Annotated in this window: 39 protein-coding genes (2 of these 39 only partly in view); 30 read left to right on the top strand and 9 right to left on the bottom strand. The window is 43.9% G+C overall.

Annotated elements, in window-relative coordinates; genetic code table 11:
- On the bottom strand, positions 1-339 hold the beginning of the coding sequence (locus ACGHAV_RS02200; protein ID WP_334014264.1) for a citrate synthase. Its footprint begins 939 nt before the window's first position; only the first 339 of its 1,278 coding nucleotides appear in the window; the start codon lies at positions 337-339; the stop codon falls past the left edge of the window.
- A gap of 701 nt (positions 340-1,040) precedes the next feature.
- On the opposite strand from ACGHAV_RS02200, the gene sdhC reads away from it, so the two are divergent.
- From sdhC to ACGHAV_RS02105, 19 genes are all read left to right on the top strand, one after another.
- A complete protein-coding gene (gene sdhC, locus ACGHAV_RS02195; protein ID WP_390375796.1) occupies positions 1,041-1,415 on the top strand; it encodes a succinate dehydrogenase, cytochrome b556 subunit in 375 nt (124 codons plus the stop codon).
- Positions 1,409-1,756, top strand: a complete 348-nt coding sequence (gene sdhD, locus ACGHAV_RS02190; protein WP_071814725.1) for a succinate dehydrogenase, hydrophobic membrane anchor protein — start codon at positions 1,409-1,411, stop codon at positions 1,754-1,756. The genes sdhC and sdhD overlap by 7 nt, the downstream gene beginning before the upstream one ends.
- Before the next feature lies 1 nt (position 1,757).
- The gene (sdhA, locus tag ACGHAV_RS02185; protein WP_071814726.1) at positions 1,758-3,530 is read left to right on the top strand and encodes a succinate dehydrogenase flavoprotein subunit; all 1,773 of its coding nucleotides are present in this window, start codon (positions 1,758-1,760) and stop codon (positions 3,528-3,530) included.
- A 14-nt stretch (positions 3,531-3,544) separates the two neighbouring features.
- Entirely contained in the window at positions 3,545-4,255 is a 711-nt protein-coding gene (locus ACGHAV_RS02180) for a succinate dehydrogenase iron-sulfur subunit (protein ID WP_156078342.1), read from the top strand.
- 174 nt (positions 4,256-4,429) lie between these two features.
- Positions 4,430-7,249 (top strand): 2-oxoglutarate dehydrogenase E1 component, encoded by a 2,820-nt coding sequence (sucA, locus tag ACGHAV_RS02175; RefSeq protein ID WP_390375791.1) that lies wholly within the window; start codon positions 4,430-4,432, stop codon positions 7,247-7,249.
- A 9-nt stretch (positions 7,250-7,258) separates the two neighbouring features.
- Positions 7,259-8,764 (top strand): 2-oxoglutarate dehydrogenase complex dihydrolipoyllysine-residue succinyltransferase, encoded by a 1,506-nt coding sequence (gene odhB / locus ACGHAV_RS02170; RefSeq protein ID WP_390375788.1) that lies wholly within the window; start codon positions 7,259-7,261, stop codon positions 8,762-8,764.
- A gap of 152 nt (positions 8,765-8,916) precedes the next feature.
- The gene (gene sucC / locus ACGHAV_RS02165; protein ID WP_025255208.1) at positions 8,917-10,083 is read left to right on the top strand and encodes an ADP-forming succinate--CoA ligase subunit beta; all 1,167 of its coding nucleotides are present in this window, start codon (positions 8,917-8,919) and stop codon (positions 10,081-10,083) included.
- The gene (gene sucD / locus ACGHAV_RS02160; protein WP_014998326.1) at positions 10,083-10,955 is read left to right on the top strand and encodes a succinate--CoA ligase subunit alpha; all 873 of its coding nucleotides are present in this window, start codon (positions 10,083-10,085) and stop codon (positions 10,953-10,955) included. Before sucC ends, sucD begins: the two co-directional genes overlap by 1 nt.
- A gap of 326 nt (positions 10,956-11,281) precedes the next feature.
- Positions 11,282-14,149, top strand: a complete 2,868-nt coding sequence (locus ACGHAV_RS02155) for a TonB-dependent receptor (protein WP_390375783.1) — start codon at positions 11,282-11,284, stop codon at positions 14,147-14,149.
- A gap of 170 nt (positions 14,150-14,319) precedes the next feature.
- Positions 14,320-15,807 (top strand): tryptophan halogenase family protein, encoded by a 1,488-nt coding sequence (locus ACGHAV_RS02150; protein WP_390376053.1) that lies wholly within the window; start codon positions 14,320-14,322, stop codon positions 15,805-15,807.
- Positions 15,808-15,816: 9 nt separating this feature from the next.
- On the top strand, positions 15,817-17,316 hold the full coding sequence (locus tag ACGHAV_RS02145) for a tryptophan halogenase family protein (protein ID WP_390375780.1): 1,500 nt from the start codon (positions 15,817-15,819) through the stop codon (positions 17,314-17,316).
- Between the two features lie 305 nt (positions 17,317-17,621).
- Positions 17,622-20,672, top strand: a complete 3,051-nt coding sequence (locus tag ACGHAV_RS02140; protein ID WP_390375777.1) for a TonB-dependent receptor — start codon at positions 17,622-17,624, stop codon at positions 20,670-20,672.
- Between the two features lie 71 nt (positions 20,673-20,743).
- On the top strand, positions 20,744-25,075 hold the full coding sequence (locus tag ACGHAV_RS02135; protein WP_390375774.1) for an alpha-1,6-glucosidase domain-containing protein: 4,332 nt from the start codon (positions 20,744-20,746) through the stop codon (positions 25,073-25,075).
- Positions 25,076-25,720: 645 nt separating this feature from the next.
- Positions 25,721-26,236 carry an RNA methyltransferase gene (locus ACGHAV_RS02130; protein ID WP_390375771.1) on the top strand — a complete coding sequence of 172 codons (516 nt, stop codon included), beginning with the start codon at positions 25,721-25,723 and terminating at the stop codon, positions 26,234-26,236.
- Positions 26,237-26,296: 60 nt separating this feature from the next.
- Positions 26,297-27,259, top strand: a complete 963-nt coding sequence (locus ACGHAV_RS02125; RefSeq protein WP_390375768.1) for a PEP-CTERM/exosortase system-associated acyltransferase — start codon at positions 26,297-26,299, stop codon at positions 27,257-27,259.
- A gap of 322 nt (positions 27,260-27,581) precedes the next feature.
- Positions 27,582-29,354: an alpha-amylase family protein gene (locus ACGHAV_RS02120; protein WP_390376050.1), complete on the top strand. Its 1,773-nt coding sequence runs from the start codon at positions 27,582-27,584 to the stop codon at positions 29,352-29,354.
- A 189-nt stretch (positions 29,355-29,543) separates the two neighbouring features.
- On the top strand, positions 29,544-31,403 hold the full coding sequence (locus tag ACGHAV_RS02115; RefSeq protein ID WP_390376047.1) for a glycoside hydrolase family 13 protein: 1,860 nt from the start codon (positions 29,544-29,546) through the stop codon (positions 31,401-31,403).
- Positions 31,404-31,441: 38 nt separating this feature from the next.
- A complete protein-coding gene (locus ACGHAV_RS02110) occupies positions 31,442-32,923 on the top strand; it encodes an MFS transporter (protein WP_390375765.1) in 1,482 nt (493 codons plus the stop codon).
- Complete coding sequence (locus ACGHAV_RS02105) at positions 32,924-34,624, top strand: alpha-amylase family glycosyl hydrolase (RefSeq protein ID WP_390375762.1); 1,701 nt, start codon at positions 32,924-32,926, stop codon at positions 34,622-34,624.
- 99 nt (positions 34,625-34,723) lie between these two features.
- Here ACGHAV_RS02105 and ACGHAV_RS02100 read toward each other — a convergent pair whose 3' ends face one another.
- Positions 34,724-35,746 carry a LacI family DNA-binding transcriptional regulator gene (locus ACGHAV_RS02100; protein ID WP_390376044.1) on the bottom strand — a complete coding sequence of 341 codons (1,023 nt, stop codon included), beginning with the start codon at positions 35,744-35,746 and terminating at the stop codon, positions 34,724-34,726.
- A 247-nt stretch (positions 35,747-35,993) separates the two neighbouring features.
- Here ACGHAV_RS02100 and glnS point away from each other — a divergent pair, with 247 nt between their 5' ends.
- On the top strand, positions 35,994-37,661 hold the full coding sequence (gene glnS / locus ACGHAV_RS02095) for a glutamine--tRNA ligase (RefSeq protein ID WP_390375759.1): 1,668 nt from the start codon (positions 35,994-35,996) through the stop codon (positions 37,659-37,661).
- 84 nt (positions 37,662-37,745) lie between these two features.
- Here glnS and ACGHAV_RS02090 read toward each other — a convergent pair whose 3' ends face one another.
- Positions 37,746-38,492, bottom strand: a complete 747-nt coding sequence (locus tag ACGHAV_RS02090) for a YciK family oxidoreductase (protein WP_390375756.1) — start codon at positions 38,490-38,492, stop codon at positions 37,746-37,748.
- 304 nt (positions 38,493-38,796) lie between these two features.
- Here ACGHAV_RS02090 and ACGHAV_RS02085 point away from each other — a divergent pair, with 304 nt between their 5' ends.
- The 4 genes from ACGHAV_RS02085 to ACGHAV_RS02070 all read left to right on the top strand — a co-directional run bounded on the left by ACGHAV_RS02085 (position 38,797) and on the right by ACGHAV_RS02070 (position 46,026).
- The gene (locus ACGHAV_RS02085; RefSeq protein WP_390375753.1) at positions 38,797-41,403 is read left to right on the top strand and encodes a VolA/Pla-1 family phospholipase; all 2,607 of its coding nucleotides are present in this window, start codon (positions 38,797-38,799) and stop codon (positions 41,401-41,403) included.
- Positions 41,404-41,644: 241 nt separating this feature from the next.
- Positions 41,645-44,173: an acylase gene (locus tag ACGHAV_RS02080; protein ID WP_390375751.1), complete on the top strand. Its 2,529-nt coding sequence runs from the start codon at positions 41,645-41,647 to the stop codon at positions 44,171-44,173.
- Between the two features lie 125 nt (positions 44,174-44,298).
- Positions 44,299-45,318, top strand: a complete 1,020-nt coding sequence (gene sohB / locus ACGHAV_RS02075) for a protease SohB (RefSeq protein ID WP_390375748.1) — start codon at positions 44,299-44,301, stop codon at positions 45,316-45,318.
- A 63-nt stretch (positions 45,319-45,381) separates the two neighbouring features.
- Complete coding sequence (locus tag ACGHAV_RS02070) at positions 45,382-46,026, top strand: TetR/AcrR family transcriptional regulator (RefSeq protein ID WP_390375745.1); 645 nt, start codon at positions 45,382-45,384, stop codon at positions 46,024-46,026.
- A 66-nt stretch (positions 46,027-46,092) separates the two neighbouring features.
- On the opposite strand, the gene ACGHAV_RS02065 is transcribed toward ACGHAV_RS02070, so the two are convergent.
- Positions 46,093-46,452 (bottom strand): hypothetical protein, encoded by a 360-nt coding sequence (locus tag ACGHAV_RS02065; protein ID WP_334014422.1) that lies wholly within the window; start codon positions 46,450-46,452, stop codon positions 46,093-46,095.
- 257 nt (positions 46,453-46,709) lie between these two features.
- Here ACGHAV_RS02065 and ACGHAV_RS02060 point away from each other — a divergent pair, with 257 nt between their 5' ends.
- Together ACGHAV_RS02060 and ACGHAV_RS02055 are read left to right on the top strand one after the other, a co-directional pair.
- Positions 46,710-47,471, top strand: coding sequence for a Nif3-like dinuclear metal center hexameric protein (locus ACGHAV_RS02060; RefSeq protein WP_390375742.1), 762 nt, complete (start codon positions 46,710-46,712; stop codon positions 47,469-47,471).
- A 12-nt stretch (positions 47,472-47,483) separates the two neighbouring features.
- The gene (locus ACGHAV_RS02055; RefSeq protein ID WP_390375739.1) at positions 47,484-48,224 is read left to right on the top strand and encodes a methyltransferase; all 741 of its coding nucleotides are present in this window, start codon (positions 47,484-47,486) and stop codon (positions 48,222-48,224) included.
- Between the two features lie 98 nt (positions 48,225-48,322).
- Here ACGHAV_RS02055 and ACGHAV_RS02050 read toward each other — a convergent pair whose 3' ends face one another.
- Together ACGHAV_RS02050 and ACGHAV_RS02045 are read right to left on the bottom strand one after the other, a co-directional pair.
- Positions 48,323-49,387 (bottom strand): 2-hydroxyacid dehydrogenase, encoded by a 1,065-nt coding sequence (locus ACGHAV_RS02050; RefSeq protein WP_390375736.1) that lies wholly within the window; start codon positions 49,385-49,387, stop codon positions 48,323-48,325.
- Positions 49,388-49,540: 153 nt separating this feature from the next.
- The gene (locus ACGHAV_RS02045; protein WP_390375733.1) at positions 49,541-50,020 is read right to left on the bottom strand and encodes a glutathione peroxidase; all 480 of its coding nucleotides are present in this window, start codon (positions 50,018-50,020) and stop codon (positions 49,541-49,543) included.
- 136 nt (positions 50,021-50,156) lie between these two features.
- On the opposite strand from ACGHAV_RS02045, the gene ACGHAV_RS02040 reads away from it, so the two are divergent.
- Positions 50,157-51,017: an NAD(P)-dependent oxidoreductase gene (locus ACGHAV_RS02040; RefSeq protein WP_390375730.1), complete on the top strand. Its 861-nt coding sequence runs from the start codon at positions 50,157-50,159 to the stop codon at positions 51,015-51,017.
- Positions 51,018-51,046: 29 nt separating this feature from the next.
- Here the strand turns inward: ACGHAV_RS02040 and ACGHAV_RS02035 are convergent, their stop codons facing one another.
- Positions 51,047-52,651, bottom strand: coding sequence for a response regulator (locus tag ACGHAV_RS02035; RefSeq protein ID WP_390375728.1), 1,605 nt, complete (start codon positions 52,649-52,651; stop codon positions 51,047-51,049).
- Positions 52,652-52,919: 268 nt separating this feature from the next.
- Here ACGHAV_RS02035 and ACGHAV_RS02030 point away from each other — a divergent pair, with 268 nt between their 5' ends.
- From ACGHAV_RS02030 to ACGHAV_RS02020, 3 genes are all read left to right on the top strand, one after another.
- Entirely contained in the window at positions 52,920-54,074 is a 1,155-nt protein-coding gene (locus ACGHAV_RS02030) for an acyl-CoA dehydrogenase family protein (protein WP_390375725.1), read from the top strand.
- 98 nt (positions 54,075-54,172) lie between these two features.
- Positions 54,173-55,303 (top strand): enoyl-CoA hydratase/isomerase family protein, encoded by a 1,131-nt coding sequence (locus tag ACGHAV_RS02025; protein ID WP_390375722.1) that lies wholly within the window; start codon positions 54,173-54,175, stop codon positions 55,301-55,303.
- Between the two features lie 242 nt (positions 55,304-55,545).
- On the top strand, positions 55,546-56,379 hold the full coding sequence (locus ACGHAV_RS02020) for a putative RNA methyltransferase (RefSeq protein ID WP_390375719.1): 834 nt from the start codon (positions 55,546-55,548) through the stop codon (positions 56,377-56,379).
- A gap of 221 nt (positions 56,380-56,600) precedes the next feature.
- Here ACGHAV_RS02020 and ACGHAV_RS02015 read toward each other — a convergent pair whose 3' ends face one another.
- Both ACGHAV_RS02015 and ACGHAV_RS02010 read right to left on the bottom strand, forming a co-directional pair.
- A complete protein-coding gene (locus tag ACGHAV_RS02015; protein WP_390375716.1) occupies positions 56,601-57,197 on the bottom strand; it encodes a hypothetical protein in 597 nt (198 codons plus the stop codon).
- A gap of 217 nt (positions 57,198-57,414) precedes the next feature.
- A protein-coding gene (locus tag ACGHAV_RS02010) for a DUF3413 domain-containing protein (RefSeq protein WP_390375713.1) crosses the window boundary here: on the bottom strand, positions 57,415-57,671 show its end. 1,291 nt of this gene lie beyond the right edge of the window; 257 of the gene's 1,548 nt are visible here — the last part of the coding sequence; the start codon falls outside the window, past its right edge — the gene reads right to left on this strand; its stop codon occupies positions 57,415-57,417.

The following is a 57,671-nucleotide window of genomic DNA, read 5'->3' as shown; positions in this document are numbered from 1 at the left end:
AACCATAGTATGACGAGTAATCGTCGCTTTAAATTCTTCGTACTGTTCTTTTGTCGGTGCATCACCGTGAAGAAGCATGTGACATACTTCTAAATAGTCAGCATCGCGTGCTAGTTCTTCGATAGGGAAGCCACGGTGTAACAGTACACCTTGAGCGCCGTCGATATAGGTGATTGCTGACTCGCAAGATCCTGTCGCCATAAAACCTGGGTCGTACGTGAAATAGCCGCTTTGGCCAAGCGTACGGACATCGATTACATCTTGTCCTTCGGTGCCAGACAAGATAGGAAGCTCGATTTCCTTACCGCCGGCTTTAAGAATGGCTTTCTGATCTGCCATATAATGCTCTCCTCAGAATGGTTCTGTTTGCGACGAAAACGGATGAAAATATCCGCTTCGTTGGGAAAAGTGGGCGTATTTGTACTTTATTATGCACTAACAAGTCAATTTAATTGCATATATGCACAATAAATATTCCGAATTGCTTAAAAAAATAATTAGCAATCAGATAACGAATAATTAACGCGTTGGAATTTCACTTTGCCCGATACCGTTCAATTATCAATGGCTTTTATCGAAAGGTAAACCACCGATCGTTAAATATTAGCAGCTGGGATTAAAAAGTGACCTTTAGATGTGGAATAAATACTCACTCAGATTAAAAGTCATTAATTTCTCTGTCGCTTACGTAGTTATTCCCCGTTGCTGCTGATAAACTTTAACTACTGTTGTTGCACTCGTTTAAACGCGTTGCACCCAATTTTGATCTCTTTTTACACGAAATAATTACAAGGTAGGACAATAAGCGACTAAAGTCTTACTACGGCACAAAAAATTGTAATTATATACTACGCTGGATATACTCAGCGGTGCTTTTGAAGCGGAATAATTATTCCGTTACAAGCATTAAAGAATAATTCACAAATTGTTAACAACTCAATGGATGAGGCAATTAACAGGTTAAAAAGCGAATTCACTTATTCAGGACATAATAAAGATAAGTAATTCATTATCCCCTACGGATTAAACAGGCATACATTGTGAAAAAGCAAAGACCAGTAAATTTAGAACTCAATACTATTAAATTTCCGCCCTCTGCTATTTCGTCAATTCTCCACCGTGTAACCGGTGTTGCAATGTTCTTCGCGCTACTATTTGTAATTTGGGCATGGGCAGTTTCTGTTCATTCACCTGAAGGTTTCGCGAACGTTCAAGCAATGATGGACGGTTTCTTTGGAAAATTTGTCGCAATTGGCACAGCTTCAGCGCTGACGTATCACATTCTAGGCGGCCTAAGACATGTTGTTATGGATTTAGGTCACTGGGAAGAATTAGAGTCGGGCAACACTAGTGCAAAAGCAGTAATCGCACTTTGGGTTGTACTGACCGTAGTATTGGGAGTTGCACTATGGTAACCAACCAAGCAAGCATTAAGCGTGACGGCGTACAAGACTACGTTTCACTTCGCGCAACAGCAGCAATTATTTTCGCGTACTCGGTTTTCATGGCGTGGTTTTTTATTACCACCGATAACATTACGTTTATCGAATGGCGAGGTTTGTTCTCTGGCCTAGCTATGAAAGTTTTCACATTGGCAGCTCTAGTAGCAGTGATGATCCACGTGCGTATCGGCCTATGGCAGGTACTTACAGACTATGTTAAAGCAACAGGTCTGCGCGCAGGACTACAATACATACTAAATATCATCGCTTTTGGCTACGTTGCTGTTGGCTTATTCGTTTTGTGGGGAGTGTAATATGAGTTTACCCGTTCACGAGTTTGATGCAGTAGTAATTGGAGCCGGCGGTGCAGGTATGCGCGCGGCACTTCAGATTTCACAGTCTGGTAAATCATGTGCACTGTTATCAAAAGTATTTCCAACCCGTTCTCACACCGTGTCTGCACAGGGTGGTATTACCGTAGCACTAGGTAATTCACATGAAGACAACTGGGAATGGCACATGTACGATACCGTTAAAGGTTCTGATTACATCGGTGACCAAGACGCTATCGAATACATGTGTAAAACTGGCCCAGAAGCGATTATCGAAATGGAAAACATGGGTTTACCATTCTCGCGCTTCGAAAATGGTAAAATTTACCAGCGTCCATTTGGTGGTCAGTCTAAAAACTTCGGCGGCGAGCAGGGCGCTCGTACGGCAGCAGCGGCTGACCGTACAGGTCACGCGCTTCTTCACCTCCTTTACCAACAAAACGTTAAGAACAAAACGAAAGTTTTCTCTGAGTGGTACGCACTAGATCTAGTGAAAAACCAAGACGGCGACGTTGTAGGTTGTACGGCAATCGACATCGAAACTGGTGAGGTGGTCTACTTCAAGTCACGTGCTGTTGTTCTTGCAACAGGTGGTGCAGGTCGAATCTACGCGTCTACCACAAACGCACACATCAACACTGGTGACGGTGTTGGTATGGCATTACGTGCAGGTGTTGCGGTTCAAGATATGGAAATGTGGCAGTTCCACCCTACGGGTATCGCTGGCGCAGGTACGTTGGTAACCGAAGGGTGTCGTGGTGAAGGTGGTTACCTTCTAAACAAAGACGGTGAACGCTTCATGGAACGTTATGCACCTAACGCAAAAGACCTTGCTGGTCGTGACGTTGTTGCACGTTCAATGATGACAGAAATCCGTGAAGGTCGTGGTTGTGAAGGCCCATGGGGTACTCACATCAAACTTAAGCTTGACCACCTTGGTAAAGACGTACTTGAGTCACGTCTACCTGGTATTCTTGAGCTGTCACGTACGTTCGCACACGTTGACCCTGTTAAAGAGCCAATTCCAGTAATTCCTACTTGTCACTACATGATGGGTGGTATTCCAACAAATGTAGACGGTCAGTGTCTAACTGTTGATGAAAACGGTAATGACAAGGTTGTTAACGGCCTATTTGCATGTGGTGAGATTGCCTGTGTATCTGTACACGGTGCAAACCGTCTAGGCGGTAACTCACTTCTTGACCTTGTTGTATTCGGTCGTGCTACTGGTCTACACCTTGGTAAAGCACTTTCTGAAATGGCACCAACACGCGACGCGTCTGAGTCTGACCTTGAAGCTTCAATGACGCGTTTCAACCGTTGGGAAAATTCAGAGAAAGGTAAGGGCGAAGACCCAGTACAAATTAAGAAAGACTTGCAGAAATGCATGCAGCTTAACTTCTCAGTATTCCGTGAAGGTGAAGCAATGGCGGAAGGTCTTAAAGAGCTTAGCGAAATTCGCGAGCGTCTTAAGCATGCACGCCTTGACGACAAGAGCGCAGACTTCAATACCCAGCGTATTGAGTGTCTAGAGCTTGATAACCTAATGGAAACCGCGTACAGCACAGCAGTAGCAGCGAACTTCAGAACAGAAAGCCGTGGCGCACACAGCCGCTTCGACTTCCCGGACCGTGATGATGACAACTGGTTATGCCACAGCATCTACGATCCGAACACTGATAAAATGCTTAAACGTGAAGTAAATATGGCGCCTAAGCTTAGGGAAGCATTCCCGCCTAAAGTGCGTTCATATTAAGAGAGGCAACGATCATGCAATTAACTTTTTCGATTTATCGTTACAACCCAGAAGTAGACGCGAAGCCTCGCATGCAAGACTACACTCTAGAAGTAGAGGAAGGTCAGGACATGATGGTGCTAGACGCGCTATTGGCACTTAAAGAGCAAGACCCGTCGCTATCTTTCCGTCGCTCTTGCCGTGAAGGTGTTTGTGGGTCAGACGGTGTAAACATGAACGGCAAAAACGGCCTAGCATGTATTACTCCGTTATCAGCCCTAGGCAAAGGTAAAATTGTTGTACGTCCACTTCCAGGTCTACCAGTAGTACGTGACCTGGTAGTAGACATGACTCAGTTCTACACTCAGTATGAGAAGATTAAGCCATTCTTAATCAATGACAGCAAACAGCCGCCAGCGCGTGAGCACCTTCAGTCGCCTGAAGAACGTGCTAAACTAGACGGTTTGTATGAGTGTATCCTTTGTGCTTGTTGTTCTACGTCTTGTCCATCTTTCTGGTGGAACCCAGACAAGTTCATCGGCCCAGCAGGTCTACTACACGCGTACCGTTTTTTAATTGATAGTCGTGATACTGCAACTGAAGAGCGTCTTAACGACCTTGATGATGCATTCAGCGTATTCCGCTGTCACGGAATTATGAACTGCGTAAGCGTGTGTCCTAAAGGTTTGAACCCGACTAAAGCAATCGGACAAATTAAGTCTATGCTTTTACAACGGGCTGTTTAGTACTATAGTCTGATAACTTTCTGAGTTATAGATGCGATACGCTAGATAGCCATCCCAAAAGGATGGCTATTTTTTTATATATTCGCTGTTATAACACTTGGTTATGCTGAGAATAACCTTATAATACATCTTGATTGTTAACTAGATTTTATAAAACGTAGCAAGGCAAATTAAATGCAAGAAAGCGTGATGAAAGCGTGGTGGGATTCCTCGCACATGGCAGGTGCCAACGCTGCCTATGTTGAAGAGTTGTATGAAACTTATTTAGAAGACCCGCAAAGTGTCTCTGAAAACTGGCGACAAATCTTCGATAACCTCCCCAAAGTCGATGGCGTAGAGTTAGAAACCAATCATACAGAAATTAAAAATCAGTTTAGGCAACTTGCTGCGTTAGGGCCTACAGCCCGCATGTCTAGTCCGTCTGTGCCCTCTGCAAATATTTCAGACGACAGGCAAGTCAAAGTTCTTCAATTAATCAACGCTTTCCGCTTTCGCGGGCATCAAAATGCCAACCTAGACCCATTGGGTTTGTGGAAGCAAGAGCGTGTACGCGATATTGAGCTGTCTCACCACTCTCTGTCAGAGCAAGACTTTGACAGCGTATTCAATGTGGGTTCCTATGCCATAGGCAAAGAAACAATGTCGCTAGGCGAACTATTCAAGTCGCTAAATCGCACATACTGTGGCTCTATCGGTGCTGAATATATGCATATCACCGATACTGACCAAAAGCGTTGGTTACAACAAAAAATCGAATCAGTGCAAGCAAAGCCTGAAATTTCTCGTGATGAGAAGTTAAGCATCCTTAAGGGTTTAACTGCTGCTGATGGCATGGAAAAATACTTGGGTTCTAAATTCCCAGGTGCAAAACGTTTCTCACTGGAAGGTGGTGATGCGTTAATTCCAATGCTTAAAGGTTTGATTACCAAAGCCGGAACCGCTGGCACGAAAGAAGTGGTTATCGGTATGGCCCACCGTGGTCGTTTGAATGTGTTAGTTAACGTTCTTGGTAAAAACCCATCAGTACTGTTTGATGAGTTCTCTGGTAAACACGACGATTCGCTAGGCGCGGGTGACGTGAAATACCACGCTGGTTTCTCTTCAGATTTTGCTACCCCGGGCGGCAATGTTCACTTGGCGCTTGCGTTTAACCCATCTCACTTAGAAATTGTAAATCCAGTGGTGATGGGCTCAGTTCGTGCGCGTCTGGCTCGACGCAATAACGACACTAATACTGTTCTACCAATTACTATTCACGGTGACTCTGCAATCGCAGGTCAGGGCGTTGTTCAAGAAACATTCAATATGTCACAGACTCGCGGCTTCGCCGTAGGTGGTACTGTACGTATTGTAGTTAACAACCAAGTTGGTTTTACAACATCTAAAACAGAAGATACGCGTTCGACGCAATACTGTACTGACATTGCAAAAATGGTTCAGGCGCCTATTTTCCACGTAAACTCGGACGATCCAGAAGCTGTTGCTTTCGTAACGCAGCTTGCGCTTGAGTACCGCAACAAGTTTAAGCGTGACGTGGTTATCGACCTAGTTTGTTACCGTCGTCACGGTCACAACGAAGCTGATGAGCCAAATGCGACTCAGCCGTTGATGTATCAAAAAATTAAAAAGCATCCAGTGCCACGCGCTATCTATGCTGATCAGCTTATTGCTGAAGGTGTAATAGAACAGCGCGATGCTGACCGCTACATTGAAGAATATCGTGCAGCACTAGACCACGGCGCATGCGTTGTGGAAGAGTGGCGTCCAATGACAGAGCACAGTGTAGACTGGTCTCCGTACCTTGGCCACGACTGGGATACGCCATATGATGGTTCGCTTTCAGTTGAAAAACTTAAAGCGCTAGGCGAGTCAATTACGACAATTCCAGAAGAGCACAAACTTCAATCGCGCGTTAACAAGCTTTATCAAGATCGTAAAGCAATGGTTGCAGGCGAGAAGCTACTCGATTGGGGTATGGCTGAAAATTTAGCGTATGCCACTATTGTTGATGCTGGCGAAGACATTCGTATTACTGGGCAAGACTCTGGCCGTGGTACTTTCTTCCACCGTCACGCTGTTTTGCATAACCAAAAAGATGCTTCTACTTATATGCCGCTTCAGCACATTCGCGAGGGGCAAGGCGAGATTGAGATTTACGACTCTGTGCTTTCAGAAGAAGCGGTTATGGCATTTGAATACGGTTTCGCAACGGCAGAGCCAACGTGCTTAACTATTTGGGAAGCCCAATTTGGTGACTTTGCAAACGGTGCACAAGTTGTTTTCGACCAGTTCTTAAGCTCAGGTGAAGCGAAGTGGGGCCGTCTGTGTGGTCTTACCGTTTTACTGCCACATGGTTATGAAGGTCAGGGACCAGAGCACAGTTCTGCACGCCTTGAGCGTTTCCTTCAAATGTGTGCTGATCACAACTGGCAAGTGTGTGTACCTTCTACACCTGCTCAGGTTTACAACATGCTTCGTCGCCAAGTTGTGCGTCCAATGCGTAAACCGCTTATCGTAATGTCACCTAAGTCATTGTTACGTCATCCGCTTGCTGTATCTTCAATGGAAGAGCTGGCAGAGGGTAAATTCCACAACGTAATCGGTGAAATTGACGATATCGAACCGAAGAACGTTAAACGCGTGGTGATGTGTTCAGGTAAGGTTTACTACGATTTGTTAGACCAACGCCGTAAAAATGAGCAAACAGACGTTGCAATCATTCGTTTAGAGCAACTTTATCCATTCCCACAAGAAGAATGCGCTAAAGTTGTGGCACAATACAGCCACGTAAAAGATTGGGTTTGGTGTCAGGAAGAGCCTCAAAACCAAGGCGCGTGGTACTGTAGCCAACACCACTTCTGGCAAGCAATTCCAGATGGTGCAAAATTAACATATGCGGGCCGTGATGCATCCTCGTCGCCTGCAGTAGGTTATGTTTCCGTTCACAACCAGCAACAGAAAGCCCTGGTTGAAGACGCACTCACAATTAAATAAGGAACAGTAATGACAATTGAGATAAAAGTTCCGGTTCTACCTGAGTCAGTTGCCGATGCCACCATTGCAACCTGGCACGTTAAAGCCGGTGACGCAGTTAAACGAGACCAGAACCTGGTTGATATCGAAACTGATAAAGTGGTTTTAGAAGTTGTGGCGCCAGCGGACGGTACAATGGGTGAAATCCTAAATGAAGAGGGTGCGACTGTTTTAGGCGAGCAAGTCATTGCTAAGTTAGAAGAGGGTAGCGCTGCTGCTCCTGCTGCGTCTGAATCTGACGAGTCAAAAGAAGAATCAAAAGCTTCTGCTCCGGCTGCATCAGGCAAAGCGTCTGACGTAAGAGTGCCTGTACTTCCAGAGTCGGTTGCTGACGCTACGATCGCTACGTGGCACGTTGCTGTTGGTGAAGCAGTATCTCGTGACCAGAACCTAGTAGACATTGAAACTGACAAAGTCGTTCTTGAAGTGGTTGCACCTGCAGATGGTTCACTTAGTGAAATCATTGCAGAAGAAGGCGCTACGGTTACTGCTGAAGAAGTTATTGCTAAGTTTGTTGAAGGCGCAGCGAGCGGTGCTTCTGCACCAGCGGCATCTGCAGAATCAGACGATAGTGAAGACAGCAGCGATGCATTAAGCCCGTCAGTTCGTCGTCTACTTGCTGAGAAAGGCGTAGATGCAGCAAAAGTGAAAGGCACAGGTAAAAATGGCCGCATCACTAAAGAAGACGTAGAGAAGTATCTTAAAGGCGGCGACAGCTCATCAAAAGCGGCGCCTGCTGCAGCTGAAGCACCAGTTGCAGATTTACCTACAGGTAATCGCACAGAAAAACGCGTTCCTATGACGCGTCTTCGTAAGACAATTGCGAACCGTCTTCTTGAAGCCAAAAACTCTACAGCAATGCTGACTACGTTCAACGAAGTAAACATGAAGCCAATCATGGACCTTCGCAAACAGTATCAAGAGAGCTTCGAAAAACGTCACGGCATTCGTTTAGGCTTTATGTCGTTCTACGTTAAAGCAGTTACAGAAGCACTTAAGCGCTTCCCAGAAGTTAACGCGTCAATCGACGGTGATGACATTGTTTATCACAATTACTTCGACGTATCGATTGCCGTTTCTACACCACGTGGCCTTGTAACGCCAGTACTTAAAGATACTGACACGCTTGGCATGGCAGGTGTTGAAAAAGGAATTAAGGAACTAGCACTTAAAGGTCGTGACGGTAAACTGTCACTGGCTGAACTACAAGGTGGTAACTTCACAATCACCAACGGTGGTGTGTTTGGTTCACTAATGTCTACACCAATCATTAACCCGCCGCAAAGCGCAATCTTGGGCATGCACAAAATCCAAGATCGCCCTATGGCAGTTAATGGCAAAGTAGAAATTCTACCAATGATGTACCTAGCGCTTTCTTATGATCACCGTATTATCGATGGTAAAGAATCAGTTGGGTTCTTGGTAACAGTTAAAGAGATGCTTGAAGATCCAACACGTCTACTACTAGACGTATAAGACTTTCGTCTCACTTAATTGTGGTTGGGCGCTTTGCTTGTGTTATCTTGCTCAGCGCCTAACGCAACGCTGATATTTACCCTATAATATCAGTCTTAATAATCAAGTCGCATTTGCGGCTTTTGTCTTACTAAAAATCGGATAGAAACACCATGAATTTGCATGAATACCAAGGTAAGCAGCTATTCAAAGAATACGGTTTGCCTGTTTCTGAAGGATACGCAGCAGACACTGCTCAAGGTGCTGTAGAAGCCGCTGACCGAATTGGCGGAGAAGAGTGGGTAGTTAAGTGTCAGGTACACGCGGGCGGTCGCGGTAAAGCTGGCGGTGTAAAGCTAGTTAAAAACAAAGACGACATTCGTGCTTTCGCTGAAAACTGGCTTGGCAAAAATTTGGTGACTTTCCAGACTGACGAAAACGGTCAGCCTGTGAGCAAAATCCTTGTTGAATCTTGCACAGATATCGCTAACGAGCTTTACCTTGGTGCAGTAGTTGACCGTACAACCCGTCGCGTTGTATTTATGGCATCTACTGAAGGTGGCGTTGAGATTGAAACTGTTGCAGAAGAAACTCCAGAGAAAATTCTTAAAGCTGAAATCGACCCAATTGTAGGCCCTCAGCCTTACCAAGCACGCGAAATGGCGTTTGCTCTTGGTCTTTCTGGCGTTCAAATTAAGCAGTTTACTCAAATTTTCCTTGGCCTTGCGAAGATGTTTGAAGAGCTTGACGTAGCGCTTATCGAAATTAACCCGCTAGTAATCAAAACTGACGGAAACCTACACTGCCTTGACGCAAAAGTAGGTATCGACGGTAACGCATTGTATCGTCAGCCTAAGCTGAAAGATATGCAAGATCCTTCACAAGAAGACGCGCGTGAAGCACACGCGGCTCAGTGGGAGCTTAACTATGTTGCACTAGACGGTAACGTAGGTTGTATGGTTAACGGTGCAGGCCTAGCAATGGGTACAATGGACATCGTAAACCTACACGGCGGCAAGCCAGCTAACTTCCTAGATGTTGGTGGCGGCGCGACTAAAGAGCGTGTAGCTGAAGCATTTAAAATCATCCTTTCTGATGACAATGTTAAAGCGGTATTGGTTAACATCTTCGGTGGTATCGTACGCTGTGACATGATTGCAGAAGGGATTATCGGTGCGGTTAAAGAAGTAGGCGTAGAAGTACCAGTAGTTGTACGTCTAGAAGGTACCAATGCAGAGCTTGGCCGTGACGTTCTAGCGAACTCTGGTCTTGATATCATCGCTGCTGAATCGCTAACTGATGCAGCACAGAAAGTTGTTGCTGCAGCGGAGGGCAAATAATGTCTGTATTAATTAATAAAGATACTAAAGTAATTTGTCAGGGTTTCACTGGCGGTCAGGGTACATTCCACTCTGAACAAGCAATTGCTTACGGTACGCAAATGGTTGGTGGTGTTACACCAGGCAAAGGCGGTACTGAGCACTTAGGTCTTCCAGTATTCAATACTGTACGTGAAGCGGTAGAAGCAACTGGCGCAACTGCAACAGTTATCTACGTACCAGCACCTTTCTGTAAAGATTCAATTGTTGAAGCTGCAGATGCGGGTATCGAGCTAATCGTATGTATTACTGAAGGTATCCCAACGCTAGACATGCTTTACGTTAAAGAATACGTAGAAGCGAAAGGCGTTCGCATGATTGGTCCAAACTGCCCAGGTGTTATCACTCCTGGAGAGTGTAAAATTGGTATCATGCCTGGTCACATTCACAAGCCTGGTAAAGTAGGTATTGTTTCTCGCTCTGGTACGCTTACGTACGAAGCAGTTAAGCAAACTACTGACGAAGGTTTCGGCCAGTCTACCTGTGTTGGTATCGGTGGTGACCCAATTCCTGGTTCAAACTTCATCGACATCCTTCAGATGTTCCAAGACGACCCACAAACAGAAGCTATCGTGATGATCGGTGAGATCGGCGGTACTGCAGAAGAAGAAGCGGCTGCATTCATCAAAGCGAATGTGACTAAGCCTGTTGTTTCTTACATTGCAGGTGTTACTGCTCCTCCAGGTAAGCGTATGGGTCACGCTGGTGCAATCATCGCAGGCGGTAAAGGTACTGCTGATGAGAAATTTAAAGCGCTAGAAGACGCAGGCGTTAAAACTGTACGTTCACTAGCTGACATCGGTAAAGCACTGCGCGAAACTACCGGTTGGTAATATGCGCTAGCACGCAAGATGTTAAAAGCCCGCGTTAAGCGGGCTTTTTTATTAGTTCTCGTTAACAATTGAATTCATCTCAATGTAACAATATTACAACCTCTTCTCTTTCAAGCCCCATTTTTACGTATTTTGTGTTGTTAAATTACATAAATCTATAAAAATGCTTTGTTAATGCAGTGTTGCATATTTTTATTGAATACGTATGCAGGCAATTGTGCATTCCCTAGGTCCTCTATAGCATTATGCCGACGAGATGTATTGTCATTTAATTGTCATAAGAACAACAAAAGACAAAAACTATAACCGTATGGGACACCCGTTTTATGAAACAATTTAAACCCAACCTAATTAAAGCTGCGCTTATTTCAGGCGGTGTAGCATTTGCAAGCTCTCCTGCATTTGCACAAGAAGCAAACACTGATGCTGTTGATGAAGCTAACCTAGAAGTTATTCAGGTAAGCGGTATTCGCGGTAGTCTACAGCGTGCACAAGCCATCAAGATGGACAACACGTCAATTGTTGAAGCCCTATCTGCTGAAGATATCGGTAAACTTCCAGACACCAGTATTGCAGAATCAATTGCACGTCTTCCTGGTTTAGCAGGTGAACGCCGCAACGGTCGTACAAGTGGTCTATCTGTTCGTGGTTTCAACGAAAACTACGTAGGCACAACGCTTAACGGTCGTGAGCTTCTAGGTATGGGCGACAACCGTGGCGTAGAGTTCGACCTTTACCCAACTGAGATTGTTTCAAACATCCTTGTGTATAAGACTCCTGAAGCGGGTCTTATGACGCAAGGCATCGGTGGTACAGTTGATATTCAAACTGTAAGCCCACTACATGCAAAAGAAACGTTTGCTATTAACGGCACGTATGAGGCGAACCAAAAAGACGCTGGTAACCCAGATTTCGACAACAAAGGTCACCGTTTGTCGGTTAACTTTGTCGACCAGTTTGCTGATGACAAATTAGGTGTAGCACTAGTAATTGCTGATATGGAGTCTCCACGTCAGGCACAACACTTCCGCGGTTGGGGTTATGCAAATGCAAATCCAGCTAATGCCGCTGAAGGCGTAGAAGTACCAGAAGGTACTGTTATTCTTGGTGGTCATGACTCATTTACGCGTTCTGCAATGCTAGAGCGTACGTCAGTTGCAGGTGTTATTGAGTATGCACCTACTGAAGACCTAACTATTCAATTCGACGCACTATATATCGACTTCGAAGAAAATGATGCGCGTCGTGGTGTTGAAGAAGGTGGCGCAGAATGGGGTACGGGCGCTTACACAATTACAGGTGTGGAAAATGGCCTTGTAACCTCTGGTTACTATGACGGTTTCCTATCAGTAATCCGTAACGATTCAAGACAACAAAAAGCAGAACTTACGACTTTCGGTCTAAACGCTGAATACATCATTAACGATAACTGGACGGCAACGTTCGACGTATCAACTGGTGAAGTAGACAAGCGAATCACTGATGTAGAAAGCTACTCTGGTGTAGGCCGTGCTGGTATCGACGGTCGTCCACTAACGCCACGTGCTTGGTCAATGACGTCTACTGGCGCGGTTTATAGCGATCACCCAACGTTAGATAGCGTAGACCTTGGGGATCCTAATGCGATATTCCTTGCAGGTCCTCAAGCGTGGGGTGGTGCATTAGCGCCAGTTGAAGCATTCCAAGGTGTTGATGGCTTTGGTCCAGAGACAGCTCAGGATGGTTTCGTAAACGATCCGGTATTTAACGAAACGCTAGATGCAGTTCGTTTAGACGTAGAAGGTTTTGTTGAATGGGGTATTTTCTCTCGCCTAACCACTGGTGTTAACTACCAAATGCGTGAGAAGAGCAAAGATAACAACGGTTTCTTCTTGACTGCACCTTCTTGGCCAAATCAAGAGCTAGTACCTAACCCTATTGGAACAGCTGATTTAGGTTTCTTAGGTATTGATGGTGTAATTGCCTATGACGGTCTTGGTCTATACAGAAGCGGCTACTACACGCTAACTGATGCAGAGCTTTTTGAGAACGGTCGTCGTGGTGATACTTATACCATCGAAGAAGACATTCTTACAGCTTACGCGAAACTTGACATCGAAACTGAAATCGGTGACGTATTAGTCGTTGGTAACCTAGGTCTTCAAGTTATCAATGTTGACCAAACAGGAACTGGTTTCAATACAACATCGGGTCCATCAGGTTTCACATCAGCGGTGCCGGTTTCTGATGGTGATTCATACACTGACGTGCTTCCAACCCTTAACCTTAGCTTTGAAATTGCGGAAAACCAGTTTATTCGTACCGCGCTTGGTAAAGTAATCAGCCGCCCACGTATGGATGACATGCGTCCAAACAATCAGGTTAACTTTACTTTCAACGATCAGCAAATCGCTTCTGATCAGCTTGGTAATAGCCCTTGGTCTGCAAGCGCTGGTAACTCACGTTTAAGACCACTTGAAGCCAATCAGTTTGATATTGCTTATGAAAACTACTTTGCCGATACCGGCTATGTTGCGGTTAGCTTTTTCTACAAAGACTTAACTAACTGGCACGTTGCTGGTCAGACAATAGGTGATTTCAGTTCTTCTTTCATTGAAGGGTATCACGAAACGTCGGGTCGATCAGATGTTACTGGAGACTTATTAATTGATGAAAGAGATGTTATACCGCCACAAACGTTTCAAGGTTTCGTAAGCTTCCGTGAAGACGGTCTTGAAGGTTTTGTTCGCGGCTGGGAAGTTCAAGGTAGTCTTCCGTTTGACTTAATCCACGAGTCACTAGAAGGCTTCGGTATGTTTGCAAGTGCAACGTTCCTTGACGGTCAGCTAGACAACGGTGATGCAGTACCTGGTTTATCAGAAGAAACGTACTCACTAACCGCTTTCTACGAAAGCAATGGTTTCGAGTTCCGTGTATCAGCAACTAAACGTGACGCATTTGCCACAGAAGAGCGTGCTATCAGCCTATCGCTTGCGCAAATTCAAGACCAAGGTGTTAAGCAAGTTGACGCGCAAATTGGTTATGACTTTGACGAGTCTGGCATTGAAGCGCTTAAGGGCTTACGTGTAACGCTTCAAGGTCAAAACCTTACTGACGAGCCAACAGTTCAGGCTAACCCTGGAGACAGCCGCCAAATTACGAAGTATGAAACATACGGCCGTAACTTTCTACTTGGTTTCAACTACACGTTCTAAGTGGTTGTTGAAAAAGCGCTTGTTACATGCAAGCGCTTAAACAAGTAACATTAAAAAAGCCCCAATTTACGTAATGTGTTGGGGCTTTTTGTTGTATAGCGGTACATGTCATGATATTTAATGATGATAGTAGTGTAGCCACATAAAAAATGGTGACGGCAAAAAATATGATGAATAAAGCGGTAAAAAATGTAGTTATTGTAGGTGGTGGTACAGCCGGTTGGATTTCAGCAGCTGTCATAAAACGTCTTATCGGTGCGGGCGTAAATGTAACGCTTATTGAATCTGAAGAAATCGGTACCGTTGGTGTAGGGGAAGCCACTATTCCGCCTATCATCACCCTTAACAACGTAATGGGGATAGACGAAAAAGAGTTCTTACGCGAAACAAACGCTACCATGAAGTTGGCGATTAAGTTTGAAAACTGGCGTGTGGAAGGAGAAAGCTATTATCACACTTTCGGCGCCCCGGGTAAAAGCTACGCTTTTTGTCATTTTCATCATTATTTTAAACGCGCTCAAGAGTTAGGACTTTCTGACTCGATATGGGAATACGATTTAAACTATCTTGCCTGTAAAGCGGGTAAGTTTGCCCATATCAAATCTCCCGACCCAATTATAGAAATGCCATATGCCTATCATTTCGATGCGTCGCTGTATGCGCGTTTTCTTCGTAAAAAGTGCGAAGCAATGGGCGTTACTCGTAAAGAAGGCATTATTACCAATGTTAAACAAGACGCAGGCAGCGGCTTTATCACCGGTGTAACCCTTAAAGACGGTACTCACATTGAAGGCGATTTGTTTATTGACTGTTCAGGGTTTAAAGGGCTACTTACCCAACAAACATTGAATACGGGTTATGAAGATTGGTCGCATTGGTTACCTTGCGACCGCGCAGTGGCTATGCCTTCAGAGCGTCACGAACATACGCGCCCTTACACACGTTCAATAGCACATTCTGCTGGTTGGCAATGGCGTATTCCGCTTCAGCACCGCAATGGTAATGGCTTGGTGTATAGCAGTAATTATTATTCTGATGAACAAGCACTCGATATTCTGTCGAATAACCTTGATACCAAACCGCTTGCCGACCCTAACTTTATTCGCTTCAAAACAGGACGAAGACGCAAGCAGTGGAATAAAAATGTAGTGGCTGTTGGGCTTTCTAGTGGGTTTTTGGAGCCCTTAGAGTCGACCAGTATACATTTGATTCAGTCTGCGGTGGTTAGACTCATTCATTTATTCCCGCACGAAGGGTTTAAGCAATATCAGATAGATGAGTACAACAAACAGTCTCAGCTTGAATATGAGCAAATTCGTGATTTCATTATTTTGCACTATCACGTAAATGAACGAACAGACTCTCACTTCTGGAAAGATCTTCGCGAGATGGACGTACCAGATAGCTTGACGCACAAAATCGAATTATTCAAAGAATCTGGAAACCTATTCAGAGAGCAAAATGATTTATTCCTAGAAAGCTCTTGGTTACAAGTATTGATGGGACAGGGCGTTCATCAGAAAGACTATCACCCGCTAGCGAATGCGCTATCGGAACAAAAACTTCAAGAATTGATGCAAAACATCAAGCGCATTAAAAATGAGCCTATCGGTAAAATTGCAAGCCACGATGATTTCTTGAAACAGTTCTGTAGTTAAAACCGCACCATGAATAAACCAAAACATATTGTTATTGCAGGCGGTGGTACTGCAGGTTGGATGGCCGCTAATTATTTTGCGCATAAGTGGCCATCAGACAAGGTTAAAGTTACGCTGATTGAATCTCCTGACATTGGCATTATAGGTGTGGGCGAGGGCTCTACACCTACGCTTAAGCGCTTCTTTGAAGAGCTGGGTATTAAAGAAAGTGACTGGATGCCCAAATGCAACGCCACTTACAAAGTAAGCATTCAGTTTAATGATTGGAGCCCAGCCTCAGGGATCAAGCAGTATCGTCACCCGTTTATCTCTCAAACCGACACCTTCACTCAGCGTGCATTTGAGGTTAACTGCCGTACCAGAAGGCTAGGGCTTGATACCCACGTTGCGCCGGAAGATTTCCTTATTAACGGGGTTTTAGCAAAACAAAATAAAGCACCGCTAACGCCGGAAAACTTCCCTTTTAGAATGGAATATGGGTACCACTTTGACAGTGCGCTGTTAGGTAATTATTTGCGTGATGTTGCAGTGGGAAGAGGCGTAACGCATGTGAGCGCTGTTATCAGCGATGTCGCCTTACATGCAAATGGTGATATAGCGTATCTTGTTACCGATACAGGCAAGTTTGAGGGCGATTTCTTTGTAGATTGTACAGGGTTTTCTTCTGCGTTGTTACAGCAAGCTCTGGGTGTTAAGTTCAACGCTTATTCCGATAACCTATTTAATGATTCAGCGGTTGTTTTGCCCACACAGGTGCAAGAAAACATTCAGGTGGAAACCCAGTCAACTGCGCTATCAAACGGGTGGTGCTGGTCAATACCTTTACAAAACCGCACCGGTAACGGTTATGTTTATAGTGCCTCTCACTTATCCAGTGATAAAGCTGAAGCTGAATTAAGAAGACACCTCAATCTTGAAAACAGTGATGTGGAAGCCAGACACCTCAAGATGAAGGTAGGGCAAGTTGAGCAGCACTGGCAGAGAAATTGTTTGGCACTAGGGTTGTCTCAGGGATTTATAGAGCCTCTCGAAGCAACGGCACTTCATCTTGTTCAAATTTGCATTGAATATTTCTCAGATATGTTTGAAAAAGGTGGTTTTTCAAACAGTGAGAAAAACACCTATAACGCATTTGCCAAAGAACGATTCGACAGGGTAAGGGATTACATTGTTGGACACTATAAACTGAATACCCGTGATGACAGCGATTATTGGCGAGATAACAGAAATAACATGGTGCTGTCAGACTCATTGAAGTCGATTATTAACACATGGTTTCAACGTGAAGATCTCGCTAATGAGATAAAGCGTCAGAATATTGGAATGCATTGGGACTCGGTTTCATGGCATTGCTTATTTGCTGGATATGGCGCATTCCCAGCGCTTGCTCAAAATCAACCTGGTAGAGGAGATTTATACAAGGAGCAGGCAATTGAACAGTTTATTGGTGGCTGTGCACTAAATTTTGAAATGCACCAAGCGGTATTACAAAAGCAATCTAGCTTGTGATGACTTTTTGTTGTAGCGCATAAACTACGCCTTTTCGATTAATCCAAATATGGCATAAATACACACTTTTATTCATATCCTTTCTGCGCCGCTTTTTCATTGCGGCGCAATGTTACTGTAACTCATTGTAAAAAATACTCATGAAACTATGTTTCATTAATGTTTTATTTTTGTTAATGAATACGTATGCATAGCGTTGCTCCCTTTTTGTACAACCCAGTAATATTCTTTGTTGAACCATAAGAGGCATTTTTGGGTGTGGTAGTCCTAAAAGTGCTGATAATAAAACAAGGAATGGGACACCAATGAAAACATTCAAACCCAGCACTATCACGGCGGCTTTGATAAGCAGTGGTATGGCGTTTTGCGCTACACCGTTGTTTGCCCAAGAGTCACCGGATACGTCTATTAACGAGGTTGAACGAGAAGATGTTGAAGCAGTAGAGCGCATAGAGGTTCGCGGTTTTAGCAGTAGCCTTATTCAATCACTCAATCAAAAGCGTTTCTCTGATACGGTATCTGAGCAAATTTCAGCCGATGACCTAGGTGGCTTACCAGATGTTTCGATGGCAGATGCGCTTACGCGTTTACCTGGTATATCAGCCGTAAGAACCGGTGGGCAAGCGGCGCAGATTAACATTCGTGGCTTATCGGGAGACTTTGTTTTCTCAACCTTGAACGGAAGAGAGCAGGTATCAACAAGCGGCAGCCGTGCAATAGAGTTCGACCAATATCCATCTGAGCTTATCAGCGAAGCCGCGGTTTATAAATCACCCAAAGCGTCGTTAATTGAAGGGGGTATTGCTGGTACTGTTGAATTAAAAACCGCATCGCCTCTTGCGATGGACGAGCAACACAAGTTCAGTGCCAACATGCGTGGCATGTACAACGATAGAGCTTCCGAAATTAGTGATGCTTCTGAATATGGCCACCGATTAAGCTTTTCATACCAAGGTAAGTTTTTAGACGACACATTAGGTGTGTCGCTGGGGTATGCACGGCTATTTCAACCCAGTGTGTCCACACAGTTTATCGGCTTAGCTTACAACGGGCTTGTTGATGTCGATGGGCTTGAAGGAGACACACAAGGGCCTGAATCTTGCCCTGAGTGTGAGTACATCTCAGAAGGTTTTGAGATGCAGCATAAGGGCGGTGAAGAAACGCGTGACGGCTATGTAGCTGCGTTTGAATGGGCGCCAATAGATACGTTTACGCTAAAGGCAGATGCGTTTATATCTGAATTTGACTCCGAGGCCTTCGCACGAGGGTTCCGCGTCAAATTGGGCGGTATTAACGCTGGTATCACTAACCCTGTTATTGTAAACAACAACGTAATTGGGGGCACGTTCTCGCGCACCGATAACAGTTTTACGCGGGTAGAGCTTGTAAACGATGACAACCAAGACTTCGACAGTGTAACGAATTTAGGTGTTAATGCAGATTGGGAAATAACACCTAATTTTGCTGTTCAGTTAGATGTATCGCGTTCAAGCGCTGAAAGTGATTTCAGAAATGGTTTATTGTGGTCACTGGTTGGTGAAGACGCAAATGCTGCTAATCCAGTGTTTGATGAGAACGTTCAAATTAGCTATCTACTTAATGGCAGTAATCTGCCTGATCTTGGATTTAACCAAACCGATGCTTTTACTGATTTAGATCGCGTTATGGTAAGTAAATATGGCATCTATCCATTTAAGAACAAAGACGAGTTAGACGCGTATCGCGTCGATTTCCAATATTACGTAGACACGCCAATCGTTTCTGGTTTCGAATTTGGATATCGCTATTCCGATAGAGAATACAACAACGATCGTTCGGTATTTGAATATGGCAACGACAGCGCTTTCTCTGTAAGCGAACCACCGCTGCGACTCACATCAGACATGACTGAGGTGGTTAATTGGAGTGGCGATTTCGGCTATTTTCCTAGCTATCTATCAATTGATTTAGACACTGCATTAAATGCGTGGTTTCCAAACGGTCGCCCTCAACCTGTACAAACGTGGGGACCTGGTGCCGCCGGTGTGATAAATGGTCCAGGTACTGGGCCTGCTACGGCATGGACGCTTCAAGAAAGTGGCGATGTATTTGAAACGGTAAATTCCGCCTACTTCATGGCTAACATCGATACTGAAATTGGAAGTCTGCCAGTAACAGGGAACATAGGTGTACGCTATGTTAAAAGCAAGCAAAGTTCCACAACGTTACAGCGTGCAACACAGTTAATCTCAGATCCTGAATCTGGCGCAACGGTAGAGGTAAGCGATCCAACTGCTGGCGCACAAAATATTGTCGATGAAGCTGGGCTTATTAACAACTTTTACCGTCCTGCGTTAATTACCCATGAGTACAGTGATGTATTGCCGTCTATCAACCTTAACTTCCAGTTAACCGACGACACACAGTTACGTGTTGCCGCGGCTAAAGTTATGGGCCGGGCGCCAATAAATCGTTTTGCTGCCAACGCTTCTACCACCATTGAAACAGTAACAGCGTTTCAAGATAGAGACTCAGGTGAGATAACCCTTTCAACACCCACGGCACGTGTAAATGGTAACGCTCGTAATAGTCCGTACCTTGAACCTTTCTATGCAACCCAGTACGACGTTTCATGGGAGTACTATTTCAGTGAAACTGAGGGGGCACTCATCGTGGCAGGTTTCTATAAAGACATTGAGTCTTTTGTGGAAGATATAGAAATAGATCCTTATAACTTCTCAGCTAATGGCATCGTGGTGCCAGACTCAGTACAAGTACCTGTATTTTTAACGCCTGAATTTACAGGGCAAGAAACAGAGCTTGCTCGTGATGAAAACGGGGATCCTATTTTTGTCACCGTTCCAACCGAAAACGGTAGCTACAGCACTGCTGTGAACAACGCTGAAGGTGGCTACATTCGCGGTCTTGAAGTTGCTTACACGCAAATCTACAGCATGTTACCAGGCATGTGGTCTGGTTTAGGGGTAAGTGCTAGTTACTCGTTCACCGAAAGTGAAATTCAGCGAACGCTGGGCAACGGTGTCTACGCTACAAATCTTCCCGGACTATCTGAGAATGTAGCAACGCTCACCGTTTTTTGGGAATACGAGGGCTTTGAAACTCGTGTCTCTAGCCGTTACAGAGACGCATTTGTTTCTCAGCAGGTTGCGGTAAACGATCAGGTTGTTAACTTCGATTCAGAACTGGTTATCGATTATCAAGCCTCTTATGAGGTCGATGAAAATTGGAGCGTTCTATTCCAAATTAACAACCTTACTGATGAGCCTACCAAGAGCTATTTCTCCTCTCAGGAACAAACAGGAACCATTCAGTATTTCGGAACGCAATACTTCCTAGGGATGACATACCAACTATGAAAAAGCTAATCCTCAGGTCAATGAAAGAAAGCGCGGTGAAACCATCACAAAACCGTTTTTGGGAGAATTCTATGTTTACTAAAACCACAGCATGGCGCGCAGCGCTATTGCTTGTAGGGGCGGTTACATTAGTGGGTTGCGGTGGCTCTGATGTAGAGTCGGGCACCAATGATTTACTTACTTGTGACGTACCCAATGTGCCTAATTCAACTGGCACTGAATGTGTGCCACCTCCACCTATTCAGTGTGATGCGCCCACTGTGCCAAATGAAACCAACGATGCGTGTATAGTCGGTGCCGATCCAACTTTACCTGCGCCAGTATTCACGCCATCGTCTAATCAGGCTGTGCTGTACTACAACAGAGCGTCAGTTGATGCAGACAATTCTGCAAACGACCCTATGTACGAAGGCTGGCGTCTTCACACGTGGAATAACGATGCTTGCGATGCGTATGCCGATGCCGATACCGATTGGGCAAATGGCCGAGTACACAACGGTATCGACCCTAACTACGGAGCATATTGGGTATTAGAGTTAAAAGAAGGCTATGGTGATTGTCATAACTTTATTATTCACAAAGGTACTGACGATGCAGGCAAAGAAATGGGTGGAGGCGACTTCCAAGGTTCGCTAATTCAAGACGACGAAACCTTTGTCCGTATGAATTTCACTTTGTCAGGCGAGCCTACAATTTTCGAATATCCTATTTTATCACTTGGGCCGCAAGCAGCAGATATCGAAGGCTTTGGTGCACATTGGCTAGATGCCAATACCATCTTGTGGAATGTGCCAGAGGCGGTCTCTGAGGTAAAACTGCACTATTCAGCAGATGCCGACCTTGAGAGCACGCTAGAAGGAGGGATAAACGGAACATCGGTTTCGCTAATGCCCACTTCATTAACTGAAGATCAGCAAGCACGAGCGCCACATCTTTCTTCAATGCAAGCGTGGCAAGGAGATTGGACTGAAGACGATGCTAAAGCAGTGCTGAGAACGCAAGCCGTTGTAGGTGGTTACGATGCAGAAGGTACATTGCTTGTAGCAACTGGCATTCAGCTAGCGAATGCCATTGATGCACTCTACACGTCTGGTGAAAATGATGCTAATGAAGCTATGCTCGGCGGTATTTACACTGACTCGGGAATAACAGCAGCGGTATGGGCACCAACGGCTAGTAACGTTGACTTGATGCTATACAACGATAACAAAACACTAAATCAGCGTATCGCAATGACACGTGATGTTGCGTCAGGCGTATGGCGTTATGAAGGTGATATGTCGCTTGATAGGGCGCTTTATCGTTATGAGATAACAGTTTACCACCCGAATACAGGTAATATTGAAACATTACTTGTGACTGACCCATACTCGGTGTCACTTTCAACTAACGGACGTTTTTCTCGTTTTGTTAACTTAACGGATGATGACCTGAAGCCAGAAGGTTGGGATACTCATACTATACCTACCGTTGAAAACCCTGAAGATGCGGTAATTTACGAAGGGCATATTCGCGATTTTAGCGTACGTGATATGTCTACATCCGAGGCTAACCGTGGTAAATACTTAGCGTTTACCGAAACGAATAGTGCACCTGTTGAACATCTTAAAAAGCTTGTTGATGCCGGTCTTAACTATTTCCACGTTTTGCCTGCTAACGACATTGCCACTATTGATGAAGACCCATCTAAAACTATAGACCTTTACGATACTGTTGGTGCGTTTTGCCGTTTGAATGAAGATGCCGCCGTATGTGACGAAGAGGATAGCAGCACGCTTCTTATTGATGTTTACAACGCCTATGATCCACTAGCCGAAGCGGCAAAGGCGCAGCAGTTAACCAATGATTTGCGTAATGTTGATACCTTCAACTGGGGTTACGACCCACACCATTTCAATGCACCAGAGGGCAGTTACGCATCCAGTGCTGAAGGGGTAGAGCGAATTGTAGAAATGCGCGCAATGATACAAGCGCTTCATGAGATGGGCTTAAGAGTGGCTTTAGATGTGGTGTATAACCATACTAACGCGTCGGGTGTTTTTACTAAGTCTGTACTCGATAAAGTGGTGCCAGGCTACTACCATCGTTATGAAGTTGATTCGGGTGCCATTGTGCGTGAAACCTGCTGCGACGACACAGAGCCTCGCAATATCATGATGGAAAAGTTCATGGAAGACTCGTTATTGATGTGGGCAGAGCACTACAAGTACGATTCATTCCGTTTCGACATCATGAGCCAAGCAACCAAAGACACGATGGTACGTTTGCGTGACGTAGTTCAAACCGTTGATGAAGACAATTACTTCTACGGTGAAGGCTGGACGAAGATTGACCGTGGTTATGAGCAGGCCAGCCAGCTAAACATGGCGGGTACTGAAATAGGTACGTTTAACGATCGTATCCGTGAAGCTATTCGTCAAGGAAATATATTCCGACCAGATTCTGACGCGCTGTTGAGCGATCAAGACCGCGTTAAAATGGGAATGATTGGTACGCTCAAAGACTACATCTTGGAAACCTCGGCGGGCAGTGCAGGCGCAACGAGCAATTTAGGTGGTTATGCTGACGATCCAGCAGACATTATAAATTATGTATCTAAACACGATAACGAAACCCTGTGGGATCAGCTTAATTACGTGCTTCCTCACGATATTAGTCTGCAAGAGCGTGTTCGAGCGCAAAATGTAGCAATGGGTATCAACCTTGTTTCTCAGGGCATTCCATTTCTACAAATGGGCGGCGATATGTTGCGCTCTAAATCAATGGACAGAAATACCTATGATTCAGGTGACTGGTTTAACTACATAGATTTCACTTATCAAACGAATAACTGGAATGTAGGTTTGCCAATAGCGCAAGACAATGAAGGGCGTTGGGAAGAAATGGGCGAGTTTATCTACGACCCAGAGCGCGCAGCCTCGTCTGCAGATATTCTTTTTGCTTCGGATGTTTTTGCTGAACTGCTGTCGATAAGAATGACAAGCCCGCTATTTAGATTAACGACATCACAAGACATCATTGACCGCGTTGGCTTCCATAATATTGGTTCACGCCAACAGCGTGGCTTGATAGCGATGAGTCTGGACGATGGCGTTTCATCAGATAGTGAGATGCCTAAAAGCGATCTAGACCCAATGAATGACGCGTTGATGGTGCTAGTGAATACAGGATACGAAGAAAAGTCGCTTACTGTGAATACGGCAACCGGATTTTCACTTCACCCTACGTTAATGAACTCTGTTGATGAAGTGGTGCGTGGCGCTTATTTTACAGAAGGCGATGATGGCAACGGTACGTTTACGGTTCCAGCGCTGTCTATTGCGGTATTTGTAAAACCGCAATCAGGTGCACAAGGTACGGGATTATCTGCTTTTGCTACGGCAGGCGCCCCTGATGTAGTGCCGTATGGCGACACTGTTGCTTACCTTCGAGGTGACATGAACGGTTGGTCAACAGACGACGCATTTAGTTATCAAGGTGATGGTATTTATACTGTTGCTGTAGCCCTTGAGGGCGGTACTACGTATGGCTTTAAGTTTGCTTCTGAAGACTGGAGTACAGTGAACTTTGGTGCACCAGATGGCGACGATGGTGTAGTCACTGCAGGCGAAGAAAAACTTCTGGCTCGCACAAATACTAACCTTTCGTTTACGCCATCTGCAGATGCCACTTATTTGTTTACCATTGATGCAACAGACAGTGAAGCGCCAGTTATCACTGTCGAAAACGAAGAGCCTTACGTAGGCACACCTGTTTTCCTTCGTGGTGCAATGAATGGTTGGGGCACTGACGAAGAGTTTGAATATCAAGGTGGGCGAGTTTACACCTTTGCGAGAGACCTAGAGCCAGGGACTTACGAGTTCAAAGTTGCATCGGAAGACTGGAATACGGTGAATTTTGGTGCGGTGTCATCTGATGATGCAGACCGAAATGTGTCGCCAGGACAAACAGTGGGACTGGCTCGAACCAACGATAATTTGGTACTGACGATAGAAGAAACCGACCGCTATGTGTTTGTTTTCGATGTTACTTCGTTGGATGCGCCAACCGTTGGCGTGTTCAAAGAAGCCTACTGGGGCGACACAGAAGTGTTTGTTCGTGGTGGCATGAATGGCTGGGGTGCAGTTGATCTCTTTAGTTACCAAGGTGCTGGTGTTTATACAGCCGAAGTAGAATTAAGTGCTGGCACGGTAGAGTTTAAAGTTGCTTCAGAAGATTGGGCAACAGTTAACTTAGGAAACCCCAACGATGCTGCGTCAAATGTGGTTGAAGAGGGAACGCCAAAAATACTAGGTGGCAGTAACAATAATCTAGTGATGGACGTACCTGAAACAGGCACCTATTTATTTAGTGTTAATGGTCCTGATGGCAATGCCCCATGGCTAGTTGTTACTAAGATATAACGCGCTTAATACATAGTATTTTGTTGTTTAAAGCCGTGCTCTAATAGCGCGGCTTTTTTATTTCTGTAACAGCTTTTTAAGCATTGGTGGAGTTTGAGCGAGTATATTTATTGGTCGAATTATTGCGACTGAGCATCAATAGATGTTACTTATTCGGAACACATTGGTATTTTCAGCTAAATATTGAACTCAGTAACGCTCTAATTTTCAAAAAGTATATATAAAACAGTGTGTTGGTAGTGTGTTTATTTTGCAACGCTACATGCGCTTTTTTAAGTCTATAACGGAACAGTAAAAAAAGTTGGGTTACGCGTAACATCCTTTTTGGTTTTGTGGTTTCTACTTATACATCTGAATTTTATGCACTTTTTGAGTTACAGGCGCTAGTTGGAATAGCAAAGTAAAAAACTGGTGTATATGTTGCAAAATCTATGTGTTGCCAAGAGCACATAGGGAAAGAGTATCGTTGTGCAAACGAATATATCGTTGGAATTAACCTTTCAGTACTTTTTCACAATAATGAGAAATAGAGTGACAGCCATTGACTAACACACGATAAGCAATGGCAGTAAAACGCATTACATGGCACTATTCGCGACTTAATTAAAACGCGCAATTAAAGCAGCAGATAAAGAGCGAATAAAAGTGCAATTAGCAAATCAGAAAGTGTCGTTGGGATTAATAAACCCCAAAAATCCTGTGAATGTGGCCTCAATACTGCGAGCGGCAGGATGTTATGGGGTTGCCAGCGTATTTTACACGGGTCAACGCTTTCGCTTTGCAAAAGATTTCAATGCCGATACAAAAGCGTTTCATAAAACAATACCAACGATAGGTGTAGATGACCTGCGTGACGTTGTGCCCATGGGAGCCAGTGTTGTTGCCATTGAATTGGTTGAAGGTGCGAGCCCGCTCCCCGATTTTGAGCATCCTGACAACGCTTTTTACATATTAGGGCCAGAAGACGGAAGCATCAGCGAAGACGTTTTGTCATGGTGTGACCATGTGGTTTATGTACCCACGTATTCATGTATGAATGTGGCTGCAACTGCAAACGTCTTACTTTACGACAGAATGGCAAAGTCGGAATTTGAACGCGGTAATGAGTTGATAAGAAACAGCCGTGATAAAAATAATAAAACAAAATTAAAACAACAGTGAATGGTGTAGTTGCAACTAGGAAGTTCCCCACACACCTGTAAAAAATCTTTTGGGAGCTTAATGTTGAATTGTTTATCAGAGAATATCCAGTTGCAGGCAAGGCACGAGAATAAAGTGCCCACAAATGATGTTAAAAACACGCCGAACACTGATGGGAAGAAACACCAGAGCCTAGATAAGCTAATAGCGTCTTTTTTCTTTAGTCGCTATAAGCTTGTCGTTGCGTCAGACAGTAAAGAAAAGAAGGTAGGTTATGAAACCCGCCATCAAGTGTATTGTGAAGAAATGCGTTACGAGGCCGAGAACGAACGTGCACTTGAGCAAGACGCTTACGACGAGCGTGCAATAAGCTGCCATATTCAACATCTCCCAACGGGAAAATGTGCTGGCACTATTCGGTTGGTGCTGCCAAAGCTAAACGGCGAAGGTTTACCTGTTGAAGATAAGTTTTCAGATATTTTTGAAGACCCGTCGCTTTTACCGTCGAAAGAAGCTGGCCACGGCGTTTGTGAAATATCACGTCTTGCTATTCCTAAAGACTTCAGAGTAAGGCAGTTTAGATCGAAGATTCTGTCGTCTAGAGCGGAAGTTGCAAGTAACAAGAGCAATGTCAATATCGACCAACTTCCGTATCTGTCTATTGCCCTATACCTTATGGCAACGAGCATTTGCATAAGGCACGATTTACGTTTTGCCTACGTACTTATGGAACCAAAGCTTGCCAGACGAATGAAGGCATTTGGCATCGATTTTAAAGACATAGGCAGCAGCGTAGAATTTAATGGAAAGCGCGTGCCTTACCGTATAGACCCGAAGGTATTGGTCAGTGAGTTGGCAAAGCCGCTGCGAGGGTTTTATCAATCAATTGATAAGGCGCTTGAAAATGAGACGCAAGCTGCTTTCGATCAAATACAGCCTAATCAATTGGAAGTCGATGATATTCAGCAGAATGAATACATGGCGCAAAATTCTACAAAGAACAATTCGGCTAATGCATCTTTAGGGATTATAAAAGCGGCTTAGCAAATGTTGGGTTTTCCCCAAAAGGCCACTTAAATGTTTGTTCTTTAGTCTAATAACAACAAAGCTACTCGTAATTGGTAGCTTTTTTGTTTTTGAATACGTATGCATGTTTTTTAACATACGGTTAACGCGTATCCTTACTGCATGTTAATTTAACGACCTAACTGTCATGCATACAAACTCTTCTTTTCAACTAAAAACATTAACTGCTGCTATGCTTTGTGCGGGTTTAATGGCGTGTAGCGAATCCCCTCAAACATCGAACAATACAGCCGCTCAAGAGGTCACTGTGCAAGATGTTAAAGATAGCAACAATGATGCAATGACAAGTGAAAAGAGAGAAGGGAAGGCTGTTGTTTATCAAGTGTTTACCCGTTTATTTGGTAATACAAACAGTACCAATAAGCCTTGGGGAACTATTGAAGATAATGGTGTAGGGAAGTTTGAAGATTTTACCCCAGAAGCGCTTGAATCTATCAAGGCCTTAGGTACCAGTCATATATGGTTCACTGGTGTTCCGCATCACGCATTAGTAAACGATTACAGCGAATACGGCATTTCAAACGATGATCCTGATGTCATTAAAGGCCGTGCGGGCTCTCCCTATGCTGTTAAAGACTACTACAATGTAAATCCAGATCTCGCTACAGACCCTGCAAAGCGTTTAGAAGAATTTGAGGCATTGATTGCTCGCACGCACGCGGCGGGCATGAAGGTTATAATTGATATCGTGCCAAACCACGTTGCACGCGATTACACGTCATTGTCGGCCCCTGAAGGTGTGTCAGATTTCGGTGAAAATGATGATACGTCAGTAGAATATGCGAAAAACAACAACTTTTACTACGTTGTTGGCGAAGCATTTAAAGTGCCACAAGCAGACAACTACCAAGTGCTAGGCGGTAATCCTCATCCTTTAGCGGACGGTAAATTCGAAGAAGTGCCTGCTAAATGGACCGGAAACGGTGCACGTGCTGCACAACCAGATATCAACGATTGGTATGAGACCGTTAAGGTTAACTACGGTGTAAAGCCTGATGGTTCATACGATTTCCCTGTACTTCCCGATAACTATTCAGAAAAGGATTACGCCGCTCACGCCGCTTTTTGGGAAGGTAAAGCATTACCAGATTCATGGTTTAAATTCAGAGACATCGCGCACTATTGGTTAGACAAAGGTGTTGATGGCTTTCGCTATGATATGGCTGAGATGGTACCTGTAGAATTTTGGTCGTTCTTAAACAGCAGTATTAAACAAAAGAACGCAAATGCGTTTCTGCTTGCAGAGGTTTACCAGCCAGACAAATACCGAGCTTACTTACATAAAGGGAAGATGGATTATCTTTACGACAAAGTAGGCTTTTACGATACTCTGAAAAGCATTATGCAAGGAACGGGTGAAGTAAGTGACTTGGTTGCCATTCATAACGAGGTGAGTGATATTGCACCAAGCATGCTTCATTTTCTAGAGAATCATGATGAACAGCGAATTGCCAGCCCTGACTTTGCCGGAAGTGCCGAGAAAGGCAAGCCAGCATTGGCGGTAAGCGCGCTAATTAGTAGCTCTCCAACACTGTTGTATTTCGGGCAAGATGTTGGTGAAGACGGTAGTGAAGAAACAGGTTTTGGTGACCCAACACGTACTTCAATTTTTGATTATGTAGGTGTTCCTGCCCATCAACGTTTCATGAATGAAGGTGCGTTCGATGGTGGCCAATCTACTGAAGAAGAGAAATCACTTCGTCAATTTTACGAACAGGTTATGGCCATTGCCGCCACTAATTCAGCGGTAACCGGCGAGTTTATAAGCCTTCATAAAGACAGCTTAAACAACAACTCTAGTTATTCAGAACGTCAGTTTGCTTTTGCAAGAGTAAAAGACAATCACGGTTTCATTGTGGTAGCTAACTTTGATACTGTGCCGGTAAATAACGCTGTGTTGACGCTTTCTAGTGATTTCTCAAACACGTTTTCAGCAAATCAAGAATTGTTACCGCTGCTTGACCATACGGGTGTGACTTTGCAGGACAAGGAAAATGGCTACAACATTACTGTTGACCTTCAACCACTAGAAACAAAGGTTTTCGCTTTCTAGCCGTCGAAGGTTACATACCTTTTTCACCAATGCACGGGCGTGAATACGTATGCAGTGCATTGGTGTTAACTCCTCTCCATTGTAGTATTCGACGTTAGCGTTTCGTTTAACGTATTTTTAACAAAAGGGTATTTGTTAGTGTTCACGTTCCCAAAAAGTAAAAACTCTGTCGCTTTATTACTCAGCAGTATGATGGCTACAACGGTATCGTTTTCTGCAAATGGTAATGAACTTAGTGTGTCACCACCCAATTGGTGGGCGGGTATGGCTTCACCTACATTAGAGTTAATGATACACGGTGAGGGCGTAGCAGATGACACCGTTCGCTTGGTCACTAAGAATGGCCTAGAGTCGGACGTAAAGCCGGGCGAGAAATCGGGCGTGAAAATTGAAAAGGTTCAAGCGCTTGATAGTAACAACTACCTTTTTGTAACGCTAAACATTGAAGATGCACGTTCCGGTGAAATAGTACTGTCGTTGGAAGATAAAGACGGCACTAAAAGGAATTTACAATACACACTGCAATCGCGCAGTGCAAAGTCTTCTCAGCGTCAAGGATTCACTGCAAAGGATGCGATTTATTTAATAGCGCCCGATAGATTTGCAAATGGCAATATCGAGAACGATAACGTTGATGGCTATGCAGACCCTGTTGATAGGGAAAACAAAGGTGGTCGTCACGGCGGAGACATTGAAGGGATCATTGATCATATCGACTACATAAGCGATATGGGCTTTACCCAAATATGGACAATGCCGTTATTAGAAAACGCGATGGATGCGTATAGTTATCACGGTTATTCGACCACAGATTATTACAAAATCGATCCGCGTTTTGGCTCGAATGAAGATTATGTCAGATTAAGCAATCACGCAGCAGAGAAAGGTGTGGGTATTATCATGGATATGGTGCTAAACCATATTGGAAGTAATCACCTTTGGATGAAAGATAAACCCTCTACTGACTGGATAAACAACAAAGGCACATTTAAGGGAACAACTCACAAACGAGAGTCACTTCACGACCCTCATGCTGTTGCGAGCGATGTAAAAGGGTTTAGTGACGGTTGGTTTGTACCTACCATGCCTGATTTGAATCAACGTAATCCTCACTTAGCTAATTACCTCATTCAAAACGCTATTTGGTGGGTTGAGTATGCCAATTTAAGTGGCATTCGCGTAGACACCTATTCATATTCCGATAAAGACTTTTTAGCGCAATGGACAAAAGCGCTAATGGCAGAATATCCGAACTTTAACATTGTGGGTGAAGAGTGGTCTGTAAACCCCGCAATTACTGCTTACTGGCAAGCGGGTAGCCATAGACATGACGATTATGAAAGCGCGCTTCCGTCTGTAATGGATTTTCCGCTACAAGCTGCGGTTGTCGAAGCATTAACGTCTGATGAGAGTTGGAACAGTGGCTTTATTAGCATTTATGAAACACTTGCCACCGACTTCTTATACGGTGATCCGAACAACCTTGTTGTGTTTCCCGACAATCATGACATGAGCCGTATTTTTACTCAGGTTGATCACGATGTTAGAAAGTGGAACATGGCAATGACCTTGTTCTTAACGACACGTGGTATACCGCAAGTGTTCTACGGTACTGAAATTTTGATGAGTAACCCAGATACAGATGATCACGGTATTATTCGAACCGACTTTCCTAGTGGGTGGGCCCAAGATAATCAAAAAAATGGCTTTAACGATGTCGGCTTAAGCGAAGACGAAAAATGGGCGAAGCAAAGAGTCCGCACGCTACTTAACTTACGTCGTAATCACGCAAGTTTTTTTGAAGGCGAGTTAAAGCACTACGCGCCAAAAGAGGGCGTTTACACTTACTTCCGCGTACCAGCATCTCCGTCAGATGGATTGTTGATGACAGTTTTGTCTAAAAAAGAGCAGTCTGTTGCATTAAGCGAATACGCTGAAATGCTATCGGGTTTTAAAACGCTCACAAAAGTGAGTACTGGCGAAGTTTTCTCCACAGACGATAAGGTTTCTATAGAAGCAATGTCAGCACAAGTGTTTATTGTGCGCTAACGTAATTAACTTAATAAAAACTAATAACAGAGCATTATATGCAGACTTCTCAACCACGCCTTTCTTTTTGGCAAATATGGAACGTAAGCTTCGGCTTTTTGGGTGTTCAATTCGGATTTGCTTTACAAAACGCAAACGTAAGTAGAATTTTAACTGGCCTTGGCGCAGACCTTCATTCACTCTCGCTTTTCTGGTTAGTGGCTCCCATTATGGGTTTAATTGTTCAGCCTATTGTTGGTTCAGCATCGGATAGAACGTGGAACCGTTTAGGAAGACGACGTCCGTTCATTCTTGGTGGAGCTATTGCTGCATTTATTGGCATGATTTTATTGCCTAATGCCCCAATTTTTGTTGCCTTTCTTGCGCCAATGATAATGGGCGCACTTATGGTGGCGTTAATGGACGCTTCGTTTAACGTATGTTTCCAACCGTTCCGCTCACTGGTCTCTGACATGGTCCCGGCATCACAGCGTAACGTTGGGTATTCTGTTCAGTCGCTTCTTATTAATATTGGCGCGGTAATCGGTTCAATTCTTCCTTTTGTGCTAACCAACGTGATTGGTTTAGAAAATACGGCGCAAATGGGTGAAGTAGCACCTTCGGTAGTGTGGGCGTTTTACGTTGGTGCAACCGTACTATTAGGTACTGTTATTTGGACGGTTATTCGTACTAAGGAATATGCACCTGAAGAGTACAATCGCTATAAGGGCCTTGATGCAGATACGGCTGAGCCACAAGAAGCTAAAGCGCCATTATCTCAGCGAATTGGTGAGTTCTTTAAGTTGGTTCGGGATATGCCAAAAACCATGAAACAGCTTGCTGTAGTACAGTTTTTCTCGTGGTTTGCACTTTTCATTATGTGGGTCTACACCACGCCTGCAATTACACAACATATTTGGAATATCGATAAGAAATGGTACGACCCAGAATACCTTGCGTCTGTTGGCACTGTTCCAGAATCAATTAGTATTGCAATGGGGGCGGCTGGTGATTGGGTAGGTATTCTATTCGCCGCTTATTCTGTATTCGCAGCCATTTTTTCAATTTTCTTAGCCAAGCTAGCTGATACGCTGGGCAGAAAAACGGTTTACGCTGGGGCGCTTATACTTGGTGGTTTAAGCTATGTCAGTTTCTTAGCGTTCCAAGATTTAACCATGGTAAATGTGGACCTGCTAATTACAGAAGTAACAGTCCCAGTTGGCGCCGTGAAGCTACTAATACCTATGATTGGCGTTGGTATCGCATGGGCCGCAATTCTTGCAATGCCTTACGCTATGCTGGCGGGCTCGTTACCTGCTAACAAAACCGGTGTTTACATGGGGATCTTCAACTTTACTGTTGCAGCGCCTCAAATTGTGTCTGGCTTAACAGCAGGTTGGATTTTAAGCAGTGTCTTTGATAACGATGCCAAGTACATTATTGTTGTTGCTGGTATCTCAATGCTTATTGGTGCTATCGCAGTATTCTTTGTTAAAGAAACTGATACGCATACCGCAAACGCTACACAAGGAGTTGAATAAATGAAAGCTAAGCGCTCGATAATTGCCGTAGCTCTTTCTGGTTTGTTAGTTGTAGGTTGTGCAAGCACGACCGTTGATAAAACAACATCCTCAGTAGCGCAGTCACAGAATATTTTAGGAACTACTACGCCTTTCGCTAGTGAGGCGGTTTATTTCGTTGTTACCGACCGTTTTGTCGATGGCGATAAAGCCAATAACCATGAAAACCAGGGGGGCGATTACCCCACATGGCAGCTTCCTTTAGAGGGGCCCGATGGCAAGAAAGCCTATGTGGGTTATATGGGGGGCGATTTAAAGGGGATTCTTAACAACGCACAATACATTAAAGATATGGGGTTCACTGCTGTTTGGATGACGCCAGTGGTAGATAATCCAGACTATGCCTTTAATGGCGATGAGCCAATTACCTATGGTGGTGCGTTTAAAGATGGTGGCAAAACGGGCTATCACGGCTATTGGGCTACAAACTTCTACCAACCAGATGAACATTTGACAAGCGAAGACTTAAGCGTAAAACAGTACACCACTGCAATGCGCGAGCAGTTTGGTTTGAAATCAGTTTTTGATATTGTTGCCAACCATGGAAGCCCTAGTTTTACTATGGAAAGTGATTTGCCTGGGTACGGCGAACTATATGATAAAAACGGTAATTTAGTGGCTGACCACCAAAACTTGGCGCCTGAAGAGTTGGACCCGAAGAACAATCCGTTACATGCGTTCTTTCACAACTATCCAGATCTTGTAAAACTATCAAATCTAGATGATGAAAACCCAGCGCTTCGCGATTATCTCATTAAGAGTTATTTGTACTGGATATCACAGGGCGCCGACGCTTTTAGAATCGATACAATCAGACACGTTCCTCATGCGTTTTGGCGTGAAGCGGCAGATAGAATTCGTGAAAACAACCCGAATTTCTTTATGTTCGGTGAGAGTTTTAATTACGATGCCAAAGCTATTGCACAACATACACTACCCAAAAATGGTGGCGTAAGTGTATTGGACTTCCCAATGCAAAAAGCCATGGTGTCGGTATTTGAAAAGCCATTAGAAACTGATTTTGCCGACTTAAAAGAAGTGCTTTATCTAACACATGGTCCGTATCACAACCCATATGACCTAACGACATTTTACGATAACCATGATATGGCGCGCATAAACGCTACGGATGACGGCTTTATCAATGCCCACAACTGGTTGTTTACCGTACGCGGGATCCCTGTTGTTTATATGGGGTCAGAAATTGGTTACATGCGCGGTACGGCTGAGCATGCTGGTAACCGAAACTACGTTGGTCAAGAAAATATAGAAAAAGCGAAGGGACACGCTATTCATGCTGCGCTTACAACCATTGCTAACGTGAGGAAGCAAACACCTGCTTTACAGCGTGGCCTTCAGGTAAATGTGGAATTAAACGGTCATCGCGCAGCGTTTTATCGTGTAGTTCAAACTGCAGATACACAGCAAATTGCGTTGGTATTGTTGAACAAGGGTGATACAACTGAAACGTTCGATATTGCTGATTACATGCAAGCTGGTACTTGGAAAGAGCAGCTTAGTGGTCAAACGCAGCGCATTGGCGAAGGTGATGGGCTAAAAGCTAGCGTGCAACCAAATGGTGTTCAAGTATGGGTTGTAAATGACACAGTAAAAGATGCACGTTTTCTTGAAACGATAGAAGATCAAATGTCGCGTCAGTAGTAATCTTAATCATAAAAAAAGCACGGCTTGAGATATTGGGCCGTGCTTTTTTATTTTCTGCAGCGCGTTGTTTGAAAGCGCGAGTCTATTCTTTTTTGTTTATTCAGAGCCGCAAGACTGCCTAACAATAATATCTGCAGGCATAAGAAAGTCTTCTACTTCTTCATTATTAATAGCTTTAAGCAGTGTTGAAACTAACAGTTCACCAGCTAGTTTGGTGTTTTGTTGAACTGTAGTCAGCGATGGCGTGGTGTAGGCGGATACTGCAATATTGTCATAACCAACCACTGCGACATCGTCAGGAACACTAATTTGGGCTTGACGCAGGGCTCGCAGAACACCCATTGCGATTAGATCTGATGCACAAACAATCGCCTGCGGTAACTGGTTTTTTTCCAGTAGTGCTCGCACTGCTTGCGAGCCAGCGTCTTCAGTAGAAATGGCATTGTGTTGAACGCTAGTTTCATGAAGGTTATGTTTTTTCAATGCGTCGTAGTAACCGTCAAAGCGCGCTTTAAACTCTGGCGCATGCGCACCGTTATCGCCAATAAATGCAAACGACGATTTTCCAAGCGCAACTAAATGTTCGGTAATACTATGACCACCCTGGTAATTATCACAACCAATGCTTACACCCGGGTGTGCGGCATCAGGGGCACCCCAACGCACGAAGTGTGTGCCTTGTGATTCTAATTGCGCCACTTTGGTTTGATAATCAGTATAGTCACCATATCCCAGCAATATTATGCCATCAGCTTTATTAGAGTCTTCGTATTCTGCGTGCCAGTCGTCTTCCAAATTTTGAAACGATACAAGCAGGTCATAGTTCGCATGCGCACAAGCACGAGTAATACTGCCTAGCATTGCCAAGAAGAACGGATTAATCATTGAGTCGTCAGAGGTAGGATCTTCGAAAAGAAGTAGGGCAATGGTGCTACTCTTTTGTTTTCTCAAGTTACTGGCATTTTTATCTACCTTGTAATTAAGTTCACGAGCGATGCGCTGAACGCGATCGCGGGTTTCTTGATTTACCAGAGGGCTGTTGTTTAATGCTCTTGAGACTGTAGATTGAGAAACGCCGGCTAAGTGGGCAATATCAAAAGAGGTTGCTTTTTCTTTCATAGACACCATGTTTTGCTGCAACGACACTGTTGTCATCGTGATTAGGTTACCACAATTTTCTGTAGTTACATGTTTTTTGGTAGCTTGTAAGCGCTTTAATAGAGCAAATTAACATGCCTAATGTGATCCGTGCTTTATATTCCGTCACTTGTAAGCCCTTTACGCAATAAAACATGGTTGTTCTAATTGCGACAGTGTTATACTCAGCGAAAATTTTAAGTATTCAGTGCACAAGGGGAACATGCGAATGGCCGAGACTGAACATCGTCCGACCAATTTTATCCGTCAAATTATCGATAAAGACTTAGCAAGTGGTCTTCACGACGTTATTAAGACACGATTCCCGCCAGAGCCAAATGGCTTTCTCCATATCGGTCATGCGAAATCAATTTGTCTAAACTTTGGTATTGCTCAAGATTACACAGGTACGTGTAATTTACGTTTTGATGACACTAACCCGGCAAAAGAAGATATTACTTACGTTAACTCGATTAAAGAAGACGTTGAGTGGTTAGGTTTTAGCTGGGATGGCGAAGCGCGTTACTCGTCAAATTATTTTGACCAGCTTCATGCTTATGCCAACGAGTTAATTGACAAAGGTCTAGCGTATGTCGACTTTTCATCTCAAGATGAAATGCGTGAGATGCGCGGTACGTTGAAAGCGCCAGGTCAAAACAGCCCTTATCGCGACACTGATGTAGAAACAAATAAACGCGAATTCGCAAAAATGACTGCGGGTGACTACAAAGAGGGTGAGTGTAGCTTACGTGCTAAGATTGATATGACATCGCCGTTCATGTGCATGCGCGACCCGGTTATTTATCGTGTAAAACATGCTCACCATCACCAAACAGGTGATAAGTGGTGTGTTTACCCAATGTATGACTTCACGCATTGTATTTCTGATGCCATTGAGGGCATTACGCACTCTTTATGTACACTTGAATTCCAAGATAACCGTCGACTTTACGACTGGGTAATTGAAAATATTTCAATAGACTGTACGCCACGTCAGTACGAATTCTCTCGTTTGAACCTTGAGTACACTGTTCTTAGCAAGCGTCGTCTTATTCAATTAGTTGAAGAAAACCACGTTAATGGATGGGATGACCCGCGTATGCCAACCATCGCTGGCTTACGTAGACGTGGCTATACGCCTGGTTCAATAGTTGAATTCTGTAAGCGAATTGGTGTCACGAAAATGGACAACATGGTTGAAATGTCTATGTTGGAAGCATGTATTCGTGATGACCTTAATGCCAACGCGCCGCGCGCGATGGCCGTGTTAGATCCTATCAAGCTGGTTATTGAAAACTACGAGGAAGGAACATCTGAAACACTGGTTGCACCTAATCATCCTAACGATGAAACAATGGGTACACGCAATATCGGCTTCAGTCGAGAAGTGTATATAGAAGCAGAAGATTTCCGCGAATCGGCTAATAAGAAGTTCAAACGTTTGGTGCTTGATAAAGAAGTACGTCTTCGTAATGCGTATGTAGTAAAAGCAAATCGTGTTGAGAAAGATGAAGACGGAAACGTTACAACGGTTTACTGCACGTACGACCCTGATACGCTCGGCAAAGATCCAGCAGACGGACGTAAAGTGAAAGGCGTAATTCATTGGGTAGATGCAGCTTCAGGTCAACCCGCTGAGTTCAGACTTTACGATAGACTGTTCAACGTACCTAACCCAGCGGCTGAAGAAAATTTCACTGACGCAATTAACCCTGAGTCACTTGAAGTCAAAACAGGATGGGTAGAAGCAGGCTTGGCCAACAATGTACCAGATGTTGGTGCTTGGCAGTTCGAAAGAACCGGTTACTTCTGTGTTGATAAAGACAGCACTGACGAAAAGCCTGTGTTCAATCGCACAGTAGGTCTTCGCGATACATGGGCGAAGATTGGCGAGTAGCACTTAGTCTGCTTATCGCTTTACCAAATAAAAAAAAGCCGCGTGAATTACGCGGCTTTTTTGTGAGCGTTTACATTTTGGCGTTTAACGCTTTGGCTGACAGTCTAGTGACTGGCCGTTAACATCTGAACTATCATCACCCATAAGATATAAATACATAGGCATGATATCAGCGGGTGTTTTTAACGTATTAGGGTTTTCGGCAGGAAACGCCTGGGCTCTCATATTTGTTCGAGTGCCACCAGGATTTATACAGTTAAAGCGCAGCGATTTGTTTTGATATTCATCAGCAAGGGTTTGCATAACACCTTCTGTTGCAAATTTTGAAACCGCATAAGTACCCCAAAAAGCACGACCTTTGCGGCCAACGCTAGACGTAGTAAATATTACCGAGGCTTTATCTGCTTTTTCAAGCGCCGGAATAAGTGCTTGGGTCATGAAAACCATGCCATTCACATTAGTATGCATTACGTCCTGCCACTCTTGCGAATCAATATCTTTAAATGCGCTTAAATGACCTAAAACCGATGCGTTGTGTAATACACCATCAAGGCGACCAAACTGGTCAATGATAGTTTGTGCCATTTGTTGGTAGTGGCTAGGTGTAGCACCCTTCAAATCAAGCGGCACGATAGCAGGTTCTGCGCCTCCGGCATTCACAATGTCGTCGTAAACAGATTCCAGTTTCGAAACAGTGCGACCCAGTAAGATGCAGGTTGCACCGTATTTAGCGTAGGTCTTTGCTGCTTCTGCGCCAATACCGTCACCAGCGCCAGTAATAAGGATGACTTTGTTATTGAGTAATTGCAGTGGGGCAACATAGTCGTTCATTTTTTTCCTTAGAATCCGTAAGATAAATGCAATAAATTTTAGCAATATTAATGATGCCCGATCATACTCACACTGGCGCACAAGTAAAACAATGATTCAAAAAACGTGGTGAACGTAAAAAAAGTTAACAAAACTGGTTAACAAAACTTTGCAAAGTTGCAACAAAGTCAATAAGATTGAGCTAGATACAACTGGTCTAACATGTTTGAAGTCGATTTTTGTGTCTTATCAGGATACAAAGGCACACATTTTTATAAACATTCGATTTTAACAAAAATAACAACAATGCTTGTAGGGAGTAGAGATGAGAAAACTCGTATTAAGTTCCAGTGTGGCCCTTGCGCTGGGTCTAGCAGGCTGTGGTGGCTCCGATGAAACCCTTGACGACATTCAAGCCGATACAGAAATCCAAACGCCATTTTCTAGAGTCGTATTCGACCCAGCAGCTGGGAACTTAAACATTCCTAATGACCTTTTGATGCTCCCTGGCGACGATGGGTTCTTCGATTATACGCTTAATATTCCTGTAGCTGACCCAACAGACTTCAGTGACCCACAAAATGCACTTAATATCTTAGACGGCTGGTCTACACAACATCCGTTTGTGATTAATGTTGACACGCCTGCTGGTGCATCACTTGACGCTTCTACGCTTTCTGCAGGTATTTTACTGTATGAAGCAACGCTAGGTCTTGATCAGTCTGACCCTGACTGCGCACAAATTACTACACCTTCAGCTGGGTGTAAGTTAGGCGATCAGCTTACTTTCGGCGTTGATTATGTTTTAACATTAGCAGATAACAACACTGTACAGTTCGTACCGTTGAAACCGCTTAAGCCAGCTCAAGGCTACATGCTTGTTATGACGACTGACTTGAAGGACTCTTCAGGCAAGTCTGTTCAGGGCTCTTCTTCATGGGAGCTTACGCGTCAAGATATCAATACGAACCCACTTTCAAGTGATAGCCAGCTTCAGCTACAAGGCTTAGTTAACTCACTAGTTAATCCACTTCTAGGTGCAGGTTTTGAGCGTGAAGACATTACTTATGTTTCTGCGTTTACAACTCAGTCAATCGCGAATTCACTTGATACCATTAAGAAAGTGATGGTTAGCGAATTTGCAGCACGTGCAGCGGCTGGCGACCCAACAGCTGGGCAGGCACTACCTGCCATTGTTGTAGGTGATGTAGATTCAGCGCCAACCGCTATGGAAGCGTTGAACCTAGTGACTGCTGAAACTGTTGCTGGTGCTGTTGCTTTAGGTAAGCAAGGCTTACCACCAGAGGCGGCGCCACTCATTCCTGCAATTGATGCAACAGACTTTAGCGCGCTTCAAACCTGCGCAGGCCTTGTTGGCACAGTAAGTGGTCAACTAGCGGCGCAGTGGGGGCCAGTAAACGACTTCGCAATTGCAGTTTCTACGGGCATCCTGGCGCAAGCTGGTCCATTCTGTGCAGCAACACGCTATGAAGGTAACATTTCGCTTCCATACTTCTCTGGTATCCCAAGTGCTGAAAACCCACTTGCACCGGTGAATACGTTCTGGCAAGCAGCGTGTGATAGCGGAATCGTTCTTGCTGGTGCACCTCAGGAAGTGCTAGCCGCAGCGACGCCTGGTCCAAATGCACAAATGTGTAGTGCACTTGGCTTGGCAGATTTGCGCGTAAATGGTGAAAAATTAGATAGCGCACGTAACATTACTAAATTCAACCCATACCCTCAGCCTAATGGCGGTAACATGGGCACTGAACAGCTAGATGTTCAGGTAACTGTTCCAAACCCAGCTATTGCAGGAGCACTTGGTTTCCCAATTGCAATGCCTGAAGCGGGTTGGCCCGTGGTTATTTTAGCTCACGGTATTACTAGCCAAAAAGAAGACATGCTTGCTATTACTGGTACGTTATCACTTGCTGGTATTGCATCGGTTGCTATCGATCAACCATTACACGGCAGCCGTGGTTTTGACCTAGATGGTGACGGTAATGACGACCTTAACGCAACCACAGTTAGTGCAACGCACTATATGAACTTGGCTAGCTTACCTACAGCGCGTGATAACCTTCGTCAAAGTGTTTCAGACCTTTTAGGTTTGCGTCTGGGGTTAAATGCAGTTGTTGATACAACAGCTATGCAGGGCGTTAAGTTTGATACAAGCCGTGTTTCAATTATGGGTGTTTCACTAGGTGCGATTACAGGTGGTAACACTGCATCTGTAGCAAACACTACAATGGGCGGCGATCTTGCGGCACTTGACGGTATGTATGCAATTAAACAAGCATCACTAGAATCTCCTGGAGGCGGTTTACCTCAGTTCCTTCTTGAGTCTCCGGCGTTTGGCCCTCTTATTCGAGGTTTATTAATGTCACAGGCTTCTGAAGAGTTCGTAGGTTTACTCGTAGAGCTTTATGGCACTGCAGATGTTTCTGAAGCAGAGCTTGTTGCAGCAGTTAACGCGTTTGAAGCCAACGCGACTGAAGAACAGCTTGCAGCGGTAAATGCCGTGTTTGCTGAATTTGCGTTTGCAGCTCAAACGGTGATGGACGCTGGTGACCCAACTAACTACGCTACTGTTTTAGGTGAGACAACGCCTGTTCATATGATGACTGTTGTGGGCGATGGAAGCGAAGAAAACCTCCCAGACCAAGTAATTCCAGTGTCTACTGCGTTACCAATGTCTGGTCAGCTACCACTAGCGCAAATTATCGGTCTAGACCAAGTTGTTGAAACACAAGGTCCAAGCGCTGACCCTGTGAGCGGTCTTGTGTTGTTCAATAGTGGTGCACATGCATCAAGCTTAAGTCCTACTGCAAATGCTGCAGTTACAGCTGAAATGCAGCGTGAAGTGGCTGGCTACATCGCTTCTGATGCAGCAGCGCTACCTATTACAGATACAACCGTAATTTCTAACTAATAGTTAATTACACTCTTTGTTTAAAAAGCCGGCATTTGCCGGTTTTTTTTATGCCTAAACTGCAATCCTAATTGAATGTTATTTTATGTTAATGTAGTGTTAATTGGTCGGATCTGTTGAGGTGTTTTACCATATATTAGTACTACATCATTTTGTTTCTTTTTTGCTTGCATGGGCGAGGGGATACAAGGTTAAAAATGGAATATCTCGAGAGTTAACATCAATTCAGGGAATAAAGAAGATGAAATTTATCCAGCTCAATCCTGCTAAATCATTAGTGGCGCTTTCAGTTACTGCATTACTTACAGCCTGTGGTGGTAATGATAACGATTTTGATAATGTTCAGCAGGTTGAACCTACACCACCTGTTGGAGAGCCTACTCCCACACCCATCCCATCATTTGCTGCGAATGGCGAGTTAGAGGCTGAGATACGTTGGACAACCTATGGTGTCCCTCATGTTAAAGCAGATAGTCTAGAAAGCATGGCCTACGGTGTTGGATATGCGTTTGCGCGCGACAACATGTGCGTACTTGCTGATCAAATTGTTAAATATAATTCGCAGCGTGCCAGATTTTTTGGTCCTGATCGCGTACCAGGCAGTGGCGACTCTGAACATCTCATAAATGATTTTGGCTATTTAACGTTAGGTGTAAGAGAACTTGCAGAAGAAAATTTACCGCGTATGTCTGCCAATTCTCGCGCAATGTTCCAAGGTTATACGGCTGGATACAATCGATATCTAAACGAGACACCCGTTGAAGATCAAGACCCACAATGTGCGGGTCAGCCATGGGTAACAGACATTGATAGTGTTGATCTGCTTACTTACTCATTGGGTGTTGCATTATTGCCTGGTGCGTCTAATTTCCTAGGCCCAATGTTTTTGGCAGCGCCAGAAGGTGAGAGCTATTTACCTACACCAGCTGCAGCAACACCAGCAGCGGTAGCATCAGCGCTTAGTATGACACCGTCTATAGACGTTGATGTTCCTGATAGAAATCCGCAGGACATGGGCTCAAATGGTTGGGGGTTAGGCAGTGATAAAACCACTAATGGTCGAGGGCTCGTTCTAGGTAACCCGCATTTTCCTCACACAGGGAACCTTCGCTTTTGGAATTTTCATGCACAAGTTCCAGGGCATTTAAATGTGACCGGTAGTTCACTTATGGGGCTACCTGGTGCAGTAAATATTGGTTTTAATGAAAATGTTGCGTGGACACACACGTTTTCAACGGCAGAACATTTTGTCGTTTATCAACTAACCCTTGATGGTGACGATGAGGCTGGGTTAACTCACATTGTAGATGGCAATCGTCGCACCATTTATGAAAAAGAAATGCAAATAGACGTTGCCGTTGCGCCTGGGCAAACCATTAAGCTCAATAAAACGGCCTATTTCACTAATTACGGCCCAATGATTGAAGTACCAGGGAACTTCGATTGGAACGACACGAATGCTTTTGCAATTAAAGACGCTAACCTGCCGAATTTTGACATTGTTGATCACTGGTTAGCGATGAACATGGCAACGTCAATGGATGAGTTTAAACAAGCATTCAAAGACTATGATGGCGTTATTTTCAATAACACGATGGCGGCGTCAAGTGACGGCCAAGTTTTCTACATAGATGACTCTACTGTACCTAACTTAACGGATGTAGCCATAGAGCAGCTCACTTCCAATCCGTTACTTATTCAAACTAAAGCGGCGGCAGGTTTTACGGTATTACCCGGTAATATCTCACAGTTTGATTTTGACGGCCCTGTACCGTATGAAGAGGCACCAAAATATGAAGGTACCGACTCGGTTCAAAATTCGAACGATAGCTATTGGTTAACAAATCTTTCGTCGCCGATAAGAGTAGCAAACCCCATGTATGGCAATGTAGATAATCAACAATCGCTACGGTCTAGAATGGGACAGAAGTTTATTGAAAATGAAGCGGGCAGCGACGGTACTTTTACTGCAGAAGAAGTAGAGGCGTTGTTATTGAACAACAGAAGCTATTTAGCTGAAGATGTGTTGCCTAGTTTGCTTGAAGCCTGCACAACCCAAGGGGATACGCCGGTTAACGTAGATGAAACGGATGTAGATATTTCACAAGCGTGTAATGCGTTGGCTGGGTGGGATGGAACAATGAACACCGCAAGTATAGGCGCTCATGTGTTCAGAGAATTTGCATTCGAATTTAGACGTGCTCCGCAGTGGGAAGTGCCGTTCTCACTTGAAGCACCTGTGACAACACCAACTGGGCTATTGCAGAATGATACTACCCTTGAACAGTTCGCAAGGGCTGTACAAGTCATTGAAGCTGCTGGCGTTGCTTTTGATGCAGAGTTTGGTGACGTGCAGTTTGTAGAGCGCAGTCTGCCAAATGGCGCACCATCAGGTGAAAAGTTACCGTGGGGCGGTGCACACAACGTTGAAGGTGGCTTCAATGTGTTTGATACCATTACAGGTAGAGACGAGACCTTACTTCCTCGTCATCAGTACGCAAGGGTAAATAACAGTACCATTATGAGTGCTGAAGCACAGGGCTATCACATTAATTATGGTACCAGCTGGGCAATGGTTATTAGCTTTACCGACGAGGGTCCAGAAGGAAGAGGTATTTTGACATACTCACAATCGCGTCAAGCTGATAGCGAGCATTATCTAGATCAAACTCGCCTTTATTCGCAGCAGCCTACATTGCGCGATATTTACTTTACTGAAGAAGAAATTGCCGCAAACGTAATTGAAACGGTAACACTATCGTCAGAATAAATTGAGGCTGTTATTATAACTGCAAATCTATAAGTATCGCGCTTTCGATGTTTGTTGTAGGTATATTGAAAGCGCGTTTTACGTTCAAGGGGAGGTTTCCCCTTTTGTTTTACTAGGAGTGTAGTTTGGAGTTTTTGTACGAATACGGTTTGTTTGTGGCTAAAGCAGTCACCTTGGTAGTGGCGTTTGTTGTGGTTGTGGCCACAATAGTTGGTGCAGCAAGTAAACAAAAACAGGGAAAAGGGCATCTTGAGATCACGTCAATCTCTGATCAATTGAAAGACGTTACGCAATATGCCAAGCAAGTTTTGCTAGATAAAACGGCAATGAAAAAACTTGCAAAAGAGCAAAAGAAAGAAGCAAAAGCGAAAAACAAACAGCAAGACAGTGAAGAGAAGTCCCGTTTATTCGTTATTGATTTTAATGGTTCAATGGATGCAGGTGAAGTAGACCATCTACGTGAAGAAGTTACCGCCATATTGTGTGTTGCAGAGCCCAAAGATGAAGTATTGGTGCGCCTTGAAAGCGGCGGCGGTGTGGTCCATGGCTATGGCCTTGCGGCATCGCAACTACAGCGTATAAAGAACAAGGGAATTCAGCTTACCATCGCCGTAGATAAAGTAGCCGCGAGCGGCGGATACATGATGGCTTGTGTGAGTGATAAACTAATTGCCTCACAATTTGCCTATATTGGAAGTATCGGCGTGTTGGCGCAGCTTCCAAACTTCAACAAACTATTGAAGAAAAACGACATTGAATTTGAACAACACACCGCGGGTGAATTTAAACGCACGCTAACTGTGTTTGGAGAGAATAATGACGAGGGTAGAGCAAAATTTAAAGAAGAAATTGAAGAGATTCATGTTCTGTTTAAAGATTTTGTTCATAGTCAAAGACCTAATATGGACATCGATAAGGTTGCTACCGGGGAATATTGGCCTGGTGTTAAAGCAAAAGAGCTTGGTTTAGTAGATGAAATAGCAACGTCTGACGACTACATTCTTTCGCACTATCCTAAACGAGAAATTTTCAGCGTTAAGTATGCCATTAAAAAGAATGTTGCTGAAAAACTGGGCATGTCTGCAGCAAGCGTAGTTGAGCGTATTTTTATGAAAGGAATGAATAAAGCTCGCCACTGGTTTTAGAAAACAGTTAAGGGCTTTGCCCTGTGTTGATATACATAACAAAAACGACAAGATAATAAAAATATGGCACGCCACACAAAAAACGACATTCTAGATGCGGCTGAATTCTTGTTTGCAGAACAAGGGTTTGCCCAAACATCTATGCGTGAAATAACAAACCGTGCGCAGGTAAATCTGGCTTCTGTTAATTACCATTTTGGAAGCAAGAAAAACCTGATCCAATCGGTTTTTAAACGCTATTTCGATCAACTCATGCCAGATGTTGAAAAAAGTCTTGCTTCGTTGGGGGTTGAGGAAGGCACTCGCGGCGTGGAGTTGTTGCTGTTCTCTCTTATTCCTCCCATGCTTAATTTAAATACTGTGTCTGAAAATGGCACAGCAACGTTTGTAAAGCTACTTGGAAGAGGATACAACGAAACACAGGGGCATTTACGTCGTTTTATAATGAACGATTATGGCAAATGCATAAGAGCGTTGGTTAGTGGCATTCAGTGCTGTTTGCCTACCTTGCCAGAAGAAACGCTTTTTTGGCGAATGCACTTTGCCATAGGTAGCTTTGTATTTTCTATGACATCTAGTCAGGCACTTACGGAAATAGCTGAGTCAGATTTTCATAAACACGTGGAAATAGGAGAGGTTATGCACCAGTTAGTGCCTTTCGTCGCACAAGGACTTGCTGGGAGTGTAGCGCTTGAGGACGTTGTATAGCTAGCGCATGTTGTTTATAGCGTGTTAAGCGTTCCCCAAAATATAATCAAGGGAACGCTTGGTACACTAGCGCGGAAGTATGGCGCCAGGTGCTTCAGCTTTAAGTTTTTCTGCCCAAAAATCTTTTACAGAAAACCCACTGTTTTTCGCTTTCTTTTTCGCCGCTTTATTAGGTTTAGCTGCTTGCTTTGCAGCAGGTTTAGCAGCTTTCTTTGCTGGTGCTTTGGCCGCTGGCGCTTCAACTTTTTCAGCAACGCCACCTGACAGCGCTTCAGTCATTTCTTGAATTTGCGCTAAACGCACATTCTTACCACCATCAACGCTGTACCAGCCGCTTTTAGCTTCAATACTTGGCGCCTTACCGTTGGCATTGGTATACGCTTTCGTGAAGTCTGCAATCACTTTGTCTTTGTCTAGGTTTGCCATGCTTTTTATGCTCTTTATTTTGTTTAGATGACGAACGCTTGGCGTTTCAATATATGCTGCAATAAAAACAATGCGTGGTGAGTGCCAAATCACCATAGTGCAAATTCATATCAACTGCACTTTACCGTTTTTAATGGGACACTCTATTCGCTGTTACGTATACACACGTTTGTTGCATTACAGGGTATAATGGTAAACGTTCGCGTGTTTTTATAACGCTTTTTGAACAATTTGTCTAACTTTCAACCGGAGGTTTTGTGTCTATAACGTCTTTTGAATTAAAAACATACCTTGATAGCTTGCTACGAACTAATGAAATAGCAGACTATTGCCCCAACGGACTTCAAGTGGAAGGTAGCAGCCGTGTGCAGAAAATCGTAACAGGCGTAACGGCATCTCAGGCGTTAATTGATGCAGCCATTGCCAAGGGGGCCGACACGCTATTGGTTCACCATGGGTACTTCTGGAAAGGAGAGAGCCAACCTATTGTAGGTATGAAAAAGCGTCGTATTGCGTCATTGCTAGCTAATGACATAAACCTTTTTGCATACCATCTTCCTTTAGATGTGCACGCCGAATTAGGTAACAATCGTCAACTTGGTGAGTTAATAGGTGCATCAGACATAACAGCTGCTGCAAACGCAAAACCAAGCGGTGTAGTAATGCATGGAAAGCTTGAATCTGAACACACCACAGCATCACTACAACAAAAATTATCCGAAGTGTTAAAGCGAAGCGTTTTAGCCGAAGGAGATAGCTCTGCTCCGATATCAACAGTGGCTTGGTGCACGGGCGGTGGTCAAAACTTTATAGAACAAGCGGCAGAACTAGGTGTTGATGCGTTTGTAACAGGGGAAGTGTCTGAGCAAACCATCCATACGGCAAGAGAAATGGGCATTGTCTTTTTTGCAGCCGGGCATCATGCAACTGAAAGGTATGGCGTTAAAGCATTGGGAGAGCATTTGCACAGCCATTTTGATATCGACGTTGAGTTTATCGATATAGACAATCCGGCGTAACGAAAATACCAAATGAAAAACGATCATATCTTCGATGGAATAGCACATAAATTCAGCAAAAACATATACGGCACTACAAAAGGGCAACTTCGCCACACGCTTTTGTGTGACGTACTCACGCCACATCTAACTGCCAAAAGCAGCATAATTGAAATAGGTGGTGGCACTGGCGTAATGGCGGCATTCTTAACTGAGTTAGGTCATGATGTAGTGCTTACCGATGCGTCTGAGGATGTGCTGAATGAAGCAAGGGAAAATCTTAAAAATTTTCCAAATGTTGAAATTCGTCATCAGTATCTTCAAGAAATTTCAGACCTTTCTGAATACGATGTTTTAATTTGTCATGCTGTACTTGAATGGCTAGATGAACCGTACGAAGCGCTGCGCTATTTCTATAACAATATGGCAGCAGGATCCACACTTAGCGTGAGTTTCTTTAACCAAGATGCCAACCTATTTGCCAATGCTATTTATGGTAATTTCGACTACATCGAGAAAGGCATGAAGGCGAAGAAGCAAGTACGACTGAATCCCAAGCAACCTCTGGGCGCGCTGGCAGTTATTGAATTCTGTGAATCCATTGGGTTTCAGGTGGTTGATAAAGCGGGTATTCGCTGTTTCCATGACTACATGAGAGATATTAGTCATCAAGAAAGCAAATATAACGAACTGCTTGCGTTAGAGCGCAAACATCACAAACAACCGCCATATCTTTGGCTGGGTAAGTATTTTCAACTGATATTACGTAAGTAGTCGTATTCGTATGATTGCGATACGTTTATGAACTTTCAGAGTGATATTAATGTGTAGTCGCATGCAACCGGTTTTGCATACCTACATAAATGTATTCACTAGTTGTCGGGTAAAACAATATTGTTGTTTTGACCGGTTTTTGTGCTTCGGTAGTGTTGTATGTTACTTACAGTGGTAGACGCTATTTCACGAAGTGCTTCTTCGGTAAAAAAGCCCTGGTGGCCGGTTATCACAACATTTGGAAAGGTGGTCAGTCGCTGGAAATCATCGTCTTGAATTACATCTCCCGAATGGTCGCTAAAAAACAATTCCGATTCCTGTTCGTACACGTCTAACCCAAGAAAACCAATCTTTTTAGATTTTAAGCCCTTTATAATTGCTTTGCTGTCTACTAACGCTCCTCGTGATGTATTAATTATCATTACGTCATCTGGCATACGATTTATTGCATCACTATCGATTATATGAAAAGTGTGCTCATTTAACGGGCAGTGAAGCGATATGATGTGGCTTTCAGTAAGCAAGGTGTCGAGTGAAACGTAGTGTGCCCCTGCGTTTACTATCGTCTTGTCTTCTACAATATCGTAACAAAGAATGTTACAGCCAAAGCCGGTTAGAATGCTTACTACTGCCTTTCCAATACTTCCAGTACCAATGATACCTATAGTTTTACCATGCAGTGTAAAACCCATTAATCCATTTAGGGAAAAATTGCCCTCGCGCACGCGGTTATAGGCTTTATGGGTTTTGCGATTTAACGTCAATATAAGCGCTAACGTGTGTTCAGCTACAGACTGTGGGCTATAGGCAGGTACACGGCTTACAGAAATACCCTTCGACGTTGCTGCTTTGACATCTACATTGTTAAAGCCGGCGCATCGAAGCGCAATATGCTTTACACCATGCTTGTATAAAATGGCGATGCACTCGGCGTCTACTTGGTCATTTACGAAAACAACTACCGCTTCTGTGTTCTTACAAAGATGTGCTGTTGATGGGGTTAAAGAATAAGAGTGGAATTGAATATTCCACTCGTTATCAAGCCCCGCGACAGCTACCTGCTGCAGAAAGGGGGCTTTGTCGTATGGTTGTGTACTGAAAAACGCAATGTTTTTGGATTCAATGCTACTTTCAACGTTATCTTTAGCGTCAGTGCGCTGCATACGTTTCTCCTTAGCTGTTTCGTTCTAAAGCGAAGTCCTTGAGGCTCAATCTTCGAGACCAACCTACAAGCGCAATCCTTGACTAGCACAACTTAACCGTCACAACTTCACACGATTAATATCGTTCGTATATCCGCCAATTTTAGTAGGAAACTATCCGAGTAGCTTTACTATATCTTTCTCGATGTCTGAAGGCTTTGCTGTTGGCGCATAACGCTTAAGAACTTTGCCCTCTGCGTTAACAAGAAATTTAGTGAAGTTCCACTTTATGCGTTTTGAACCGAGCAAACCGGGAGCTTTTTCCTTCAGTTCAACAAATAGCGGGTTGGCATTAGGCCCATTCACTTCCGTCTTCTTAAAAAGTGGAAAGGTAACGCCAAAATTCATTGTACAGAATTGCGCTATGTCGTCATCTGAGCCAGGCTCTTGGTGACCAAATTGATCGCATGGGAAACCCAGAACCTCCAAGCCAGACTCTTTATGCTTTTTATACAATGCTTCAAGCCCTTCGTATTGTGGTGTAAAACCGCATTTACTGGCTGTGTTTACAATAAGCAAAACTTTACCTTTATAAGCTTCAAGGGTTGTCGCTTGTCCGTTATTTAGCGTGACGTTGTGTTGATAAATACCCACTGATTTTACCTTATTTATTTTATTGTTATTGCCAAAGGCAGTTCAGCGAACACATATAGATGTGTTACATTTTCACTATGTAGATCAAATTGCTAACTGCTCGAAATAGGGCGTAAAACACAAGAGTATATTTTGTATGACAGATTTAAAAGTAAGTTTTCTTGGTTTAGGCGTGATGGGGTTTCCTATGGCGGGGCATTTAGCAAATGCTGGGTATAACATTACCGTTTACAACCGCACTGCCGAGAAGGCTCAAAAATGGGCAAAAGCATACAAGGGAAACGTGGCACAAACACCAGAACAAGCAGCTGAAGACGCAGATATTGTTTTTATGTGTGTGGGCGACGACAACGACGTAAGGCAAATCGGTAATAAAGCACTTAGCGTAATGCGTACGGGCAGTACGTTAGTAGACCACACTACAGCGTCTGCAGACGTTGCTCGAGAGCTTTATTATGCTTGTCAGGCGAAACAAGTCGGTTTTCTAGATGCACCCGTTTCAGGTGGACAAGCTGGTGCAGAAAATGGCCAACTAACCATCATGGTAGGTGGTGATGACGCGGTTTACGATAAGGTCAAGCCAATAATGGAGACTTACGCGCGCCATAGCCAGTTGCTTGGAAAAGTAGGCAGTGGGCAGCTTGCTAAAATGATGAACCAGATTTGTATTGCGGGTGTCGTGCAGGGGTTGTCTGAGGCACTGCATTTTGGTCAGCGTGCAGGGTTAGACTGCAATGCCGTTATAGACGTTATCAGTAAAGGCGCTGCGCAATCATGGCAGATGGAAAACCGTGCTACCACTATGTTAGATAATAGCTTTGATTTTGGTTTTGCCGTGGATTGGATGCGAAAAGACTTAGGAATTGCATTAGATGAAGCGCGCAAAAATGGCTCTACATTGGCGCTTACTGCGCTAGTTGATCAATATTATGCAGATGTTCAAAAGCTTGGCGGTGGTCGCTGGGATACTTCGAGTCTACTGACAAGATTGAAATGACATTTACACACTAGTGTAATACACGAGAGTTAATTGGAAGTGTGTTCTTTCAGCGAGAGGATAAGCTGCGCTAAGCGTGATTGGTTTGCTTCGTTTAACGTCATACTACTGAGCTTTTCTAGTAGCTGCCTAACGTCGAACTTTCGATACACTCCCGTGTCTGAATCAATCATGCATTGCAGCAGATTCAGTCCAAATGCACCTGTGTTTGGAGAAAGGTGGAACGCGTCGTAGAAATGTTTAAGCGCTTTGTTGTACGACTTATCAACGAAATATCTTGTACCCGCATCGTTAATAATAAGTGCTTGCTCGTGATTTAGGTCTAGGCGCTTACCGCCAGTATAAATTAGCTCGTCATTCATGACTTGCTCTGAGATCGCATGCAAATTTGCATTTTTCTCTTTTGCCATTAGTAGTAGTTCAGCGGCTTTTTTCTCATCACCTAATCGATGGTGCACCTTCGCAGCAATTACAAGCATTGACGGTTCTGTTTGGAAGAAGTTTGCCATGTAATCTGACTCTAGAAAGTGCGCTGCTTTATCTGGGTCGTCATCTAGCACTGCTGAAAAAGCTAACAAATAGTCTCTTTTTTGAAGCGTTTGCGGGTCGCCTTGACTGCGACCTGCAATACCCACCAACTTTCTTGCTTGCGACAAACTTTCAGATCTATTAGTTTCCGGCGACTCTTCAGCGAGCAACAAGTAGAATTCGGCTAACTCAAAGGTAAAATCGTTAAAGCGGTCTTTTGCACTGCTGTGCATAGCTCGCTTTTTCTGAAGTAAATCGATGGCTTCAAGTACTTTGTCTTGTTTTTGAAACGCTAAACTTTTCAGTTTTGCTGCTGGTAAAGACAGTTCGCTGAATTTAATTTGAGATAGATGTTCTTCTACATCTTCGAAGTTGCTCTGCTCGAAGGAAATAGAGGCAAGCCATTCAAACGCTTTGTCTCGGGCCAAACTAGAATTTAATAGTTCATTGAGGTGGTCTTTACAGTTAGGCCATTGTCCTGACGCATATTGGCACTTAATTTTTCCCCACTGTGCCCAAAGCACTTTGTCTGAACGCATTAAAATATCGTCATAAATACTCTGTGCCCGATGAATTTCACCCTGATCAAACAATAAGCGTGCGTATAGCTTTCGCACATCGGCAATAAGTCTTGAGGGGATACCTTCCTTAATTTTGCTGCGTAAAATATCGATTGCGCGGTCTAATTCTTTACTATCTAAAGCCTGAAGAACATTTCTTATGTAGTCACGGTAACCAAGAAAATGCGTTATTTGACGGGTAAGCGAAGCAATTGTGTAAGGTTTGATAAGTAGAATGTCGGGCTGCAAATCCATGATCCTACCGATGGTTTGTGGCGCTCGATCTGACGTTAAAAATACTATGCCTGTGCTGGGTCTGATATAGCCAGTTTCTTTTAACCTTTGGATCCACTCTACACCATTTTTTCCTGTACCTAAATGGTAATCTACCAACAACATCTCAAAATGCTGTTTTTTCAGCGCCGACTTCAGTTCACTGCCTGAGGTAAAGCTACTTACATTTAAGTTATCGATAGACAAAAGGTGGCCGCGCAGTGCAGTGCGCGCGGTGGCGTTGTCTTCAACAATGGCTATTCTAAATTCCACGATTTCTCATTAGTGATGACTAGCTATAAATAAGCTTATCAGTGCATCGAAAAAATACCACTTTTCAAAGTAATAAGCGTATTACAAATAATAACTGTCACTAGGAAAGCGAAATGTGAGTAGGGAATCTCGTCACATAATATTTACGTTAGTGCAAATTTGTTTTAATTAAATATTTACCTTTACGTTTACGTAAGGGGTAACTATTCGTTAAGGTGTGAGTATAAAGACTGAACCCAATTAGTTAAACCAATTGAAGGTAATCGCTATGAATTTTGATTTAACCGACGATCAACTCGCTTTTGAAGAAACCGCTAGACAGTTTGCGCAACAAGAATTGGCGCCGAATGCAGCGATGTGGGATAGAGAGCATCATTTTCCTGTTGAAGCTATTAAAAAAGCGGGAGAACTAGGTTTTTGTGGCTTGTACGCGCCGGAAAGTGAGGGCGGTCTGGGGCTGTCGCGTTTAGATTCATCAATTATTTTCGAACAGCTTTCTATGGGCTGCACAACAACAACGGCCATGCTTACTATTCACAATATGGCAACGTGGATGATAGCAACATGGGGCAGCGACGCTGTTAAATCACAGTGGTGTGAACAATTAGTTACCGGCGATAAGCTAGCTTCTTATTGCTTAACAGAGCCGGGCGCTGGATCTGACGCTGCATCCCTTAAAACAAAAGCGGTTAAGGTAGATGGCGGCTATTCACTGAGTGGCTCAAAGGTATTTATTTCGGGCGCTGGCAGCACCGATGTTTTAGTGGTAATGGCAAGAACAGGCGGCGATGGCCCAAGTGGGGTTTCCGCATTTGCCGTTCCAGCAGATACTGCGGGCATTGAGTATGGTAAAGCAGAAGAAAAGATGGGCTGGAATGCGCAACCAACTCGAATGATCACTTTTGATAATGTGCACCTAGATGAAAGTTGGCGTTTAGGCGATGAAGGTCAAGGCTTTAAAATGGCTATGCAAGGTTTAGATGGTGGTCGAATAAATATTGCTACCTGTTCAGTAGGTACAGCGCAACAGGCGCTAGAAACGGCCCGCGCATACATGACTGAACGCGAACAGTTCGGCAAGCCTATTGCTGGCTTTCAAGCACTACAGTTTAAATTAGCTGATATGGCGACAGAATTAGTAGCTGCCCGTCAAATGGTAAGAATGGCAGCGTGTAAGCTAGACAATAACGATGCTGACAAGACCACGTATTGTGCAATGGCAAAGCGATTTGCAACAGATGTTGGCTTTAACGTTTGTAACGAAGCGCTGCAACTGCACGGTGGCTATGGTTATATAAAAGAGTATCCGTTAGAACGCCATTTCCGCGATGTGCGTGTTCATCAGATACTGGAAGGTACCAATGAAATCATGCGCGTCATTATTGGCCGCAGGCTTCTAGCAGACGAGCGCAGTGTGTTATAAACACTGCGTTCAAACATTTGTGTGTTAAATGTATCGTTTTTAGCTTCGTACATCAAAACACGAATATAAAATTTTTAAGTGAATAACAGGAAGTAAACATGAGTCAGTCTGACGCAGTAGTGTTGGTCAATGAGTTAAAAACCCAATGTGGTTCGTTTACTATTGGCCAACTAACGTTAAACAAGCCTAAAGCGTTAAACGCTCTTGATTTAGACATGGCGTCTATGATGTTAAACGCACTTACTCAATGGCAAGACAGAGACGATATTGTCGCTGTTGTTGTTGATGCGGTTGGTGACAAAGCCTTCTGTGCTGGTGGCGATATTGTCTCAATGTACAACGCCATGATAGAGGCGAACGGCGCTATTCCTTCGTTTCTTGAAGACTTCTTCAAAACAGAATACACCCTAGATTTCACCATTCACAACTACAGCAAGCCAATTATTGTTTGGGGAAGCGGTATTGTAATGGGGGGGGGCATGGGGTTGCTATGTGGTGCGAGTCATCGTGTTGTCACTGAGACCTCTCGTTTGGCGATGCCAGAGATCACTATTGGTTTGTACCCAGATGTTGGCGGAAGTTATTTCCTTCCTCGGTTACCTGGCAAATCGGGACTGTTTTTAGGGCTCACTGGTGGCCAAATGAACGGTGCTGATGCGTGCTTTGTTGGCTTAGGCGATCACTTAGTGAGCAGCAATGCAAAAAGTGACATGCTGCATAAGCTAGCTCAGAATCAATGGAGCGCCACCACAAAGCTTGATGAACAAGTGACCTCTGTTTTAGCTGAGTTAAGTAAACCTGATACACCACCTCTTTCGAATGTTCAGGCCAACATGCCATTGATCAATGAGTTATGTGAAGGTAATTCAGCTACCGATATTGTTAACAATATTCTTGCCGCTGACATGGGTGACAATAAATGGTTAAGCCGCGCGCAGGCTACGCTTGCCAAAGGATCGCCAATCACTATGCACCTAGTATTTGAGCAATGTAAACGCGGTGCATCTATGTCGCTTGAGGACTGTTTCAGAATGGAAGCAACGATGTCTTGCCGATGCGGTGAAAGTGGAGAGTTTCAGGAAGGTGTACGCGCTTTATTAATTGATAAAGATATGACACCAAAATGGAAGTACGCCACTGTAGAAGCTGTGCCTGCTGAAACCATTGAGCATTTCTTCACGTCACCCTGGCCTGAACAATCCCATCCGCTTGCAAGCTTGGGCAAGTAAGTTTGTAAAATAGTTTGGAAAAGTAAAAGCTAGTACTTAACCAGCTAGTAGGCTTGCTTCCATGCTTCCATGCTTCCATGCTTCCATGCTTGCTGCTTAGCTCATATTAAAACTCTGTTCTATATAGGTTTAGAGTGAGTATATAAGCCCGCATTCAATAGCGGGCCTATTCGTTCCACATGACCTTTAAAGTTCGCTTTGTTACAATTACCGTAATTTAAAGCTTCGAAAGTTATTCTGCTATGTGGCAATGCCCACTTTGTAATGCACCTATATCTCTTACAACAACCCCAATCAAATGCCATAACGGTCATAGTTTTGATAAGGCTAAAGCGGGCTATGTAAATCTTCTACCCGTTCAATTCAAAAAGTCGAAGTCACCCGGTGACGACAAAGCGATGGTAAAAGCAAGGCGGGAATTTCATAACCTAAACGCCTACAAACCACTAAAAGACAAAATGCTTCATCTTGTAAGTGATGCCGTTAAAAATAGGGTTAGTGATAGCCCATTGCATGTTTACGATGCAGGCTGCGGGGAAGGTAGCTATTTAAATGCGTTGTGCGAGGGCCTTGCGAATGAAAAGGTTAACGTTAAAGGTGCAGGCAGCGATATTTCCAAAATAGCAGTGGAATTGGCAGCAAAAGCATTTAAGTCACACGAATTTGTTGTAGCCAGTAGTTTTGAGTTACCCGTTGCTGATAACACGTTGGATGTAATGCTGCAGGTATTCGCACCGGGTAGTAACGATGAGTACATCAGAGTGCTTAAAACCAATGGGTTGTTACTTACCGTTAATCCAGCACCAGACCATCTTTTTGAAGTGAAAGCAAAAGTGTATGACGCTCCGCGAAAACACACACTTGACGAGTCACCTCGTGATGGTTTCGAGCTGCTTCACAGCGAAATACTAACCTTTCCTATTCCCCTTAAAAGCGAAGAGCATGCACTGGCACTGATAAAAATGACGCCTTTTTATTGGAAGCTACCGCCTGGACGAATAGATGATATGGTCAGAGCGCTAAAGAGCGTGACAGCAGATTTTCACCTGCAGTTATGGAAAAAGTGTGGTGAGTAATCATCCTATGACGATAAATCTAGATAGGTACATGTAGCTCTTTGCCACCTTCGGCTGAAATTATGTTGAAATGTGGTGCCTTTATCGGTTTTTTGTGCTTTACCAATTAACTTATTGGTCTAAAAAGGTATTAAGTGGTTATGCGTAACCAATTTCATAGCCTTTTTCGTGTTGATAATCAACAATTACTCTCTCTTATCAGACTCGTTTAGAGAAATCCGCTAATCGCACTGTTGCTCGCTGATATCAAACGTCGTGACATTGTATGGCGCTCGACCATCAGTAATTATCAGCGTCTTTTCTTTCACGTTAAACTCAAAATCTTTCATCCAATTTGTGCGCGCTATGTAATTTAATTTGTATCGGTTGAAAGCAAGAGGGCATTTAACTGAAAAATAGTGATAGGCCTTACCCATGGCGCCTGGGTCAAACGTGTAAACATATATCGTTGTATTACTGAACTGTTTTTCTCGGTGAATATAGTCGTAATTTGGCAGAATATACATCGAAAAAAGAATGCCGAAAACAAGTACAAGCCCGTAACAACTAGCCAGACCATATGAGAAAAACTTGAATATGGAATTCAAAACCACGTTGGGAATAAGTGCACGCAATTCACATTGTTTGCCGTTTAACAAATACAAAGCCACTATGACAAGTATAAGCTTGATGCCACGAATATACGGGGTGAGTTGATCCATAAACGCAGGTGAATGCAGATTCAGGCCCCACAATATTGAAACGTTTAAACTCTCTAGCAGCGGCACCATAAGGCATAGTGTAATAGTGATAAATATAACTAGTGGACGTTGTTTCATTACATTCAATTGCATCCTTCATTGATTAAACGAAAGAAGATGGAGGCTAGGCTATAGTATGTGAGGCGTTAATGTATATGAGGCATTAGTAAAAGCATATTTTATGTGTTTGAGTTAGCTTGTACTTAGCTATGTATTAGTTCTGATTTTGCACTCGCTTTAAGGATAGTGAGCGGTGTCTTATCTAACCGTTCACCACCCTAATTTACACTTCATCTTAATTCTGTTTTGAAAAGCGAGAGAGATGTTTAATAGCTTGACTTAATAACTCTACGTTAAGCGCATCTTTGCTGCGTTTGCCAGATGCAATTTCGCTTATCTCGTAACTGCCGTTACTTAATACATCTGTGCGTTTGTTGTCGTGAAATACGACAATGCGCTCACCTGAAGTGCTCACGAGCCAAGGGCGGGTGGGGTCAAGCAAATTCTGGCCCGTTGAATAAAACGTACTTGGAGCTGTACAACCCAACGCGT

The sequence above is a fragment of the Alteromonas sp. MTD1 genome (genome assembly GCF_042848195.1).
Taxonomy (GTDB): Bacteria; Pseudomonadota; Gammaproteobacteria; order Enterobacterales; family Alteromonadaceae; genus Alteromonas.
The sequence above is the reverse complement of the archived record's forward strand: the minus strand, read 5'-3'. Positions and strand labels throughout refer to the sequence as shown.

Bases quoted from the DNA above. Each gene is read 5' to 3' on its own strand.
- sdhD (WP_071814725.1), top strand. From the start codon at position 1,409: ATGGTAACCAACCAAGCAAGCATTAAGCGTGACGGCGTACAAGACTAC.
- sdhA (WP_071814726.1), top strand. From the start codon at position 1,758: ATGAGTTTACCCGTTCACGAGTTTGATGCAGTAGTAATTGGAGCCGGC.
- ACGHAV_RS02180 (WP_156078342.1), top strand. From the start codon at position 3,545: ATGCAATTAACTTTTTCGATTTATCGTTACAACCCAGAAGTAGACGCG.
- sucA (WP_390375791.1), top strand. From the start codon at position 4,430: ATGCAAGAAAGCGTGATGAAAGCGTGGTGGGATTCCTCGCACATGGCA.
- odhB (WP_390375788.1), top strand. From the start codon at position 7,259: ATGACAATTGAGATAAAAGTTCCGGTTCTACCTGAGTCAGTTGCCGAT.
- sucC (WP_025255208.1), top strand. From the start codon at position 8,917: ATGAATTTGCATGAATACCAAGGTAAGCAGCTATTCAAAGAATACGGT.
- sucD (WP_014998326.1), top strand. From the start codon at position 10,083: ATGTCTGTATTAATTAATAAAGATACTAAAGTAATTTGTCAGGGTTTC.
- ACGHAV_RS02155 (WP_390375783.1), top strand. From the start codon at position 11,282: ATGAAACAATTTAAACCCAACCTAATTAAAGCTGCGCTTATTTCAGGC.
- ACGHAV_RS02150 (WP_390376053.1), top strand. From the start codon at position 14,320: ATGAATAAAGCGGTAAAAAATGTAGTTATTGTAGGTGGTGGTACAGCC.
- ACGHAV_RS02145 (WP_390375780.1), top strand. From the start codon at position 15,817: ATGAATAAACCAAAACATATTGTTATTGCAGGCGGTGGTACTGCAGGT.
- ACGHAV_RS02140 (WP_390375777.1), top strand. From the start codon at position 17,622: ATGAAAACATTCAAACCCAGCACTATCACGGCGGCTTTGATAAGCAGT.
- ACGHAV_RS02135 (WP_390375774.1), top strand. From the start codon at position 20,744: ATGTTTACTAAAACCACAGCATGGCGCGCAGCGCTATTGCTTGTAGGG.
- ACGHAV_RS02125 (WP_390375768.1), top strand. From the start codon at position 26,297: ATGTTGAATTGTTTATCAGAGAATATCCAGTTGCAGGCAAGGCACGAG.
- ACGHAV_RS02120 (WP_390376050.1), top strand. From the start codon at position 27,582: ATGACAAGTGAAAAGAGAGAAGGGAAGGCTGTTGTTTATCAAGTGTTT.
- ACGHAV_RS02115 (WP_390376047.1), top strand. From the start codon at position 29,544: ATGATGGCTACAACGGTATCGTTTTCTGCAAATGGTAATGAACTTAGT.
- ACGHAV_RS02110 (WP_390375765.1), top strand. From the start codon at position 31,442: ATGCAGACTTCTCAACCACGCCTTTCTTTTTGGCAAATATGGAACGTA.
- ACGHAV_RS02105 (WP_390375762.1), top strand. From the start codon at position 32,924: ATGAAAGCTAAGCGCTCGATAATTGCCGTAGCTCTTTCTGGTTTGTTA.
- ACGHAV_RS02100 (WP_390376044.1), bottom strand. From the start codon at position 35,746: ATGAAAGAAAAAGCAACCTCTTTTGATATTGCCCACTTAGCCGGCGTT.
- glnS (WP_390375759.1), top strand. From the start codon at position 35,994: ATGGCCGAGACTGAACATCGTCCGACCAATTTTATCCGTCAAATTATC.
- ACGHAV_RS02090 (WP_390375756.1), bottom strand. From the start codon at position 38,492: ATGAACGACTATGTTGCCCCACTGCAATTACTCAATAACAAAGTCATC.
- ACGHAV_RS02085 (WP_390375753.1), top strand. From the start codon at position 38,797: ATGAGAAAACTCGTATTAAGTTCCAGTGTGGCCCTTGCGCTGGGTCTA.
- ACGHAV_RS02080 (WP_390375751.1), top strand. From the start codon at position 41,645: ATGAAATTTATCCAGCTCAATCCTGCTAAATCATTAGTGGCGCTTTCA.
- ACGHAV_RS02070 (WP_390375745.1), top strand. From the start codon at position 45,382: ATGGCACGCCACACAAAAAACGACATTCTAGATGCGGCTGAATTCTTG.
- ACGHAV_RS02065 (WP_334014422.1), bottom strand. From the start codon at position 46,452: ATGGCAAACCTAGACAAAGACAAAGTGATTGCAGACTTCACGAAAGCG.
- ACGHAV_RS02055 (WP_390375739.1), top strand. From the start codon at position 47,484: ATGAAAAACGATCATATCTTCGATGGAATAGCACATAAATTCAGCAAA.
- ACGHAV_RS02050 (WP_390375736.1), bottom strand. From the start codon at position 49,387: ATGCAGCGCACTGACGCTAAAGATAACGTTGAAAGTAGCATTGAATCC.
- ACGHAV_RS02040 (WP_390375730.1), top strand. From the start codon at position 50,157: ATGACAGATTTAAAAGTAAGTTTTCTTGGTTTAGGCGTGATGGGGTTT.
- ACGHAV_RS02030 (WP_390375725.1), top strand. From the start codon at position 52,920: ATGAATTTTGATTTAACCGACGATCAACTCGCTTTTGAAGAAACCGCT.
- ACGHAV_RS02025 (WP_390375722.1), top strand. From the start codon at position 54,173: ATGAGTCAGTCTGACGCAGTAGTGTTGGTCAATGAGTTAAAAACCCAA.
- ACGHAV_RS02020 (WP_390375719.1), top strand. From the start codon at position 55,546: ATGTGGCAATGCCCACTTTGTAATGCACCTATATCTCTTACAACAACC.
- ACGHAV_RS02015 (WP_390375716.1), bottom strand. From the start codon at position 57,197: ATGAAACAACGTCCACTAGTTATATTTATCACTATTACACTATGCCTT.